Raw genomic sequence first — 53,701 nt, forward strand, 5'->3', positions numbered from 1 at the left:
GCCGCCGACCCACAGCAACTGGCCCAGATCCTGTGCATCGAGGAGGAGCGCGTCGTTGCCCGCGACAACACAGTCGCCTTCGCGCGCATGCGATTGCAACTCCCGCACAGCCCGATCCGACATCACTTCGTCAAAGCCGCGGTCAAGGTCAGGCAATACCCCGATGGGACGCTCGCGGTCTTCCACGGGCCCCGCCGCATCGCCCGATACACGCCCGACGGCGCCACAATCCAAGAAACCTGCCGCGCCGGGCAAGCCGCGTGAACCGCTTCGACGCAAAACTGAAGCGGACAAATGATGTGCTACCAAACCGGACAACTTGATTTGCTACCGACATAGGTGAGTGATGCAATATTTTTACATATGGCCGAACGTCGCTGGTGGACTTGGTGAAAACACCGTTCTTGACTCGAGTGTCCATCCGCCAATCGTGACCAAGCTTCACTACGTTATAGAGGGCTGGTTTGGCGATGTGATCGTTACGACGTTCCCGTGTTACCTCGTCACCGAAGACACCCAGCGCGCACTGCAAAAGATGGGTTTTTCAGGCGCGACGTTCGCCGACGCCGAAGTGACAACATCCGAAGAGTTTCATGAGGATCAACCTGGGCAGGAACTTCCACCCTTCGTCTGGCTTAAAGTGAATGGCAAGGCCGGCCGGGACGATTTCGGGATCGCAGCGGACTATCGCCTCGTCATCTCGAAACGCATTCTTGATTTGCTGGAATCATTGGGAATACCGTTTGCTGTCATCGAGCCTTACGATGGTAAGTAGCAATGAGGTTGGGCTTTCATTTTTTTGATCCTCATTAGGTGAATGGTGGACTATTTTTACATAAAGCCCAATGTCGCCGGCGGAATAGGCCGTGGCACCATCATGGACACAAGCGTTCACCCCCTGTTGTGAGCAAACTCACCTACCAGATGGAAGGATGGTTCGGCGATGTTATCATTGCTGGCGATCTGCGTGTGGTCATATAGAGCGTGTGCTGAATCTACTCGACCGCTTTGGTATTCCGTCAGCGACGATTGAGCCCTACGACGGTCGGTAGTGCTATTGTTGCCATAGTTCGCGCCGTAGTGGATGTGCATGAAATCAATCCAGTGAAGTTTGGCGGCAGTTCACCGACAACAGGGGTATGCCGTGGTGGAACCAGTTGCTGAGCGACCTGGGACGATAGCAATGGGACATATTTAACTGAGGGACATTCGACGCACCGGCTGAATCCGCAGTCGTCGACGGCCTGTCCGCACGGTTGGGAGTCGTGCTGCCAAGGATTACATGATTTCCTCAAAGAGCATAATGGAGGCGAAGGTTTCATCGGCAATAACTATACTATTTTTTTAAAGCCGAAGAACTGGCTGACTTCAACCGCGGATATGAGGTTGAAAAATATGCGCCAGGCATCTTCTTATTCGCATCTGACGGAGGAGGTGAAGGCTATGGCTTCGACACTGAAGATGCGGCCATGCCAATCGTACGCATCCCATTCATAGGTATGAATCGGCAATCCGCTGAGACGATAGCGCGTGACCTCGCCGATCTATTTGCTCGGTTGGTGGACTGAAAATGCCCGACCAAAATAGATATTTGCGCCCCAAGGGCATGGAGCTGTTTGAGATCGGCGATCCAGTCAGTTTGGAGAATAAGATCTGGTTGACCAGACAAGGGCATTTTGAAGCGGTGCGCTACTGGAATCGAGCTATCGGGATTCTGCTTAAGGCGGCGCCGGAGAAAGCGGCACCGGCGGATGGGTAGGGTACGGGGAGCACTGACCTTGCGGAGGCCATGACGCTTTCGGCCGATCATTGTGCAAGTTTACGAACCCGGTGTAATGCAACTCGTCCCTAGATCTCAACATGATCGAGGGAGTATCTTCCAGAAAACACTGCATCCGAATGGCCGAGGAGGATTTTCCCTATGGGGAAAAAAATGAAGTTGCTGGATATCGTTGGGCGGTTGTCGGAATTTGACGAGGAGGACCCGGTCTACGCAGCGGAGCCCACAATCTACGCGGCGGAGCCTTGGACAGAGGATTCAGACGCGATGGTTCTGCCTCAGCAGGATGGGGTGTTGGTACCACCCGAGGCAGCTAAAGAGGGCCTGGCATACTTTCTCGAAATCAACCTTGCGATCGAGATTACCGAGGCTTTGGTTGCATCGCAGAAAGAAAAGCCAAGCATTTCTGCCATCTGCGAACGGGTTATTTATTATGCCACCTATGATGCGTGAAAGGTTAAATGTTGACTAACCCACGTTATGACGGACAGCCGCTGCTTAGGCTGCTCGATGTTTATGTGCTCTGGGCGATCGGAGAACTTTCTCAAGAGTCGGAGGATGGCTTGAAAAGGATGGCCCCCAAACTGCGATCGATCTATGGCGGCGACGGACAATGGCATGACGCAATAGCCCACTCTATGCACATGCCCGAGGGAATGCCGGCAGCAATCCGGGATATGTGGGCAAGGAATCTCGAGATCGCCCGCGTCAATGGTGTAACCCTCCCACCCCAGAAATTTGCCGAGATGTTCGTGGACGAAAATTTCGCGGGTTGAACGTTCTTCTCTCTGAGGCTGCGCTATAGCTAGAATTTGCTCAAATCCACTGTGATCCGCAACGGGCTGGTTTTGACGCCTGGCGGCCAACACCTCTGGATTGATTTCGTAAGTTGCTGGGCCGCTTCCGCGGCTGCTTCCGAATGAGGTTCGTAGGATACGACTGTAACCGACTTGACCTTGCCGGCCTTGTCCAATGTCACCTCCAAAATGGCTTTGACACGATTGTCGACGGCGGCCACCGGCAAGACCAGGCATTCGTCAATCCGCCCAACACTGACAGCCTGTCTGGCGTGTGCGGAAACCGAACAAACAACCAGCAGTGAGGTAATCAAAAATCGCATCGTCGCCCCCTTTGGAGAGCAGACGATAGCGCCGAGGTTTAATCAGCGGAAGGACCAAATCATCGGGGGAAAGGATGCGCCGAGGCTGAAGCTGTTTCCCCGCTCCCCGTAGAACGGGGAGCGGGGGCTGATCGGCCGTCGCCAGCGCTACGCTCAATAATTGCCGTTATAATACCGGTCATCGCAGGGGGCGGTGTAGATGCGGCCGTAGCGATCCTGATAGCGGCAGAGCTGTTCGCCGCGCGGTTGCGGGGTGGTGGCGTTGCCGACGACCGCACCGAGCAGGGCGCCGCTGGCTGCGCCGATAACCGTGCTTTTGGTGTTGCCGCCTATGGCCTGGCCGGCAAGCGCACCGGCGCCGGCGCCAAGCATCGCACCGGTGCTGGTTCTCTGCTGTGCTTCGGTCTGCGCGCAGCCTGCCAGCGCGGCGGTTACGAACATGGCGGCAATGGCTCTGGACATGGTCATCGTCTGATACTCCCTTGAAGTCTATGAACTAATACGCGGGCTGATTTTGCCAAGTACGGTCGCATTTGCGGCGGAACATAGGCACCGTGCCTCACGAAATAAGACATGGTTGTTTTTGTCTGACGGCCGGAGACGACGGCTCGGCAAGACGATGCCCAAACGAGACTAATCTTCGACGGCCCCATGTGCCCGATCTGCTTTTTCTACGCAGCGGCCAACTCTTCCTCGAATCCTCAAAAATGGAGAAATCGAATGACACGAGGTCTTGCCCGGACGCTTTCGCGTGCCGCCGCCAGAGAAGCCGGCCTTGCCCCGTCCAAGGCGGGGCTTACCGCCAGGACGACCGGACAGGGCGGCGCCTACCGCACCGTCTTCTCCTTCAATGCCATGCCGGTGCCGGTCACCGATGCACTGGCCTATGCCAGCCAGAAGCTGTTCGATTTCATCGATGGCAAGATCCGTATCAAGGGCGGTACGGCCCGGCTGCAGTTTGCGGTGCTGACTACCCGCGCGTCGACCATCAACGACAATGCCGCGCTGACCTGGTCGCTCGGCTCGGCGGCAGCATCGAGCGCTGTGCTTGCCGGAACCATGGTCAATGTGCTGGCGGCGACCGGCCGTGCGCTGGATGGCGCGGGTGCCGCGCTGTCGAGCGCGTCGATTGCCGATGTTGCCGCAGCCTTGACGCTCGACGGCACCGTGACGCCGGTCGACCTCTATCTCAACCTGGCGTTTGCCACCGGCACCGACATCGATGCCGACGGCACGATTGCCGTGACCGGCACGATCACGCTGCTCTGGGAGAACTGGGGCGACAATGCGTAGGCGCCAATCTCCTTCCTTGAGGGGGAGATGTCGCCGAAGGCGACAGAGGGGGTCGGTTCGACCGGGCGCGACCCCCGGCGACAGATGAGGTCGGCGCTCCACGCGCGGCTACCCCCTCTGGCCTGCCGGCCATCTCCCCCTCGAGGGGGGAGATACCAAGTTCACCGCCAGTGCTCTCATCACCGGCCTTCAAACTCTCAGCAAAAGGAATCTTCTCATGACAGATCTGGCAGACGCCGGGTCCGTGGTGGCGGCGCCACCGGCGGGCAACCTTGCACGGCCACCGGCCAACGGGGACAACGGGTCCGCCCCGCCTGCGGCCAAAAGTTGGTTTGACGGTCTTTCCGAAGGCAACCGCAAGCTTGCTGAAACCAAGGGCTGGACCAAGCCTGAAAGCCTCGATCGAGTTTTCGCCTCCTATGCGGAGCTGGAGCGGCAGCAGGGTGAGAGCCTGCGCGTTCCGGCAGCCGATGCAGCCGCGGAAGACTGGGACAGGTTCCATGCCCGGCTGCCCGAGGCGATGCGTCCGCTGACCTCGCCCGAGAAGGTCGAGTACCGGCGCCCCGACGGGCTCCCCGAAAACTTCGCCTATTCGGACGAGCTCGCCACTGCGTCCAAGGCCTGGGCGGTCGAGGCCGGTGCTACCCCGAAGGTTGCACAGGCCTATCACGACCGCTTCGTCGGCTACATGGCCGAGCAGGCCAAGGCACAGCAAATCGCCGTTGCCCGCTCGGTCGAGACTACGCACGACGACCTCGTGCGGGATTGGGGACCGACCGGGAGCGATGGCTTTCGCCAGAAGCTCGAGGTCGCCAACCGGGCGATGAAGAAGCTCGGCCTGGTCAATGCCTACAAGGCGAAGGGCATCCTTCTGCCGGACGGCGCCTTGACCGACCCGCAGATCGCCAAGGCGTTCCACGCTATCGGCGAGCCGATGTTCCGCGAAGACACGATCGACGGCAATGCTGCCTTGAGCGGAGGCAACCCCTTCAAGCGCAATGCCGCCGGCGAGCGCAACCTGACTGGCATCTCGGCGCTCGTCAAAAGCGACCCCGCCCGCGCCCGGCGGCTGGCACGCGAGGCCGGCGAAAACCCCGACCTGTGGATGCCCAACAACCCTCTTTGACCCCAAACCTGAAGGAAGACAAAAATGGCAGACGCCTACACCCGTATCGCGGACGCGATCGTTCCGTCCGTCTACGCGCAATACTCGTTCGAGGAGCACGTCCAGTCGCTGGAGATTTACCAGGCCGGGATCCTGTTTTCCGACCCGTCGATCGCCTCGAAGCTCAGCCTGGGCGGGCGCTCCGTCGACATGCCCGGCTGGAAGGATCTCGGCAACGATCCTTCCGAGCCGGTCAATGACGACCCGGCCGACTCGATCGAGATGAAGAAGATCGGCGCGCGCCGCGAAGTCGCGGCCCGCAATGTGCGTGCGCAGGCCTGGGGCATCCCGGACCTGACCTCGATCCTTGCCGGTGACGATCCGCAGAAGCTCATCGTGCGTCGCCAGACCGACTACTGGCAGCGCGCCAACAAGCTGACGCTGCTCGGAATCCTGAAAGGCGTGCTGGCCGACAACATCGCCAATGACGGCGGCGACCTGGTGCGCGTCACCGGCGCCTCCATCGTCGACACCGACATCATCGAGGCCGCCTATCTGATGGGCGACCGCGCCGACAAGTTCAAGACGATCTGGATGCATTCGAAACAGATGAAGGCACTGAAACTCGCCGATCTCATCGACTATGTGCCGTTGTCCGAGCAGGGCGGGCCGCTGATCCCCTATTACATGGGGCTGAGGGCCGTCGTCGATGACGACATTCCGGTTGCCGGCGGCGTCTACACCGCGTTCATGTTCAAGGACAAGGCGATTCTGTGGAACGAGCTGCCGGTCAACACCGAAGGCGGGCCGCTCGAGTTCGACCGCAAGCCGCGGCAGGGCCATGGCGGCGGCGTCACTGAAATGGTCGGCCGCCGGCATTTCGTGCCGCATGTGCCGGGCACCCGCTTTCTCGACGCGTCCTCGGCCGGCGAATTCGCCACCGATGTCGAGTTGGCACTGGCGGCAAACTGGGACCGCACGGCCTCGAGCGTCAAGCACATGACGTTCATCGCGCTGAAGACGACCGAGTCCTGATCGGCGAAGGGGCGGGCGTCCGACGTCTCGCCCCTTCGGGACGCCAGGTCGGCCACGGTGGCGAATCCCAAGTTCACCCGCTGCGCTGCGTCAGAGTGATGTGAATTTTGGGGTTCGCTACAACATTCATGTTGCCCTTTGGCCAATCGACGGCACCAAACAGTTACAAGAAAGGGCGATGCTGACTGTCTCGGCAAGGGAGGTAACTATGAACATGAAGTACAAAACAGTTCAGGAAGTGCTCCGAAAAGCGGGGATTGTCATGAGCAAGAAGGGGGAAGTTCATCGCATAAACTTCTTCAGCGGTCTGGAAAACACCGCCTACTACACGCCGAGTCTTCAGGATGCCCTGGACAAGGGCTTGGCTATGGCAGGAGGTGCCGGAAGGGCGAAATCAGGCGCCTTTGTCAAGTCAGCCGAAACAGGGCAGTGGATCGCGACCAGCGCACGCGTCGGCTGACACAATCAAGGCAAGACATCGCCGCGTTGCGCGGCGGTGTCGTGAAACTGCAATAGCCCAAGCATTGCCGTCTTTCTTGCTCGAATGGGAAAAAGACGGCTGACGAAGCGTCTGCCACGCCATTTCCTGACGGGCGGTTGGTGGCGTGACGGCCTCATGCACGAGACGTGCAACATCTGCCCAAGCCAAAATCACAAGAAATCCCCAGCCGCCTCGAAGCGGCTTTTTGCCGTGGAGACACCATGCCCCGTTTTCCCCGACCAACCACACAGCCGGAGGCCTGAGCTATGGCCATCACCCCGCTCGACATCGCCAACATGGCGCTCGCCGTGCTCGACGAGACGCCGATCGACAGCCTCGACCAGGACGCCAAGGCGGCGCGCCTGCTCAATCTGCATTTTGACCTGACCCGCGAGGCCGAATTGACCAAGCACGCCTTTGTCTTCGCCATCCTGGCGGCCTCGGTCGCCGGCTTCGACACCGGCAGCGGTGCTGGCACGCTGAACTTTGCCTATGAGCTTCCTGCCGATTGCCTGCGGCCCTTGCCGCTGACGGGGAATGGCGAGCCGGACGGCGTTCCGCTCTCATGGCGGCAGGAGGCCGGGCTGATCTATTCCGATCAGGCCGGCCCGCGCATCATCCGCTATGTCGCCAACCTGACCGACCCCAACGACTGGGACGCGCTGTTCAGCGAAGTGATGGTGGCGGCGCTCGCCGTCAAGATCGCGCATCCCTTGACCCACAAGGCCGGCATGATCGACGTCGCCCGCAGCGCCTATGACAGGGCGCTGGACGCCGCCTACTCGGCCAATGCCATCCAGCGCGGCGGCAGATTATCCAGAACCTCCTGGGCTCTCCAGCGCGGCGACAACAGGTTCGTCGGCCGATGACCACGCTCTATCCGGTCCAGGACGCTTTCATCCGCGGCGAGATTTCTCCCCGCTTGCATGCTCGCGCCTCGCTCGAGCTTTACCGGGCGGCGCTGTCGAAATGCACCAACTTCGTCACGCTGCCGCATGGCGGCATCAGGAAGCGCGGCGGCACCTATTTTTGCGCTGAGGTGAAGGCTCCATCAAAGGCGACACGGCTGATCCCGTTCATCTTCTCGGCCGACCAGGCCTATGCGCTCGAATTCGGCGATCTCTACATCCGCGTCTATGCCTATGGTGCGCGTGTCGGCACGGTCGAAGTCGTTTCGCCTTATCTCGAGGCCGATCTGTTCGACCTGCAATTCGTCCAGTCGGCAGACCAGATGTGGATCACCCACAAGGATCATCCGGTCAAAGTGCTGACGCGCACCGCGCACACGACCTGGACGCTCGCCGATTTCGTCTTTCTCGACGGCCCATACGACAAGATCAACACCACCGCCACGACGTTGACACCGGCCGCAACCGGCAACGCCATGCCGGTCATGGCCTCGAATACGCTGCCAAGCGGCACGGTCAGCAACAGCAACGGCTCATCCGACGTGTGGCAGGTGTTCGATGGCGACAAGCAGAAGGGGGAGAACATAGCGGGCTTTCCGAGCGGGTATCTGCGCTACCAGTTCGGCGGCGGCGGGACCAAGACGGTCGACGCCTACTGGATTACCGCCACGAATGATCACTCAGACACTGCATCGCCGACCCAGTGGCAATTCCAGGCCTCGCACAACGGCACCGACTGGACGACGCTCGACAGCCGGGACGGAGAGACCGGCTGGTCCAAGTCGGAAACCCGCTTCTTCGACGGCTTCAACAACACGGTTGCCTACGAATATTATCAGCTGCTGTTTTCAGGTGGCGGCAGCGATGGAACCGCTATCGCCGAACTGGCCTTGCACGAATACGCGCCGTCGCAAACGCCGTTCGATCTTTCGGCCTCCTCGATCGTCGGCATCAATGACGGCATCGGCTTCCAGACCAGCGATATCGGTCGCGCCATTCGTCTGCTTGGCGCGGACGGCTTCTGGCGCTGGGCCAAGATCATTGGCCGGACCAGCACGACGGTAGTCACGGTCCAGTTATACGGGCACGCTCTGCCCGATCTCAGCCCGATCATCCGCTGGCGTCTCGGCACGTTCGTGCCCGGCAAGTACGTCCAGAGCGGTTCGCTTTACGAGGAGCGCCTGGCGTTCAGCCGAAAATTCTCGGTCTATGCCTCGCAAACTGGCGATTTCGATAACTTCGCCACCGGTGAGAAAGACACCGACGCGCTGGAATTCGTGCAGGCAGGTGGCGGCCAGGCCAATGACATTACGTGGGTGGCGGAATCGGACGGTGCGCTGATCATCGGAACGCTTGGCGGGGTGAGGGCGCTGTCGGGCTCGGGCATCGACGAGGCGCTGACGCCGTCCTCGTTCAAGAACCGCCGGTCGCGGACCTTTGGCTGTGCCCCGCTGCGTCCCGTCGATGCGGGGCAGTCGTTCCTATATGTCACCCGCTCCCGCAAATCGATCGCCGAGCTAACGCAAAACGCCACCGGTCGCTTCACTTCCGACGATGTCGGTCAAATATCGGAGCACATTGCGAAGAAAGGCGTCGTCGAACTCGCCTTCCAGACCGACCCCGACCCGCTGCTGTGGTTTCCGCTCGGGGATGGCGAGCTCGGCGGCTACACGCAGCAGCCGTCGCAAGACGTTCGCGGCATGCATATCCACCAGATCGCCGGAAGCTTCGCTGGATCGAACTGGGCTGTTGTCGAAAGCGCCGTGGTGACGCCCGGCCAGGACGGCAACGACGATCTCTGGCTGATCGTCAAGCGCACGATCGGCGGCGTGACCAGGCGCTATATCGAAATAAAAACCGCGCCGTTCGAGTATGGCAGGATCGGCGATGCATTCGAAGTCGACTGCGGCCTGACCTATGACGGCGTCGCTGTCGGCACGGTCTCAGGGCTTGGTCATCTCAACGGCGAAACAGTCGACGTCCTGGCCGATGGCAAGGTCTACAAGGGCCTTGCGGTGGCGGCTGGCGCGGCTTCGCTGCCCGGTGGGGCTACGGCAGCCAAATGGCAGGTCGGGCTCGGCTACCAGTCCGAAGCCAACACGCTGGAGCTCGATGTCGGCGGCCGCGACGGATCGATCGTCGGCCGGCGCAAGAAGGTGGCCAAGCTCATTCTTTCGCTGCTGGAGACCGACACAACCGGGCTTCAGGTCCAGTCGTTCATCCGCGGCCGCTGGGAGCAGGTTCGCATCCCGTCCGTGATTGCTCCCGATGGCATGGCGAAATTGTTCACCGGCAATGTCGAGGTGCCGATCGACGACAGCTGGGAAGGGCAGGGGCGGGTGAAGATCCGCCACCTCAATCCAACGCCCTGCACGATCAGGGCGATAACGCCGGTGTTCGACGCCGAGCCTTAGTTAATCTCCCCCCTCGAGGGGGAGAGATGTCGCCGAAGGCGACAGAGGGGGTCGGCACGTCCTGACGCGGCCTCCCATCGCGAATTGAAGGGGTTGGCGCTCCACGCGAGACGACCCCCTCTGGCCTACCGGCCATCTCCCCCTCGAGGGGGGAGATCACTTCTCTGTCCTCCATCGCTTCCCCAACCGAGGAACCCACCCGTGACCCCAACCCATGCCGAAGACCTCGGCAGGGCGCGGACGGCTGCCGATTTCGCTGCCATCCGCGCCTTGCTCGACACCGACCTTAACAATGCCATCGCCCGCAAGCAGGAGCTGCAACAGGCCGAGGATCGCGCGATTTTCGGCGAGGGCGACCTGGCAGCAGCCCGTGCCGCCCTTGACGACTGCAACGATGCAATTGCGCTGATCGAGCAGACCATCGAGGCAGCGGACAAGCGCCGCATCGCCGCCGCCCGAAGCGAAGCCCGCGTCGACATTGAAGCGCTTGGCGCCGAGATCCGAACAAAGGCGGCTTCCCTCGGTGAGCGCTGGAGGAGCGTTCACGAGCTGATCGAGCAGCTGCGCCAGGAGCTGTTCGCGGCCGATGCCTTGAGCCGCGCCGTCGCCACCGCCAACGGCATTCTTGATGCCGACGGCGCCGTCGACCTGAAGGTCAACCTGACCACCATCCGGCGCACCGCCATGGCCGGCCCGCGGGCCACAGCACCCACGCGTCTCAGCCGCCCGGCAATCCAGGCCGACCGGCTGCTTTTGTCCTTTCTCAGCCCCGGCGGCGTGCTCGACCGGCGCTCTGCGATCGGCGCACCGGTCGACGGCATCAAAAGCAAATTCATTCCCGCCGGCGAACGAGGCTGACCATGTGCACACTAGCTCTTATCGGTACGGCGCTTTCCGTCGGCGGCGCGCTGGCGGAAGGCCAGCAGTCCAAGCAGATGGCCGACTACCAGGCCAAAGCCTATGAACAGCAGGCGCGGGCCGACGCCCAAAGCTCGGCCTTCGAGCAGGGCCAGGAGCGCCACAAGCAGGATCTCCTCCAGGCGCAGGCGCGTGCCCAGGCCGGCACTTCGGGCGTCGCCATCGCAGGCTCGCCGACCGAAGTGCTGGCCGCCAATGCCAGGCAGGGCCAGCTCGACCTCAAGGCGATCCAGTACGGCTCGCAGCTGCGCCAGAACGGTCTCGCCACGCAAGCGGCGATCGCGCGCTTTTCCGGCAAGCAGGCGGTGGGCGCCTCGATCTTCAAGGCCGGCGGCAACCTCGTGTCGGGCATCTCCGGCCTCTACGACCCGGCCAAGGCGGTGACGTTCGGCAGAAGCGCCTTCCCGCCGGCGCCGGGTGGAGGCCTCTACTGATGGCCACCATCCCGCTCCAGCTTGCCCAACGCCGGCTCGATATCGGCACTGTGGCCTCCTATCCCGACGGCTCGCCGGTGGGCGCCGCCATGCAAGGCTTTGGCGACGAGCTCTCGGCGATTGCCAAGCGCTTCCGGCAGCAGAAGCGGCAGCAGGATGCGTTCGACGCCGACATTATCGGCCGCGAGCTGAACGCACGCATCGCCCACGCCGAGGCCGTGGCGGTGCAGACCGCGCCGGCCGACGGCAGCGGCCTGCACGACTTCATGTATGGCCAGCTCGATCCGCGCAGCGCCGGCGTCGTCAAGCCCGGCCTGTTCGACCAGATCTTCGACGACACCGTGGCGAAAGTGCCGGAGGGCGAACGCGCCAATTTCCTGGCGCAAAAGCAGGCGTTGCGGCTCGCCGGCTCGGCGCGCATGGCCGCGCAGCAGCACGCGCGGCGCCAGAGCTATGAACAGACCGAGTGGAGCGAGGTCGAGCAAATCTATACCGGCTCGATCGCGCAAAGCGACCCGAACGACATAGAAACATTCGAGGCGATCAGGCAGAGCGGGCTCGACCTGATCGGCAAGATGGGCAACCCGCTTGCCCGCCAAGCGGCCGAAACCGCCTGGCGCAGCAAGACGGCGAAAGCGCTCGTCAAGGCGATGATCGCCCAGGACCCGAAGCGCGCCCTGAGATGCTAGGTGGGGGGTCGGGAGCGACTGACGGCAGGACCAAGGACGATACCGTCGAGGCTGTGAGTGGGCCTCCGGCGGATGGAACTGCCGCACCGGCTTCGCTCCGTGACCGCGTAGGCAAGCTTACGCCGGACCAAACGTTGGCGCAGGCTTTTGGGGGCGACATTGCCCCCGAAGAGCGGCCAGGGTTGGTCCAGCAGGCCCGAGCCGCCGACGCGATGCGGCAAGTCGAAAAACGCACAAACATTATCCTGGCCGAGCAGAATGCGCCGGCCGACATCAGGGACAATGGAACCTATTCCGGCCCGATCCCAACGCCGGAACAGTTCGTCGCTCTGTATGGCGCTACCGAAGGCGCCAGGCGCTTCGAGGCGTTCAACAGGACCGTTGAGGTTAATCGTCAATTCCACGGCATGCGCGACCTGTCGAATAACGCCGTGCGGGCCATGGTCAAGGACGCCGACCCCACCGCAGATAGTTCAACGCCGGAAGTGGACAAAGCGCGCCATGACGCTATCGCCACCGCCGCGGACCTGACGTTCAAGGCCAGGCAGGCCGATCCGGGCGGCTATGTCCGCGAGGCATTCGCGAACCTTGATGCGGCCTGGAGCAACCTGTCGAAGCCGGGAGACTATCGGGCGGCGATCATTGGCTCCATCGCCGCCCAGCAACAGTTGGGTTTTGAGACCGCCCAGCCGCTACCCAACTCTGTCGCTGAGGACATTGTCGGCAGACTCAAGGCCCAGCCGCAACACCAGACCGCAGAGCTGCGCAATGTGTTCGCCGCGCTACCGAATCAAGCCGCGCGCGAAGCAGTGCTGAGCCACCTGCTTCAGACCAGCGCGTCCCAAACAGATAAAAGCATCGCGGACAGGTCGGTCCGGGCAGTTGTAGTCGACCCGATGATGCTGCTCGATTTAGCCAACACTGTCGAGCCAGGACGATCGGTATCAAACGCGGAACTCACCAGCTACTTACCGACGAATCAAGAGTGGCTCGGGAGATTGATAGCCGGCGACAGTGAGCGGGGGAGCCTGTGGCGTCTTCTCGCGCAAAAACTCGTGGGCTCCGATGGGCTTGGCGAAGACAGCATCTCGGTGGCCGACTTCACGCCATTGGCGGCGTCGTTTGCACTGGAGAAGGCTGGAAATGCAGCGCTGGAAGGTAACTACGGCGAAACACTGCTCAATGCCGCGGGCGCAATTCCTGGCGATAGGTTGGCGGCCGTGGCGCTGGAACGCGTCGCCGCGAAGATTGCCAAGCCATGGGTAGAGAAACTCCCAATATTTTCGAGGCTGCCGACTGACCTAGCCGAAGGCGGCGAGGCGCTTTTTCATGGTGTAGATGCCGAAACCCTTAGACACCAGCAAGCGCTTGCGCGCTCGGTCTCGCCACCAATGTCACGCCGGAAGACACCACCCGGCGAAATATCCGACAGTGCAGTTGAAACCGCGCTATCAGCTGCGATGCTTGCTAGGGATACGTCCAAAGTTAAACATGCCGGGGCGAAGGTTGGATGGGCTCCGTCCAACGACTATCGAAAAACCTTTTTCGATGCGAATCCTAGTCTCAACAAAAGCGACTATAGAGTGCATCATGGCGTCGAGTAGGGAGTTTTTAAGAGGTATCCCGGGCTTTTTACAGAGCAAGAGCTGCATTCAATCGAGAATCTTCGTGGAATCCGGAACGAGTTCGACATAAACTTGCACCTGAAGGTAATTCGCAGCGAATGGGAATATTTCTATAAGAAAAACCCTCATGCCACTCGTCGGAATGTTCTTGACTATGTTACAGAAATCGACAAGAAATATGGGCATTTGTTCGATCCACCAATAGGTGAATGATGAGATACTTTGAATTCTACCCGATGTGGCCGGCGGATTGGGTGACGGCACTGTCATGGATACCAGTGTCCACCCTCCTATCGTAAGCAAGCTCGTGTACCAGATGGAGGGATGGATCGGTGATGTTCTTATAACAAGCTTTCCATGTTTTCTCGTGACGGAAGAGGCCGCGCACGCATTGTCAGAAATCGGCTTCACCGGAGCGACATTCGCCCCTGTCGAAGTCGTAACGGCCGAAGATTTCCGCGAACTTCAGCCCGAGGTAGAGCTTCCATCTTTCGTGTGGCTGAAGGTTAGCGGGAAAGCGGGTCGCGATGACTTCGGCATCGCCAAGAATCTTAACCTCGTCTTATCTGAGCGAGTCTTCGATGTGTTTGATGAACGAGGTCTCCCTTCCGCTACCATCAAGCCGTTCGACGTTCGGCAAGAGTAGGCTGGTGCCGTCAGATTGATCGGCTGATTAATTGGAGATCGCAATGTTCGAGACATTTCGCCAAAACTTCCCGGTGGATAGCAGGGTGCCCGCGGACACCGGCAATTTCTCCCTGGATACGAAAGTGCCTGGGTTAGCCGAGTTGCTGACCAGCTTCGGCGGTGCTTCGTTCAAGCACGGTTTGTACAGGATAATCCGGGCGCAGGACGTGGCACGTTGGAACGCACGTGTCTGCCTGGGTTTTCCGGAATTCACCGGCCGGATCACCTGCTTTGGTTATGATTGGCTGGGGACGGCGCTTGCAGTCGACAGCCAAAGGCTGGAACAAGGGGAACCTGGTGTCGTGATGTTCGAGCCCGGCACGGGAGAGGCGCTCCAAGTGCCGGCCAACATCCGCACCTTCCACGAGGTCGATGCCATAGAGGATGAAGACGCGGCGTTGGCCGCCAATCTTTACGCTGATTGGGGCGAGGCTGGTGGCGCCGAGCCGGCTTACAACCAATGCATCGGCTATAAGATACCGCTGTTTCTCAACGGCAAGGACGAAATCAAAAACCAGGAGCTGTCGGACCTGGAAGTTTATTGGCACATAATGGGCCAACTTATTGCGAAGGTGAAAGACCTGCCACCGGGAACACCTGTCAATATCCGAGACCTTCTCTAAAACAGGGGTTTTCCGCTGAGCCGCCACTCGGGACTCCCGTTCGAAGCATGGCTAGAAGCGGTATTTGCCTCTGGTCCGAAGGGGTGCGACCCCCGCGGTCTGTGATGCGCTATCCGTTTTGTGGCCGGACGGTCCGGGTAGAGCGTGCCGCAACTAGCCAGCGGTCTGATTGTGGTCACGATGCTGGCTTATGGCCTGATAACCGCAGAGCGGTCCAGTCGGTGGTGCCTTCTGGATCGTCTCCCATTTCAGACGAAGGATTGACCTGTTGCGCACTGACTCTTTTTCGACCATGGCAAGGATCGTTTTTCTGCTCACCTTGGCCGGCGTTCTCCTGCTCGCGCTTTCGCCGGTGCGCTTCCTGCAGGAGTTGGACCTGGGCTTCACCTTCCACCACGACAAGCTCAACCACGCCGCGGCATTCGCGGTGCTGGCGGCGCTTGGAAGCCTCGGCTGGCCGGAACACAAGACGAGACTGGTCCTGCTCCTCGCCATCACCGGCGCGGCGATCGAGCTTCTTCAGGGCGCCCAACTGATCGCGCGCGATATGGATATCCGCGACTGGGTCGCCGACTGCGCCGGCATGGCCTGCGGACTGGCGGCGATGGGCGGCACAAGAAGGCTCATTGGCGGATTGCTGTAGCCCGTTGCCGCTCTCTCTCCGGAAAATCGCCGGCTGCGCCGGATAGCGCGGTGTCCGGCCGCGTAGCTTAAGTTTCCCACCGACAGCACTGAACCCCTTCCAGCCTCGCTTATGCGGGGCTTTTTTATGGAGCAAAGCCCTCATGTCCCGACCTGCAACTGCCGCCGTTCGCCTCCTGACCGGCGAACGCGAACCCGTGCGCCTCGCGACCACGGCCGACATCCTACTGCACGGCCTGCAGGCGATCGACGGCGTGCCGGCCGAGGTCGGAGACCGCGTGCTGGTCAAGGACCAGGCCGACCCGACGCAGAACGGCATCTACACGCCGAGCGCAGGCGAATGGTTCCGCGCCGCCGATGCCCGCACTACGCGCACCCTGCAGAAGGGCACGACGGTCCACACCCAGATCGGATCGGTCAATGCGGACCGCGTGTTCGAGTTCACGGCCGACGAACCGGCCGTCGGCGCCGATGCCATCACCATCGCCGCATCCGTTCCGCCCGACATCGCGGAGATGGTCGACGAGGTCGAAGCATTGCGCGATGAAACCCAGGCGCTGAAGGATGCTGCCGAAGCCAGCGCCGGCCAGGCATCCGCCAGCGCAGCCGCTTCCGCCGCGAATGCCGGGCAAACTACAGCCGACCGGGCTGCGACCAATTCCGATGCCGTCGCCGCCGCGGCGGCCGTCATCAACGCTCAGGCCGCACGCGACGCATCGCTTTACGGCAAGGGCATTTTCCCGACGACTGCCGCCGCAATCGGCTTCGGCGTTGCCGGCAACGGTGCGATCACGCCAGGCTCGGGCGGCGCCAACGGCACATTCGACCTGGCGTTTACCGGCGGCACCGGGTCGGGCGCTGCCGGCCGCTTCGTGGTGGCGGGCGGCGCGCTGACGCAGATACTGATCACGGCGCCGGGCTCCTACACAGTGGCGCCGACGTTCAGCTTTGCGGCGTCGGCAGGACTGGCCGGCGCCGCCGCTGCGGCGGTGCTGGGCAGGAATGTCGATGTCGGCGAGTATTTCTGGACCGAAGTTTCGACTGGTTCTTTGGGGTTGTTCAATGTCGGGGCCGGACCGGTGGCAGTTGATACGGGCGTCCGGGCGGCAACGGCGGAAATTGGCCTGATCAGCTCAAGGATCGTCGGACCCGTTCCAATCACGGGTTCCGTCGGCGGCACGGTGATTACGAACGACAGCGTCTATTTCTGGCCTGGATCGCTGTCGACGGTCGATGAATATCTGTCGACCTTGGAGCTTGGATTTGGCATCGTGCCGGGAACAGCCCACATCCTTATTGCCCACGTCGAGGGCGACGGGACGCTTAGCCTGGTTTCCGAGCAGACAATGTCCGTTCCAGCCGGCCCGTCGTCTGTTGTTTCAGGGCTTTCGATCCTGAAGCCTGCCGGCAGCGTCATGGGCGTCCAGCGCACTGGCGCTGGTAGCTGGTACTACACTGCCGGGGCAATTCCGAACGGCGAAGTCGAGTGGTTCACGGCGGCGGTTCCGGCCTCGCACACTGCCAAGACTATAGGCGCTGTAAATGGTCCGCAGTGGAAGGCGACCTTCACCGGCGAAGTCGCCGTCAAGGCGCGTGCTGCCTATACCACGGCAAACGGTCTCGTTTCCGCTGTCGGCGTTAGCCAGGAAATCGGCTGGCCGACGCTGGTCAACACGGGGTCGGACGTTCCGGGCAGCTACAGCGTCATCATGCAGACGCCAGCGCCGGCCGACGGCCATATTACAGCGGTGGACGTTGGCGCTGGCGCTGGCGCCGGCGCTGCGCTCATTCATGTAGTGGACTATCTCGGCGGGTTGGTGGTCAACATCCTAAGCACATATGCGGTGACGCTGGTCAACGGGGTCGTTCATATCCCGCTGGGTATCCCAATCCCAGCCGGCAAATATCCGGCGATCAGCGGTGGCGCCTACAAATTTCAAAACAACGTCAACCCGCAAGGCATCCCGGCATGGATCAAATCAGGCGCGCTGTCGAATGGCGCGACCGTAGCATCGTCCGCCCAGCATCGGTACGAGGTCCGCTTTACGATCAAGACCGGTCTGCTCGCCGATGCCGACCGGGCCTTGACCGGCGGCGCTAGCAATACCGGCATGAACCTGCTGGCTAGCGCCGATCCTAACGGCGTCGTCGATGCGACCGCGCTGTTTGCGTCCGCGGCGAGCGCTCATCCCAATCCCTATGTGCCGCCTGGAAATTTCGCCTTGACGGCCATTCCCGCATCTGGCGACGGTTTTTGGGGACCTGGCAAGCCGGCCGTCAACAGTAAGCGCTTCTTCATTCCGCGCCGGCCGTCGCTGCAAAATCTCTATGACGGCTTTCGCGCGACGATGGCCGAACACATCGCCAACAACGATGTGCTCTGCCTGATCGCCGATAGCATCGGCCATTGGGCGCTTGCCAGCGACGGGCCGAAACACTGGTTCAACCTGGTTACGCGTTTTGCCAATATCGGCATTGCCGACGATGAACCGGGCATGACTGCTTTGCGGCCAAGCTCTACCTACCTTCCGACTTTCTATGGCGTTACCGCCGCCGGGAGCGTGTCGACAGGGTCGCGCGGGCCGATCGGCGAGAGCATCATCCTCGCCGCCGGCGCTTCCTTGGCGTTTACCGGCACCTATGAACAGGTCGACGTCCACTACACTCAGGACGCCGCTCAGGGATCGCTTGCCTTTGTCTTCAACGGCGGCGCGGCGTACAAAACCGTCAACTGCGCCGGCGCCCTGGCGCTTGATAGGTATTCGGGGCCGTCGCTCACCGGGCAGGCGGCAAGCGGCAATTACACTCTTACGGCTGTCGGCGGTCCTGTCGAGATTACCGGGCTCATCAGGCTTGGCGTCAAGGCGGCCGGCTCGCGTCCGCGCCTGCGCACCTTGCGCGCGGCACACGGCAGCTATGCCTTCTCGTCATTCAACACCGCGCGTCTTACATCGGCCGCCGCTCAATGCGGCTACGCCGGCGGCAAGATCGTGCCCATCCTGGCGCTCGGCATCAATGACAGCTTTGGCACGCCGCCGGCCACGATATCGGCAAACATCGCAACAATCATCAACACGCTGGAAGCGGCCGCTGCACCGCGTATCCTTGTGATGCCGCCGACGCGGCCGTCAGCCGCATGGGATGCAAGCTACACGGGCGGTCGGAGCTATGATGCCGCCCTTGGCGCAATCCGTCAAACCTATCGATCGCGCAATGTGCTGACCATCCCGATCGACGGCTTCGACTACATCAATTCGGGAAACTATCAAGAGGGCTTGCATTTCAACGATGCCGGCCATGACGGCAATGCGCTGCGCTTCATCGAACAAGTCGCGGAAAGGGGATAAGCAATGGCATTCGCTATTCAGCATAAGGGCGAAATCATCACCGAGCTCGAGGAGGGCGAGGAATGGCTGGTGGTGGGCGCAATGATCATGGTCGCAAAGCCGAAGGATCCGGCACACAGCCGCGAAATCCCGGTTCCTGACGGCGACATTGAGGGTCTCGTTGAGGTCTGGGTAGGCGGCGTAGTCGACGCTGGACGCCATTCGCAGGCAATGGCAGGATGAGGTCGGCGGGGGCTATCCTTGGAGGATTGTCTCATGGCGCATGCCGGCAGCATCATCGACATCTATGACGACTATTACGCCGATGGAAAAGTAGCCGCAAAACGGGACATAGCTTCAAACCAGTCGGTCGGGCACATCGAAGCGGTCATTCAAGGCCAATTCTTCGACAGGATTCTTGACATCGGGGCGGGCGAAGGTGCGGTGCTGGATAAGCTGAACAGGAAGGGGCTCGGTAAGAAGCTTGGCGCCGTCGAGATTTCGAAGAGCGGCGTCGAGGCCATCAAGGCAAGAAAAATCGCCAAACTGGACAGCATCGACGTATTCGACGGCTATCACATCCCTCATCCCGACAAGTCGTTCGATCTCGGGCTTGCCATTCACGTCGTCGAACACGTCGAGCACGAACGGATGTTTCTGAGGGAGGCAGCTCGGGTCTGCAAGAAGCTCTATATTGAAGTGCCTTTGGAGCATACGCGAGATCTCAGCAAGGCCATTCGAATGTCAGGGCCGTATGGGCATATCAACTTTTACACGACCCAAACGTTTGAAAACCTTCTCAAAACGTCCGGGCTAAAGGTAGAACGGCTAAAGGTTTTTGCGCACGACCTCGCCTATGAACAGCATTTGGCTGGCGAAAAAAAAGGATGGGTAAAACACAGACTGCGGACCGAATTTCTAAGGTTTGCACCCAAGACGGCGATGCGCAGCATGGCCTACATGGCCGGAGCTCTGTGCTCAAGTCAATGATCTAGCAGCAGCGCCGCCGATTTGCTTTGCAGGATTACCGCCGACCATACTAAAGGGCGGCACGTCTTTCGTGACGACAGACCCCGCACCAACGACCGATCCCTTGCCGATCGTTACGCCCTTGAGAATAATGACGTTGAAGCCGATAAAGACGCTGTCTTCAATCTTCACTGGCGCAATGGTGATCTTTGACCAGTCCTTTTTTCCCTGATGCCAGTCGGCGACATCTTCCTTGCGGTCTTGCCAACCCGTCGCGTGTGAGTTGTGATCGACGACTGTGGTACCCCAACTAATGATCACGTCATCTCCGATTTCGATCTTCTCAGCCGCCACGAGGTGGCTCTTGCCGATATAGGATCTTTTTCCAACGGTGATCTTTGCATCGGCGCGATCGAAGGAAAAGACGCCGTTGATGATGCATTCTTCGCCGATCGCATGCTTGCCTCGCCGCAAACTGCGGACGCTCCGCAGACTTAGCTTCGTTGCGGGGCCGGAGTTGATGCCGGCTAGGCGGTAGAGGAATGGTGGAACGAATGGCATATCAGTTGCGGCCGAAGCGCGACTTTCGCACCCTCTCTGCGAAAAGCTGCGATCGCTCGAAGAAATGCTTCCAATGTTGGTGTTCAGATACCCCTTCGAAGAATGTCCGCGCCGCGTCTTCGAGGTCCGAATCAATATCTTCGAGGTCCGAATCAATAATTGCACGTCGGATTGGTGGCTCGTCGGCTAACTGAGCCGACAACCGAAATTGGCTGTTCGCAATAGACAGGTCAGCCTCCATCATCCATGCGTCTCTTTACGACCTAGCTATTGCGACAAGCGGCGGCGGTTTGCAAGTTGCAAACACCCGCGCCCGCCAGTCTGGACGCCGTTTGAAAATCGCCGAAAAGACGTCGGAAGAATTGCTCTGCGAGGGCCGCTCTGGATGCTGTGCGCACCAACAATGGCACAGCCGGCCGACCAAAAATTCCTACAGCTGGAGTTGTATTTCGGAATTGTCAGGGTTCATCGCTGACGCGGACCCGTCGCCGGCGGAGCCGCTACCGTCTGCTGTCCTGCGGCTTCTGGTGAGGTTCCTGGCGTTTCGACCACCAGACAAAATAAAGCGAACCCATCTTCATCACAGGCACGCGGCGGTCGCGTTCCCGGGCTCGCAACTCACGATAGGTCTTCATCTTCAGAGTGCCGCCAGGCAACCTGATACGCACTGCCATCGGTCCAACTCCCGTTGTGCAACGCAGCAATTTTCGTGCAATGCGGTAAGTAGAGACCTTCCGTCACGGAAGAGTCAACAGCAGCCTCATCAACTTATCTTGCGAGCTCGCCTGCGGAGGCTGAGCGGGCTTCCCAGGCGCATGCCAGGTCGGAAGAATTGGGACGTTCACCGTGGCGACTGGTCGTCAATGAGTCGCTGGCGGTTCGACCACCAGGTGAAATAAACCCGGCCGATCTTGACGACAGGTATGCGGCGGGCGCGCTCGCGATCGCGCAATTCGCGGTACACTTTCACCTTCAGCGTGCCGCCTGGCATTCTGATACGTACTGCCATCGGCCCCCGCCTGATTGTGCAATGCAGCATCAAAACCTTCCGTGGCGGAAGAGTCAACGCCTGTCCGCTGACTTTTTCTGGGATTTGTCGAGCGGTCTCGGAAGTTTGGCGCGCACGGCGGTTCCTGATCCGGCACCGAGGCATCAGTGCCGGGTCGGGATCGTCGGGTGCCCGGGCTATTTCCTGGGCGAGGACTTGTTGGGCGACGATGGGCGATCGGACATGCCGCTCGGCCACCAGATGACGAAATAATTGCCGACCTGCCAAACCGGCACCTCGCGCTTCTGCTCGCGCCGCCGCAGCTCGTCCCTTTTCTTGATCTTCAAAGTCCCGCCTGGAAGCCTGATTCTTATCGTCACGTGTCCTCCCGTACCCGCTACAGGTACGAACGATAGACGGGAACGGTTTCATCCCGGCTAAGCAATTTCATCCAGGTCGAGCAATTTCGGGCGCGGTGGACGCAGGAACCGGGACCGGAGCGAGATCGCCGGAACCGGCTTCATTTGAAGAAATCCGCAATGCCGTTGATGGCCAGCACCGCGTAGACGATCGGTCCGGCGATAAACGCACAATAGAGGCAGAGGATCGCCGCCAGCACCAGCAGCAGCGGCTTGTCGCGACCGACGGCGCGGAGTTCGGACTTCACCGTCCAGCGCGCCGCAGCGGTTTGTTCATCATCAGACATGTGCACCATCCCGCGGCCATTTCACATGGCGGGTCGAAAACATCAACCTTGCTTGCCACATCGGCGCGCGCTGCCGCCCAATTCTGCTCTGCCGCCACGCACGTGCCGTTTCAAGCTCAAAACTCTGCCCGCGAGGGCGGAAAGGAAACCTATGGACCCTTTGTTCAAGGGCGCCGCCAGGCGCCTCGATGATATGGACTTGCCGAAACTCGGCGCCCGGATCGGCGTCGGCGAGGACGAGATGCACGCGTTCCTCGATGTTGAAACGAGCGGGCACGGCTTCGACGCCCTTGGCCGGCCGGTCATCCTGTTCGAGCCGCACGTCTTCTATCGCAACCTGTCGGGTGCCAAGCGGGCAAGAGCGGTAGCCGCTGGCCTCGCCTATTCGAAGTGGGGCGAGAAGCCCTATCCCAGGGATGGCTACCCACGGCTCAAGGCAGCTTGTGCGATCGACGAAACCGCGGCGCTCAAATCCGCGTCATGGGGTCTTGGCCAGGTTCTCGGCGAAAACCACGCCGCCGCCGGGTTTGCGACAGTGCAGGCCATGGTGGAAGCCATGATGGCCGACGAGGAAGCCCAGCTTGAGGCCGCGATCAACTTCATCAAGACGAACAAGCTCAACGACAATCTGCGCAATCATGACTGGGCGGGCTTCGCCAAGGGCTACAACGGCGCCGGCTACCGTAAGAACGCCTACGATACCAGGCTTGCCGAGGCCTATCGCAAATGGTCGCGCATCAAGGACACGCCTTGGCCGTCTGCCGGCCCGGTGTCGTCGGCGGTCGTCCCTGCAGCTCCGCCAGAGCCAGCGAAGCCAATTCCGGTTCCACAAGCGACCGCCACGCCCGCGTCCTCCGCGCCTCCATCGCCTGCCGCCAGGCCCGGCCTCTGGGCAGCGCTGATCGCCACCATCCTCAAATTCTCAGCAATCCTCAAACTATTCGGAAGGAAATGACATGTGGACCCGGATCAAGAGCTTCTTCCGCGGCAGCGAAACAATTGTCTGGGCGCGGCTTCAGACGGCTATCGGCATCATCGCGAGCATCGTCACCTATGTCGACCCGCAGGTTCTTTCGCCGGTCATCCCAGGGGAATGGTTCCCCTGGTTTCTTGTGATCAACGGCGTCTTGACCGAGTTCCTGCGCCGCCGCCGCGCGGAGGATTTGTGATGACCGCGCTCCTCGCCATTCTCAGCGCCATCATCGGCAACAAGGTCGTCATGACGGTATTCGCTGCTGTGGCCGGCGGCATCGGCCTTTATATTGCGGGCGGCATCAACCGGGCGAAGAAGGAGGCGGTCAAACAGGCAGAGGCAAAAATCGCGGCCGCCGAGGACCGCCTCGAAATGAACCGCGAGGCTTCCGCCGAAGGGCGGAAGGCCGCCGGCATGACCGATGCGGCAGCAAGAGCGGAGGCTGAGAAATGGGCAAGGCGCTGATCCTCTGCCTGGTGCTGGCCGGCTGCACGACAACCGCGCCGACCGGCAATCCGCGGCAAGTCTGGTGCGACCAAAGTCAGCCACGCCGGCCATCCGCCCCGGTCGTCGCCGCCATGACCCGGCCCGAGCTCAACGAGATGAACGCCTTCAACGGGCAGGGCGCCAGATGGTGCGGGTGGACGCCATGATGCATGAGCTGCTCGACGTTCTGGGCATCAAGGCGCCGGTATTGGTCGCCGGCCTGTCCGGCGGCATTTTGCGGGCCTTGTCACGTCACCGCTACAAGGTCCGCGAAATGGTGGCCTCGCCGATCTGCGGCGCGCTGGCGGCGGCCTATCTGACGCTGCCGGTCGTGCATTATTTCCGCGCCGCCGGCCTGCCCTTTCCTTCGCCGGACGACGACACCACGACGCTAGCCGCGGCCTTTCTGATTGGCGTATCGGCGATGTGGATCTCGGATATCGTCTTCGAAATGATCGTGCGCCGGTTCGGGCCGGTGAAGGAGGAGTAAGCCGCCCAAGCCTGACTAAGAGTGACGTTCAGTTGAAGCCCGCCGCGCCGAAAGGTGCGGCGGGCTTTTGCATTTTCCCTGGCAATCTGTACGATCTTTTCTTTGCGAGGGCGGCTCGATCCGGCGCTTGCGAAACCAAGATGCGCGTTAGGCTTCACGGGAGATGGCGTCATGCTTGCCAGAGTCTTGACACAAGCGGCAGTCCTTACAGCCGGGGCGCTTCTGTTTGCCGCGACGGCCGACGCCCGGCCGGACAGCCGCGCGATGACATGCGAACAGACGCAGCTTCTGATCCAGAGGCATCGCTCGGTGGTGCTGACCACCGGCCAGAACACCTACGACCGTTACGTCCGCCAATTCGGCAATGAATGCGACTGGCCGCAAGTGCCGCGCTCCGCGTATATCAAGACGCCTGACGGTCAATGTCTGGTCTATCGCTGCCAGGAGCCGGTCTTCGACTTCCCGAATTGAAAGCAGGGGCTCATCCGACCGTCTACCCGGACAGCGAGCGCAGTGCGAAAGGCAGTCGCTCATTCCTCGTCGAAAGGACCACCTTCGCGTGCGAGATCGCGTGAAATAACGCGTTCCTCAGTATCGTCCGGCAAGGCCTCGTCGCTGTCCTGGTAGGCGTTGTCGTCGTCCTCCTCCGGCAGTTCGCCGTCTTTCTCGACGTCGTAACGGATGTCGCCGTTTTGCGGCACGCCGTCTGGGAGAATTCTCCCGCTCCGGATGGCATCCCAGTCCTGCTGCTGGATCGTCGGGCTCTCTGTCTCGTTGTCGGTTCGTTCTTTCCTGCGCGGTTCCATCGCTGGTTCTCCATAATGTCGGCGGCCCTGAACTGGCTCAGTGGTTGAACTCATAAGTCTGGCGGCCGGTTCCGGGCCGCTGCGGTCTGGGCGCATTGCCGCACGACGGAACCAATCGCGCCTGCCAGCCTTCACATTCAGAAGATACTGGCGCGAAAGGAGCTCGACATGAGACCGCTCATTTTCTTGCCATATATGCTAGGCGCGCTGCTGGCGGCGCCGGCGGCCGCGCAGCCGGGCGAACAGGCGCAATCCGACCGCTGCAAGGTCGAGCCGCAGGATCAGAAGAACCAGCAGCAGAAGCCGGCCGGCAACAATTTGTCCGACACGCTCGAGCCATGCGGTGGGGTCCTGAAGCCGCCGCCAACGGGCGATCAGGGCATGGCGGCGCCACCGCCGGACGAGGGCAAGACCCCGGTGCTCAAGCCCGGCGAAGTGCCGCCACAGCCGCCAAAGCAGTAGCCGCTTCATTTGCTGCCACAGGGGCTTGCCCATGGGCGGTAACGCCGCGCTGTACCGGCAGGTTTGTTGCCCTCTCTTAGGAACATTAGCTTGTCCTAAACGTTGTTTCAGACGCAGCCGATATCACCCCCCTCCGGTGTCGCTGCTGATCGGGAAACCGATCGGCCCGCGTCTTGCGACGCGGGCCACCGTAGCTCATTTGCATGTCATTCGCCGCACCGCGCGGGCACTTCACCGCCATTCGATTAGCCGCCACTTACGGAACAACAAGGTGGCGTGGGCGTTTGCCTAGAGGGTTCGCCGCTTCGACCGGAATGCCGCGTCGCAACTGTAAGGGCGAGGCCCGTAACAACAGGAGTAGACGATGAAAATCCACCTTGTTCCTGCTGCGGGGGGATTGGTGTTGCTCGCCGGCGTCGGCGTGGCCACCGCGGACCAGGTGATTGTCACGCCCGAACAGCAGACGGTCATCCGCGAATACGTCCATAAGCACCCGTTGGCGTCGATCAATCTTCTGGGCGTGGAGCTCAATATCGGTTCCACGGTGCCAGATACGGTCGAGCTGCAACCGATCGATGTTCCCGACGTGAAGTACAGATACGTCGTCGTCGGCAATCGCACCGTGCTCGTCGACCCAGGCACCCGCAAGATCGTGCACGTCATCGAGTGATCGGCGTTCCAAACCGCGAACCGGATTTGGAAAGGTCACGGTCTAAATTATCGAATAAGAGCTCCATCCCGAGCGATCGGGATGGAGCCGCTGTCGTCGCGAAACAAGGAAAGGAGCCATTCCCATGCTGCCGCATGTCGAGCGGGCCAACGTGGCCGCCGCCGTCGACAAACTGCTTGCTGAACGAGGCGATGGGCTGCTGTCGATGAAGGCGGCGATTGCACTGTTGCGCGAACGCACCGGAACCGAGCGCTCGGACGCCGACCTTGAAGGGCTGATCATCAAGAAGGCGGCGCTCCTCGGCGTCGCCGTCCTGTGTGACAGAGAGGTTCAATGACGGTGTTGCCTGGGGGCTCAAGACGCCGGTCGAAATTTCAGCTAGAACAAAGTTGCTTACGCATAAACCGACGGAGGCAACGGTGAGGGACAGACAGGAACGGATTCGCCAGCGTGCACACGCGATCTGGGAACAGGCAGGCAGGCCCGACGGGGCGCATCAGCAGCATTGGGATCAGGCTACCGCCGAAATCGACGCAGAAATCGCCACGAAAGAGACCGCCAGCCGGCCGAAGTCGAAAGCACGTCAGCTTAAGCCGGCGCCGGCCGCCAAGGACGGAACCAAACCCAAGGCGCGACCACGCAAAGCGTGAACTCGCGCGGATTTGATTCCAACGCTGGATCTCGCGGTTCGGCGCTCTGTACTTTCGTCCGCGGTCGGCAGCAGAGACAGTCCAGACCGGTCAAAAATGACGCAGCACGGTGAAGCAAACCCGCGCAGCGCGGATATTCTCGGCCCATTGTTCTATTGCCGAGGGGTCGGTTTGATGTTGTGGTTTGCAGATTAGGAATTCGCCTTTTCGGCCGCCGACCCGTTGCGACGTTCGTCTGTTGCGGCGCCCACCAGCTGACTCTCGCATCGCTTCAAACTTTCGGAAAATTTCAATACAAATTTCACGCGGCTGTTCTTTGAAAATACACCATGGGACCAGCAAGTTGATCGGCAAAGAAACCGATCTTCTTCCTTGCACTTAGGGCGTAATGCAACCGGCGAGTTCGCGGGTTGCTCAGCGAAACTACAGCAGGGAGAATGTTATGACCATCAACATCAAAACAATCACCGGTGCAGTGGCAGGCAGCGTAGCGCTTTTCATGCTCTCGATGCCCGTGAATGCCGCGAACGGAATTGCCGTTGGTGTTGGAACATCCATCGGCGGCAACGGCGGCATCAATGCCGGCCTCGGCGCGACGGTTGGCGGTCGCGGCGGCATCAACGCCGGTGCCGGCGCAACGGTTGGCGGCAGCGGCGGCATCAAGGCAGGCTTCGGTGCCTTGGTGGGCGGCAGCGGCATTAACACCGGTGCCGGTGCTACGGTTGGCGGTTCCAGGGACATCGCCGCAGGCGCCGGCGCGTCGGTCGGGGGCAGAAGCGGCATCAACGCCGGTGCCGGCGCAACGGTTGGCGGTTCGAGCGGCATTGCCGCCGGCGCGGGGGCAGGTATCGGCAGCGGCGTTGGGGCTGGCGCGGGGGTCAGGGTCGGCAGCGGCATCAATCTCGGCGCCGGTGTCGGGATCGGTGGTACCAATCCGAGCAATCTGTCCAACCCGGGCAGCCCGTCCAATCCCAGCAATCCCAGCAATCTCAGCTTACCCCAGGTCGTCGCCGACATGTCGAGCGACAAGTTGGCCAGGATGAAGAAGCGCTGCGTAGACGTGCTGAGTAGCGAAGGCACTTACGATAGCGATCTGCGCCAATTGTGCCTGCTTATCGCGCGCCGCTAAGGCGAATACATCGGAATGAAATGTCGGACCGGGCCGAGAGGCCTTCGTCCACCAGACCTCCAGCCGTCCAAAGCCCGCCATTGCGGCGGGCTTTTTTGCCGAGCACGTGGCGGCAGCATGGCTGGGCTCACAAGAGCACGCGCCTCAATGTGTTTGACGGCCAAGATACGGCGAAGCGGCCACCCCGCCTTCCAGGGCGTCCCAGCCCAATGCGGGGCTGCTTTGCATCAGCTGAGTGCACGCAAACTCCGCCAGATCGGCTTCCGCGAAGCCGTCGAACTCGATAGCTGCGCCTTGGAGCTGGGCTGCCTGCATGACGAGCCATTCGATGTCTTCGCGCGCAATATTCTCGGCGAGGTTTTGCAGTCGCACGGCTTCGGCGACAGCAGTCAGATTGATGGCAATCCCGGACCGCAATGTAGCTCGAACTCGGGAACCGACGTCTTCGTGCAGGCGAACCGAGAATCCGTAGCGCATGGAAAACCTTCCTTTCAGGAGCGGTTTGTCCCTCGTGTTCTACCATGCGCCCAGGGCTCGTGATTGGCAAGCGAAGACCATTGAAAAATCGCTTCGTGTCAAATAGTTAGCGTATTTTGTTGATTGTCCATTTGATGCTTGATCCGCTTCATCGGACTTCTGCATGAGTCACACATCTGAAGGTCTTGACGTACTCTGCTCACGTACCTAATTCTACACAAAATCAGGGACATACTAACTAGGCTGGTATGACCGGAGGCCGAGATGTCCGAACTGGAACGCCCGGAACGATTGCAGATCATGCTGACTGTCGATGAACTGGCGGCGTTGGAGAACTGGCGCTTCGAAAAGCACATGCCGAGCCGGTCGGCCGCGGTACGTGAGCTTTTGAGGCGAGGTCTCACAGCCGATGGTTTCCTGACAGCGGCGCATGGGACCAAGTCGCGCGACTTCGGCATCCTGCCGCATTCTGCAGATGGTGACCGCAGCACGGCCGACGGACCGTCGCAGAAGGAATAGCGCCGTTTCCGCCGTGGATCGCCCGCTCTCCGACTGTGCTTCGCGTCTCTTGCTTTGCGATGAGCTGTGAACGTCTGGTCTGCTGATCGCCGCGAAGTAGAAGAGATCCGAAGCTCTGTCTTGCCAGACGCTCCGCAATCAGGGAGTGCTTGATCGGCATAGTGCTGGCTCGGGAATTTGCCGATGACGCTGGAATTGACGGCCGGCGACCAGTCGATGCTGCATGGCGAGCAAGGGTCGGCAGCGGCTGCCGCCATGAAGATCCTGGTCGCCTTCGCGAAGGCGGTCGGCGCCCGCAAGTTGTTGGATATTGCCGGTGCCCATATCGACGGCTGCCTCTATCACGGCCAGGCCAGCCTCGATTTCGTCGAAAGGCTGATCGAGGGCGGCGGCCGCGTTCGGGTGCCGACGACGCTGAATGTCGGTTCGTTCGACCTCATCCATCCCGGATTGGTGAAGATGCCGATGTCGCAAGAAGCGCCGGCGCGACGCCTGATGATGGCGCATCTGGACCTCGGCTGCCAGGCGACCTTCACCTGCGCACCCTATCAGACTCGGTTCCGGCCAAGGTTCGGCGAGCAGATAGCCTGGGGTGAGTCCAACGCCATCGTCTTTGCCAATTCGGTGATCGGGGCGCGAACCAACCGCTATGGCGATTTCATCGATTTATGCTGCGCAATGACCGGACGCGCGCCGGCCTGGGGGCTGCATCTGAGTGAAAATCGACGAGGCCAGATCCTGTTCGAGCTGACTGGCGGTCTCGAGCCCAGCGACGCCCTGTTCGTGGGTGTCGGACTACTTGTCGGGCAAAAGAGCGGCGACCGCATTCCTGTCATATCAGGCCTGCCGCAGCCGCGTGACGAGGACCAACTGAAGGCGCTGGGGGCGGCGGCGGCAACGACGGGCGCTGTGGCGCTGTTTCATGCGGTCGGCATTACGCCGGAGGCGACGACGCTGGATGAGGCGTTGCACGGCCTGGTGCCGGAGGAAAAAATCCGGATCTCTCGCGCTGATATCCGCCATGCGCTGGCCAGGCTGTCGAGCGTCCCCGACGGCGTGCAGCTTGCAGCCGTGTCGTTAGGCACGCCGCATTTCTCCCATGAAGAGTGGATGCGCCTGTTGCCGCTGCTGCGCGAAGTTGCGCCGGGCAGGGGCGTCCCGATCTATGTCAACACAGGGCGTGCCACGCTGACGCGACTGCAGGACGAAGGCGCACTGGCCGGCATGGAAGCCTTCGGCCTTGTCCCGGTTACCGACACCTGCACCTATGTCACGTCGATCCTCGAGCGTCTCGATGGCGTGGTGATGACCAATTCGGGCAAATGGGCGCATTACGCACCTGGCAACATCGGTGTCTCGGTGGCCTTCGGTGACATGGAAGACTGCGTCCGCTCGGCCGCGGCCGGCCGCGTCGTGCGAGGCGCGCCATGAAGGCGCCGGCCACGACCGGTACATTCCACCTTGCCGGCTCCGCACAGGGCCCGGCGCTGGTGCTTTCGCAGGCGCTCAGCTTCTGGGGCGGGATCGATGTCGAAACGGGCGACATCATCGACCATTCGCATCCGGACCTGGGCGGCAATATCGCCGGCAAGATCCTGGTGATGCCGAGCGGGCGGGGGTCGTCGTCCTCGTCTTCGGTTCTGGCCGAAGCGATTCGCAGAGGGACGGCGCCGGCCGGTATTATCCTGGAGCGGCCGGACCCGATCCTTGCCGTCGGCGCCATCGTTGCCGAATTCCTCTACGAAATCAGCATGCCGCTGGTCGTCTGCGACATATCAGGCATTGCCTCCGGCGACCGGATCGCCATCGGTCTGGGCGAAGATGCGCAAGCGATGGTGAGCAAGCTCTAGCCGGCCATCAGTCCCGCCGCGCCCCGCGGCCAGGTCGACGCTGAAATCGAGATTGGCGTGGCCGTTGATGCGCCAGTTGGCAAAGACGTTGACCAGATCGAAGCCGTCATCGACGAGCGCCGGTTCGTCCGGTTTGCTGCGGTTGGTGCGCGTGATCTTGCCAACGCTGAGATATTGCGCGCCAACGGTGAGCTGGTCTTCCAGCATCCTGAAGCCGACGGTCGCCGCGAGACGGTCGAGCGGCGTGTTGTTCAGCGGCTGGCCGGAATAGACGACGCTGACGATCCTGGCGTCGCGCGCCGGCAAGATTCACGAAACCCCAGCCATTCACCTGGGTTCAGATCTCCGGGATGCTCTCCCTGAAGATCACTTGCAGCCTCGGCTGGTGCAGTTCGTAAGGCAATCCCCTGACCGCGTGGGTCAAGGTGTTGAGCGCCTCGCGGGCCTCGACGCGCGGGTTCTGGTCGATGACCGCGTCGAGCGTGCCGTCGAGCAAGAGCTCCTTGGTGCCTTCCGTCACCTCATGGCCGAGAAAGACCGTCGACAGCGCGCGCCCGCGTTCCTTCAGCGCGCGGGCGATGCCGGTGTTGCCAGCGCCGACATTGTAGATGGCGGCCAGGTCCGGGTGTCGGTCGAGCAAAGCGGACGCTTCCGAATAGGCTTTTTCCCGATCGTCGAGCATTTCGCGCATCTCGACGATCTGCAGATTGGGCGATTCTTCCGTCAGTATGTGGCGGAAGCCCATCTCGCGCTCTTCGTGGCCGCGGTAGGAGAGCGAACCGGCGAACAGCGCGACCTTGCCCGGACGCCCTGCGCCCATAAAGCGGTTGAGCAGGTAGCCGGCGAGCCGGCCGGCGGCGCGGTTATCGATGCCGATATAGGCAACCCTCGGCACATGCAGGATGTCGGAAGCGAGGGTGACGACCTTGACGCCGCTGGCCGAAAGCGAGCGGATCGCCTCGCGCACCGTCGGATGGTCGAGCGCGATCACACCAACGCCTTGCGTCTGCCCGTGCAGTTCCTGCAGCAGACGGGCGAGCCGATCCGGATTGAAGCCTTCGATAGTGGCGACGCGGACGTCGAGGTCAGGCCGCGACTGCGCCTGCGCCTCGATCTGGCGGTGCAGCATCTTGATGAAGGAATTGGTGCCGGCGGGCAGGGCGAAATCGAGCCGTATGATCTCACCGCGCAGCGCGTTGAGCGAGCTCGGATTATTTGAATTTTCAGCGATATAGCCAAGCCGCTGTGCCGTTTCGAGCACGACCTCGCGAGTGCGCGCCCTGACCCCGGCGCGGTTGTTGAGCACACGGTCGACCGTGGCGGCGGATACGCCGGCTTCCCGGGCTATGTCTGTCAGGGTGGACCGCACTGTCGATCACCTCATTCCAAAATGTGCCAAAAGCGCATCGAGATTACGCATTTCATAGGTCCGATGTCGGAGAGCGGCCTCATCGCCGCTCGCGATTCTGATGGGAAATGATGTAACCGGCCTTGGCCGATCCGCAAGTCGCTGCGCTAGACCAAATTCCGAGGCGGACCAACGCGGCGAGGTGGGCAGCCTGGTTCCCTCAAATTCAAGCACCGGCTTCAGTGTGAGAGCCTTGATAAACGCCATTTTCCCCTCCCTTGAGATATTATGATGTATCTTGATTATTTATGATGTTGACAGCCTTGGTGCAGTGCCGTCAATATCCATCATAAGGGCCATGGAGGAACAAGGCCCTGAGGGAGGATTTCCAATGTCGAATTTGATCCGCGTGTCGCGGCGCCGTTTGCTGGCGTCTGGTGGAAAGGCGGCAGTGCTTGTTGCCGCCGCAGGTATCGCGCCGAAATTCATTCGCCCAAGCCGTGCCTATGCGGCCGATGCCCTGGCGCCCGGGATGATCGGTGGCCCGACCGGCTTCGACGGCTCGGAGCGCTATCAGTATGGCGCCGACACACCCGAGGGTCGCGCCATCGAGGCAGCCAAGGCGATGAAGGGCGCCGGCAAGGCGCCGACGAAGATCGTGCTCGGCCTGTCCGACGGTTCGATCGGCCAGCTGACGCAGCCGTTTCCGGCGGGCGCGCCGTCGATCAAGGATCTATGGGAGAAGGAAACCGGTATTCCGCTCGAGATCGTCGGTGTGCCCAACGGCCAGGAATTCACCAAGACGATGCAGGACATCTCCACCAAGGGTGGAGCCTACGACATCTACGCGGTCGAATGGAACCGTCTTGGCGACCTCGCCGAAACCGGCGGCATCCTCAAGCTCGACGACTTCGTTGCACAATATAAGCCGGAATGGGACGATCCCGAGCGTGGCTACGTCAACGGCGCCAAGGGCGTCTCGCTGCTCAACCAGTATCGCGGCTCGACCTACGGCGTGTCGCTGGATGGCGATTTCCAGACCTGGGTCTACCGCACCGATCTGTTCGGCGACGCAGCCGAGAAGAAGGCCTTCTCCGACAAATACGGGTATGAACTGGCGGCGCCGAAGACGTGGAAGCAGCATGACGAGATCGCAGCCTTCTTCCAGCGCCCGGACAAGGGCCTGTTCGGCTCGACCGATCTGCGCAACCAGGGCTGGGGCTATACCAACTGGTATCAGCGTTATGTCTCAATGGCTTCGCCCAATCAGTTCTTGTTCGACGATGCCGGCAAGCCGCTGATCAATTCGGAGCAAGGTATCGCGGCGACCAGCGAGTACATTGCGTCGCTTTCGCACCATTCGCCGGATGCGATCTCCTGGGGTTGGCCGGAGCAATACGGCAATTTCGCCAAGGGCGGTGCGGCCATGACCTGTGCCTTCTCCAATCTGCCGAAATTCCTCGACAATGCCGGCAACAAGGATTCAGCTGTCACTGGAAAGATCGGCTCCATGCTGCCGCCCGGCCGCGAGATCGACGGAAAACTGGTCAGCCGCTCGGTGCTGTGGCTTAACCTGTCGGCGTCGGTGTCCTCGCAAGCCAAGAACCCGGAAGCCTGCTACCTGTTCCTGCAGTGGCTGGGTTCAAGCCGCATCTACGCCTGGATGACCGCCAATCCGGGCGGCTATTTCGATCCGTTCCGGCTGTCGGATTTCTCCGATCCGCTGGTTCGCCAGACCTATCACGCCTACCACATGGACGTGGTGCGCGAGACGGTCGCCCGCACCGTGCCCACCATCAACTATCCCGGCGCCACCGCCTTCCACAACGCGCTGGACGAGAATCTCGTCGCCGCGTTGACCAAGGCCAAGACAGCCGAGCAGGCGATGGCCGACACCGAGGCCGAGTGGAAGAAGATTGCCCGTCGGACCGGCGAGGAGAAGCTTCTCGAAGCCATCAAGACAAACAAGGAGGCCTGGCCGACCGTCCTCGATCCGATCGCCTGATCCTCGCAGGATCTTACCAAGGAGGGGAGGAGCGGCCGCTCTTCCCCTCGCCAACGAAGGACCCAGCAAAGCCGCAAGATGAAGCGTTCAGTTCCTTTCGAGATATTCCGCTATGCCGCGATCCTTGCGGCGATGGCGGTGACGCTGGTGCCGATCCTGTGGATGGTGTCGATGGCGTTCAAGCCGATCGCCGAATGGTCGGCGACCGGCGCCGACCTGACATGGTGGCCGAAGAACCCGACGCTCAGCAATTTCCGCTTCGTCTTCGGGGAATCGACCAACAATCTGATCGTCGCGCTCGACCGCACCGCCTTGAAGCCGATCCTGTCGTCGCTGCTGTCGGCCACGTTCGGCACGGCGATCGCCATGTCGGCGGGCACCGCGGCGGCCTACGGGCTGTCGCGCTTCGGCTCGGGCCAGAACCTGCCGCTGGCGCTGATCCAGCTTCGCCTGTTTCCGCCGATGGCGGTCATGACCCCGGTGATGATCATGTGGGCCTTCCTCAACTTCACCGACAGCTGGTGGGGGCTGTCGCTGATCTATGGCATCGTCACGCTGCCTTTCGCCTTCTGGCTGATGAAGACCTTCTTCGACGACATGCCGCGCGAGATCGAGGAGGCGGCACTGGTCGAAGGCTGTTCGCGGTGGCGCGTCTTCACCCGCATCACACTGCCGATGATGCGCGCCCCGCTGGCCAGTGCGGCGCTGTTCGTCTTCATCCTCAACTGGTCGGACTATCTGATCGCGCTGCTTCTGACGACGCGCGAATGGGTGACGGTCCCCGTCTACATGGCCTCGCTGTCCTCCTCGATGACCGGACAGCTCTACGGCGCCAAGGCTGCTCTCGGCCTGATCGCCGCGGTGCCGCCGGTGATCATGGGCATCGCCATCCAGCGCCATCTGGTGCGCGGGCTGACCTTCGGGGCGCTCAAGCAATGAGCGCGGTGGCAGCGACGATTTCGGAGGGCGACATGCTAGCCTCCAAAGCGGCGTCGGTGTTGCCGGACGAGGGCGCACGGCTCGGCTTCCGGCTGACCCTGCCGGCGCAGATCCTGGTGCTGTTCATCGCCGTCTTCCCGCTCCTGATGCAGCTCTATATCAGCCTCACCGACTGGTCGCCGCTGTCGGGCACCGGCTGGTGGAATGCCTGGTCGATGTGGAACAGTTTCGCCAACTACACCGACCTTGCCGTCGACGCACGCTTCTGGAGCGCGCTGAAGCGCACGGCCATCGTCATGATCGTCTGCGTGCCGACGGAGTTCCTGCTCGGGCTGGCGCTCGCGACGCTGTTTGCCGACGAGTTTCCGGGCAAACGGATCTTCTACTCGATCCTCTTGATGCCGATGATGGTGGTGCCGGCGGTGGCCGGCTACATGTTCTTCATGCTGTTTCAATCAGGCGGCCCGGTCAACGACATCCTGTCGGCGATCTCAGGCTTTCCTGTCACCATCGCCTGGCTGTCGGACCCGACGCTGGCACTCATCGCCGTCATGGTCGCCGACATCTGGCAATGGACGCCCCTGATGTTCCTGATCCTGCTTGCCGGTCTGGTCGGCGTGCCTGAGGACCAGATCAAGGCGGCGACGCTGCTCGGCGCCAACCCCTGGCAGCGATTCGTCACCATCGTGCTGCCGAAGATGAAGACGATCATCGTCATCGCACTGGCGATCAGGGTGATCGAGAACTTCAAGATCTTCGACACGCTCTACATCATGACCGGCGGCGGTCCCGGCGTCGCTACCGAAACCATCTCCGTCTACATCTACAAGCTCACCACCCAGGACCTGATCTGGGGCTATGTGGCGGCAATCGCGCTGGCCATATTAATCGTGCTGTCCATCGCCGCGGTGTTTGCCATGAAACGCATGGCCCGGGTACGCGAGGTGGCGGCATGAGCACGATCCATCTGCAGAACCTGGTCAAGAAATTTGGCGACTTCACCGCGCTGAAGACGATGGATCTGGCCATTGCCGACGGCGAATTCATGGCGCTGCTGGGGCCGTCGGGCTGCGGCAAATCGACGACGATGAACATGATCGCCGGCATGGAAGAGCCGACCAGCGGCAAGATCCTGTTCGGCGAGCGCGACATGGCCGGCGTGCCGATGGGGCGGCGCGGCGTCGGCTTCGTCTTCCAGAACTATGCGATTTTCACTCATATGAGCGTGCGGCAGAACCTCGCCTACGGGCCGAAAATGCGCGGCGCACTCAAGGCCGAGGTCGACCGCCGCGTTGGCGCCATTGCCGAGATGCTGCAACTGACGCCAATGCTCGACCGCAAGGCCGACCGGCTTTCGGTCAACATATTGCAGCGGGTGGCGATCGGCCGTTCGGCGATCATGGAGCCGGCGATTTTCCTGCTCGACGAGCCGCTTTCCAATGTCGACGCGGCCTTCCGGGCGGTGATGCGGACCGAATTGAAGCAGCTGCAGCGGCAGTTCCGGCAGACCATGGTCTACGTCACCCACGACCAGCTCGAAGCGATGACCATGGCCGACCGCATCGCGGTGATGGACCACGGCGTGCTGCAGCAAGTCGGCACGCCGCTCGAGGTCTACAACGATCCGGCCAATGTCTTCGTCGCCCGCTTCATCGGCGCGCCGGGCATGAACCTGCTCAAGGGCTGGCTGGCCGAAAGCGACCGTGGCCTGGTCGTCGATCTCGGCCCGCTGGGCGCGACGCCGCCGCTGCCGGTCGAGATCGCCGATGCCGCACGCCGGATGCGCGGCGAGGTGTTTTATGGCTTTCGACCGGAGCAGGTGAAGCTGGCTGAACACGGCCCTGGCCTATCGATGCCGGTGAGTTTCGTCGAGCGGATCGGCGCGCGCACCATCATCCACCTTGGCGACGGGGAAACCGCGGTTAAGGCGGTGTTCGACAATGATGTCGGGCTGGCGATCGGGCAGACAGCCGTCGTCGCACCTGCGGCGGAGGCGGTGCGCGTCTTCGATGCCGCCACCGGCCTTGCCTTGAGAGCGGGCTGAGACCATGGCCGATATCGTCTTCCGCAATGTGACCAAACGCTACGGCAACACGCTCGCCGTCGATGACGCCTCGTTCACTGTCAACGACAATGAGTTCTTCTGCTTCTTCGGCCCGCCTCTATCTGGCAAGTCGACGGTGCTGCGCCTGGTGCTTGGGCTCGAGACGCCGGACGCCGGCGAGATCCTGATCGACGGAAAGCCGGTCAACGCAGTGTCGCCGGCCGAACGCAACGTCGCGATGGTCTTCCAGAACCTGGCGCTGTTTCCGCATATGAGCGCGCGCGACAACATCCGCTTTCCGCTGGTCGAACGCCGGGTCGCCGAAGCCGAGATCGAAAAGCGCCTCGCCGACGTCGCGGCCAAGCTGCATATCGGCCATGTCCTGCACAAGCCGCCAGCACAGCTTTCCGGAGGTGAGCGGCAGCGTGTCGCGATCGCCCGCGCGCTGGTGCGTGATCCCGCCGCCTATCTGATGGATGATCCGATCTCGGCGCTCGACGCCCGGCTGCGCGAGGAGACGCGGGTCGAGCTGAAGCGCATCCAGCGCGAGCTCGGCAAGACGCTGATCTATGTCACGCACGACCAGGAAGAAGCGATGTCGGTCGCCGACCGAATGGCCATTCTGGACAACGGCAAGATCAGGCAGATCGGCGCGCCGGCCGAGATTTATGACCGGCCGGCCAGCACCTATGTGGCGCGGCTGCTTGGCTCGCCGATGATGAATATATTGAAGTCCGTGCACGGCGCTGAAGGCGTCGAGGCGGCGGAAGGCACGATCCGCATCGCGGACAAGACGGCGCCGGCCGATGCCGTCGAAATCGGACTCAGGCCGGAAGACATCAAGGTCAAGGCCTGGTCGGAGGGGGGCGCGGGCCGCCCGGCGCGAGTGTTCGAGGTCGAGCCGCTCGGCGGCTACACCCTAGTGACGCTCGCCGCCGGGCAGGCGCGTCTGCGGGCGCTGTTGCGCGGCCAGCCGGACATCAGGCCGGACGCGATGGTGGCGATATCCTGCGAGCCGGGCAGGGTGCATTATTTCGGGCAAAGCGGGGGAGCGCTGGCAAGGTGACGGCGGCTGCAAGAAACGAGCTTCGGGAGGAACATATGGCAAGCCAAGAAACGGTCGGCAACGGCTTCGAGCCGGACGTTAAAGTCCGCACCAGGGAATACAGGATCGGCTGCGTCGGCGCCGGCATGATCATGGCCGAATGTCACCTTGCCGCCTACAAGGAAGCCGGTTTCCCCGTGGTGGCGATTGCCTCGCGGACTAAGGCCAGCGCCGAGAAGGTCGCCAAACGCTGGAATATCCCGGCCGTCCACGACACGCCGGAACAGCTCATCGAGGACAAAAACGTCGAGATCATCGACCTTGCCTTTCCGCCCGACCAGCAGCCGGCGCTGATCCGCCATGCGCTGAAGCAGGCACATATCAAGGCGATACTGGCGCAGAAGCCATTGGCGCTGTCCCTTGAAGAGGCCGTCAAACTGCGCGACGAGGCGGCCAAGGCAGGCAAGATCCTCTCGGTCAACCAGAACATGCGCTACGACCAGTCGATGCGCGTCTTGAAGCAGGTCATCGACAGCGGCGCGCTCGGCGACATCGTCTTCGCCCAGATCGACATGCATGCGATCCCGCACTGGCAGAGCTTCCTCGAGGACTATGACCGATTGACGCTCGCCAACATGAGCGTCCACCATCTCGACGTACTACGCTTCCTGTTCGGCGATCCCCTAGAGATCACCACCCTGACCCGCAAGGACCCGCGCACCCGCTTCGACCATTCGGACGGCATCACAGTGTCGACGATCAAGTTCCCGTCCGGTGTGCTTGCCGTATCGCTGGAGGATGTCTGGTCCGGGCCGCGCCAGGAGGGCTACAAGGACGACCAGCACATCAACTGGCGCGTCGACGGCACCAAGGGCGTCGCCAAGGGCACCATCGGCTGGCCGACTGGCGCTGCCTCGACGCTGACCTATGCCTCGACCGAGACCACCGGTGGTGAATGGGTGACACCCAGCTGGGACACGATGTGGTTCCCGCATGCTTTTATCGGCGTCATGGAGCAGCTCCAGCACGCGGTCAAGACTGGCGAGCCGCCGGCGCTATCCGTCGCCGACAACGTCAAGACCATGGCGCTGGTCGAAGCTGGCTACCGCTCCATCGACAAGGGCCGGACGGTCAAACTTTCCGAAATATCAACTGACTGAATCACTTACAGGGAGGACTTCACACCATGATGCAGGCAGGTATTTTCACGGGTTATTTTCCGTATGGCCTCAAGGAAACAGCGCAGAAGATCCGTGCGCTCGATTTCAACACCGTGCAGCTCGACCTGCATTTTAGGGACATCGACCTGTCGGCCGGACAGATCACCAGGGACAAGGCCAAGACCGTCCGCGATATGTTTCGCGACCACAATCTGCCGATCTGCTGCGTATCGGGTTACACCAACATCATCCATCCGGACCTGGGCGAGCGCGAGCGGCGCGTCGGCTATCTGAAGGAGATCATCCGCAACGCACGCCATTTCGGCACCCCTTACGTGATCTCGGAAACCGGTACCTACAACACCGAGTCCGACTGGGTGCATCACCCGAAGAACAAGACCGAGGAAGGTTTTGAAGAATGTCGCAAGATCATCGCCGACCTTGCCCAGACCGCCTACGACCACGGCGCGGTGTTCCTGCTCGAAACCTATGTCAACAATGTCGTCGGTTCGGTCGAGGAGACGGTGAGAATGTTCGCGCAGGTCGACCACCCAGGCCTCGGCCTGTTGATGGACCCGACCAACTATTTCGAAACGCACAATATCGACAGGATGGACCAGATCCTGAACCAGGTGTTCGACACGCTGACCGACAAGATCAAAATCGCCCACGCCAAGGACGTCAAGCGTTCTGGCGGCGACAAGTCGGAGAAGCACGCCGACATCGGCGACGAGGACGCGCTGGAGAGCCACACTTTCCGCGGCGTCGGCGAGATCGAGCTGCCGGCGCCTGGCCTCGGTTCGCTGAATTACGACCTCTATCTCAAGCGGCTGGCCGAAAAGCATCCGAACATTCCGGTCATCATCGAGCATCTTTCGGAAGACGACGTGCCGCGCGCCAAGAAATTCCTCGACGGGAAATTCCGCGCCAACGGACTGTGACGGAGCGGTTCGGCTACGAAACAAGGGAGGAAGAGAAATGTTGAAACTCGCGTTGAAAATCGCGGCTGCGGCGATCGTGCTCGCCGGCGTGGCGCTGGGTACGCCGGCGCTGGCACAGGATGCCCAGAAGACGTTCTACCTGTTGTCGCATGGCGGCCCGTCGGACGCCTTCTGGATCGACTGGAATGCCGGTGCCACCAAGGCGTGCGACCAGCTCAAGGTGACCTGCAAGATCTCGTTCAGCGGCGGCGACATGGCGGCGCAGAAGGAAGCCTTCAACTCGGCACTGGCCGCCAAGCCGGACGGCATCGCCACCACCTCGGCGCAGCCCGGCCTGTGGACCGAGGAGGTCAAGGCGGCGAAGGCTGCCGGTATCCCGATCGTGTTCTTCAACACCGACGATCCGGCGACCGGCCGGCAGGCCTACGTCGGCGCCGACCTGAAGGAAGCCGGTGTCATCTGGGCGAAGTATCTGGTCGACCACAAGATGGTGAAGCAAGGCGACAAGGTGTTCCTGCCGGTCGAAGTGCCGGGCGCCAGCTACCAGCAGCTCGAGACCGAAGGCATTGCCAGCGTCTTCGATCCGCTCGGCATCAAATATGACGTGGTCGATTGCGGCACCGATCCGGCCGGCATCATCGCCAAGATGACTGACTACATGGTGGCCAACAACCCGCCGGCGATCATCGCGCTCGGCGATTCCGTGGCGGCCAGCGTCAAGCGGGTGTTCGACGGCGCCGGCGTGCCGGCCGGCAAGATCCCGGTCGTCGGCTGGGGCAATTCGAAGGAAACGGCCGAGTCAGTCAAGTCTGGGTTCATCAACGCGGCGGCCTGGCAGTTTCCCTCGGCGCAAGGCTTCATGCCGGTGGCGCTGCTCGGGCTGGCCGCCGCTGGCGAACCGATCGGCTACGACATCCACACCTTCAGCCTCTACGACGCCTCGAGCGTCGAACCGATCCTGAAACTCTACAATAAGTGATTGGAACTGACGCTCGCCGCGCAGGCGGCGGGCGTCACCTAGCGTATGGTTCGAGCTGTCATGACAATTACTGCAGAAGAGGAAATGCCGCGTGCCAGACGCAGGTCGAGCCTGATGCGCTCGCCGCAGTTCTCTTCGCTCGTCATCCTGATTGTCCTGCTGGCGGTGTTCGCGATCGCCGACGCCAATTTCCTGTCGCCGCTCAACATCTCCAACATGATGGCGTTCCTGCCCGAGCTCGGCATCATCGCGCTCGGCATGACGCTGCTTTTGACGGCCGGCGAGTTCGACCTTTCGGTCGGTGCCGTATTCGGGCTGGCGCCGGTCGTGGTCATGCTGCTGGTGCAGAACGGCGGGGTCGATATTGGCGTGGCGCTGCTGGCCGGACTGGTGCTCTGCATAGCGATCGGTGCGATCAACGGACTGATCGTCACCAAGATCGGCATTTCGTCCTTCCTTGTGACGCTGTCGATGCTGCTCGTGGTGCGAGGCGCGGCCCTCTACATCACCCAGGGCTTTCCGCTGAAGTCCTGGGACCAGCCAGGCTTCTTCGTGACGCTGCTGGCCGGCAGCTTTAGTATCGGAACGTTCCGTTTCTATACCTCGCTGTGGTGGTTCATCGGCCTGTCGCTGCTGGCGGTCTATGTGCTGCGCTACGCCAAGCTCGGCAACTGGATCAGCGCTATCGGCTCGAACCGTAACGCTGCCGTGGCGCGTGGTGTGCCGGCCGATGCGGTCAAGATCTGGCTGTTCATCCTGACCTCGGTGCTGGCCGGTCTCGCCGGCATGATCAGCGCCTTCCGCATCTCGGCGGCATCGCCGGTGGCCGGCACCGGCTATGAGCTGGAAGTGATCGCCATGGTGGTCGTCGGCGGCACGGCGCTGACCGGTGGGCGCGGCACCATTTTCGGCACCATCGTCGGCGCGCTGATGCTGCGCAGCATCCGCAACGGCATCGTGCTGATTGGCGTTCCAGGGCTCGCCTACAACATCTTCGTCGGCGTCATCATCCTTGCCATGCTCATCCTGCACGCTTTGCTGCAGAAGAACGCCGCCAGGAGCTGATCATGGAAGTACTTCGGCTGCAGAACCTGCAAAAATCCTTCGGCAGCGTCCGCGCCCTGAAGAGCGCCTCCTTCACGCTCAACGAGGGCGAAGTGGTGGCCTTGCTCGGCGACAACGGCGCCGGCAAATCGACATTAATCAAGGCGATCTCCGGGGTCTTTCCCGTCGATCGCGGCGACATCTATGTGCGCGGCCAGAAGGTCTCCATCCGCTCGACGCGCGACGCGATGGACCTCGGCATCGAGACCATCCACCAGGACACCTCGCTGGCTCCCGATCTCAGCATCGCGCGCAATCTTTTCCTCGGCCGCGAGCCGGTCAATCTCAAATGGCTTGGCGTGTTCGCGCCGCTCGATCTCGCTCAATTGCGCGATGCCGCCTCGGCACTTTTGAAGCGCGTCGGCATCTCGAAGAAACTCGACGCCGATGCGCTGGTCTCAACGCTGTCGGGCGGCGAGCGTCAGTCGATCGCCATCTCGCGCGCCATGCAGTTCGCCGCCAAGGTCATCATCCTCGACGAGCCGACCAACAATCTCGGCGTCGAGGAAACACACGGCGTGCTGCGCTTCGTCAAGGAGGTGCGCGATGCCGGTCACTCGGTGCTTTTGATCACCCACAACATCCATCACGTCTTCCAGGTCGCTGACCGCATCATCGTTATGCGCCGTGGCGAGATCGTCGCCGAGCAGACGGTCGCGGACACCGACCTGCTGACCGTGGAAAGCATCATCACCGGCGCCGACATGTCGGCCCTCCTCAAGGAGACGAGAGCGAAGTGAAGGACGGGAGCAAGTGAAGGAACTGGCCGTTACATGGTAGAGCTTTACGGCAAGACGCTGTCGCGCCGGCAGGTCTCGGAACGCTCAGGCATGCTGTCGCAATTCGCCGGCGTGCGGCTGATGACGCTTGGCGATGGGGTCGAGCGCGGCATCCGTATGCTCGAATTCCGCACCGGCTCCGGCCTGCGTTTCACTGCGCTGGTCGACCGGGCGCTCGATATCGCCGATTGCGACTTCAGGGGCCAGGCGATCGGCTGGCATTCGCCGAGCGGCTTTCGCCATCCCGGCCTGCACGAATACGAAGGCGAGGAGGGGCTGGCCTGGGCGCGGTCGTTTTCCGGCCTTCTGCTGACCTGCGGCCTCGACCATATATTGTTCATGAACGAGGTACCGGCCGACACCTACAACTACCCGCCCAAGAAGACGGTGCGCCACTCGCTGCATGGCCGCGTCAGCACCATCCCAGCGCGGCTGACCGGCTACGGCGAGACCTGGGACGGCGACCACTGCGTGTTGTGGGCCGAAGCTATCGTCCAGCAATCGACTGTATTTGGCGAGGATCTGCACCTGCTGCGGCGCATCGAGGCCGATGTCGGCGGCAACGAGATCCGGCTTTCGGACCGTGTCGTCAATCACGGCTTCAACCGGACCCCTCATATGTATTTCTATCACATCAATGTCAGTTATCCGGTGCTCGACGAGGGATCGCGCTACCTGGCGCCGATCCGCGACGTCGTCTGGGCAGGCCATGCCGGCGAGCGCTATGAAGCGCAGCAGGTCGGCTACCGCACGGTGCCGGCGCCGCAACCGGGATTCAAGGAACAGGTCTGGCAGCACGAACTCGGCGCCGACAGCACCGGCCAAGTCCCGGTGGCGGTGGTCAACGACAGGCTCGGCCTCGGTTTCGAGGTGGTCACGCGCAAGGACCAGTTGCCCTGCGCCTATCAATGGCAGAATTTCCAGGCCGGACAGTACGCGCTTGGCATCGAGCCGTCGACACATCATGTGCTTGGGAATCTGGCGGCGCGCGAACGCGGCGAGATGATCTGGCTGGAGCACGGCGAGAGCCGCACCTACGATGCGGTGTTCCGGGTTCTCGACGGTGCCGGTGAGATCGCCGCCGCCGAAAGCCGGATCGCGGCGATTGCCAGACAGCCGCAGCAGGATTATCCGCAGCCGTCGGGCCGTTTTCCTGTTCTTGGAGGCAGGTCGTGATAATGGCGAACAGGATACGGGACACCAGGTGGGAGGCTGGCTCCGGCCGGAGCGGGGAGGGCTTGCGGCCGATCGGGAATTGGAGGTCACAATGGCTGGCACGGTAAAGCGCGATTACAGCCTGGTCGGCGAAAGCACGCGCAGGGCGATCGAGACAGGACTGGCCTCGGCGGAGTGGTACCACACGGATGTCCCCCGCAAGGCGATCAAGGAGTTGATGCAGCGCTCGGACGGCCCGGCGATCCGCGACACGATCATCTGGATCGTTGCCATCCTCGGCTCGGCCGCCGGCGCCATCTATTTCTGGGGTACCTGGTGGTGCGTGCCGTTCTTCTTCGTCTACGGCGTGCTCTACGGCTCGTCCAGCGACTCGCGCTGGCACGAATGCGGCCACGGCACTGCCTTCCGCACGCGCTGGATGAACGATGTCGTCTACCAGATCGCCAGCTTCATGCTGATGCGCAACCCGGTGACCTGGCGCTGGAGCCATGCCCGCCACCACACCGACACCATCATCGTCGGGCGCGACGCCGAGATCGCCGTGATGCGCCCGCCGGACCTTTTGCGTGCGGCGCTGGCTTTCACCGGCATTCTCGATTTTCGCTATTCGCTTCCGGCGCTGGTACGCCAGGCGTTCGGCAAGCTGACGCCCGACGAGAAAAGCTACGTTCCCGAGATGGAACAGCACAAGGCCGTCATCGCGGCGCGCTGGCATATTGCCATCTACATCGCCACGATCGCGCTCGCCGTTTTCATGCGGTCGTGGATACCGGTGGTGCTCATCGGCGTGCCGCGCCTCTACGGCACCTGGCACATGGTGATGACCGGCCTGCTGCAGCACATCGGTCTGGCCGACAACGTCGTCGATCACCGGCTCAACACCAGGACCGTATACATGAATCCGATCAGCCGGTTCATCTACTGGAACATGAACTACCACGTCGAGCATCACATGTTTCCGATGGTGCCTTACCACGCGCTGCCCAGGCTGCACGAACTGATCAAGCACGATCTGCCGGAGCCGAACCCGTCGATATGGCATGCCTATCGCGAGGTCTGGCCGGTCCTGCTCAGGCAGCTCAAATACGAGGATTATTTCCTCAAGCGCGAACTGCCGCCAACGGCCAGGCCCTATCGTGGCGAGTTCCACGAAGTGAACATGTCGGCGGCGGCTGAATAGGCACCGCAGCAGCGCAACGCAGAAATTTCGGGAGAAGCAGAGATGGCCGATTGGGTCGAAGCGTGCGCCGTGGACGATGTCGACGAGGAAGACGTCATCCGCTTCGACCATGGCGGCCGCACCTTCGCTATCTACCGTTCGCCGGACGATGAATTCTTCGCCACCGACGGGTTTTGTACGCATGAGAAGGCGCATCTGGCCGACGGGCTTGTCATGGACGACATCATCGAATGCCCAAAGCACAATGGCCGCTTCAATTACAAAACCGGCCAGGCCAAAGGGGCTCCCGTCTGTGTCAATCTGCAGACCTATCCCGTCAAGGTGGAAGCTGGCAAGGTGATGATCCAGATCGCCTGACCGGCCTTCTGTCACGTAGCAAAGGGGACCAAAATCCATGAGCCGGAAAAGACCGACCGTCGCCGACCTGCGTGCCATGAAGGGCAAGCGGCAGCTGACGATGCTGCGCGTGCTGACGATGGACGAGGCCGAGGCCGCCGAACGCGCCGGCGTCGATATCGTCTCGGTACCGCCGGAGCTGGTGCTCAATCCGCAATACCGCGATGCGGCACCCAGCCTGTTCACCATGCCGGGCGAGAATTTCTTCGAGATCGGCACCGCAGATGATTTCGTCCGGTGGGCGTTCCGGCTCTACAAGGCCAGCGCCGATGCGGTCTACTGCAGCGCCGGCTACGCCACCATCAAGCGGATGGCCGACGATGCCATTCCGGTAATCGGCCATGTCGGTCTCATCCCGTCACGCGCCACCTGGACCGGCGGCTTCAAGGCCGTCGGCAAGACCGCCGATACCGCCATGCAGGTGTTCGAGGCGGTGAAGCAACTGGAGGCCGCCGGCGCGATCGGCGCCGAGATCGAGGTGGTGCCGGTCGAGGTGGCCAAGGCGATTTCGGAGCGGACGTCGCTGATCATGTTGTCGATGGGGGCGGGCACCGGCTGCGATGCGCAATACCTGTTCGCCGACGACATCCTCGGCCAGAACCGTGGCCACATGCCGCGCCATTCCAAGGTCTATCGCAATTTCGCCGCCGAATACGATCGCCTGCAGGCCGAACGCATCGCTGCCTTCTCCGAGTATGTCGCCGATGTGAACAGCCTGGCGTATCCCGAAGACAGACACGTCGTGCACATGGACCCGGACCAGCTCAGCCTGTTCCTGGAGAAGATCGAAGCCGCATAAAGACGCCCCAGCAGGCACAAAGCGTCATCGCGGATCGAAAAAAGCCGGTTCGGCGCCAGGGCTAGGTCATCGCAATGGCCGGCTGCGATGCCACACGAAAGTTTGTTGGACCTGGTCTGGACGGCACCGGCCAGACGCTGTTGAAACCGGTGCGTCATCGGTTTGCCGGACAATTACGCGGTTGCTGATGGAGCGGGTGAAAATTCCCCTTCGGACAGTCTGTGTATGACCGCCATTCCCGAAAACAAAGCCTTGCCCGAAACCGCGCCGGCGGCGCGGCAAGCCCGGCGGGTGGCGCTGATCGTCGCCGTCGCCTTCTTCATGCAGCTTCTGGATTCGACCATCATCTCGACCTCGCTGCCGCAGATGGGAGAATCCTTCGGCGTGCCCGCGGTGGCGATGAGCATCGGCATCACCGTCTATATGCTGACCATGGCGGTGTTCGTGCCATTGTCTGGCTGGCTCGCCGACCGCTTTGGCGCGCGCAACATCTTCCTCGTGGCGATCGCCCTGTTCACGCTGGCCTCACTCGCCTGCGGCATCTCGCAGAACCTGGCCGAGTTCGTTGCCGCCCGCGCGGTGCAGGGCCTGGGCAGCGCGCTGATGACGCCGGTCGGCCGCATCCTGGTGCTGCGCAATGCACCGAAATCCGAGCTTCTCAACGCCACGGCGCTGATCACCTGGCCGGCGCTGTTTGCGCCGGTGGTCGGGCCGGTGCTTGGCGGCTTCATCACCACTTATCTCTCCTGGCACTGGAATTTCTTCATCAACATCCCGCTTGGGGTTGCAGGTTTGGCGCTGGTCGCCCGCTTTATTCCCGGCGACCGCCAAGCCGGAGCCAAGCCGCTCGACTGGCCGGGCTTCCTGCTGACTTCGGTGGGGCTCGCCTCGATGCTCTACGGCGGCGCTACACCGGCCGATATATCTTCTCCGCCGTGTTCCAAAAGACATCCGCCTCGGCGGTCGCGCCGTGTTTTGCCACGGCCTGCCGGTGCGCCCTGATCAGTTCGGCGTGGCTGGTCCACAGTTTCTCGATCGGGAAGTTCGAGCCGAACATCAGATGATCGCTGCCGAGGATGCCGATCGCGTTGTCGACGACATAGCTGATCAGCCCCGGATCGTTACGGTGGACGAAGGTGCCGAGGCCGGACAGCTTTGCATAGAGGTTGGGCGCCGCTGACAGCGTGCGCAGCCCTGCCTTCCAGGCCTCGGTGGTTTCGGGCTCCATGCCGGTCAGCATGCCGGCGTGGGTGAGAATGAAATTGGTCTCGGGGTTCTCGCCGACGAGCGTCAGCCCATCCTTCATCTGGGCGGGGAAAAGCTGCAGGTCGAAGGACAGGCCGTAATCCTTGAGGCGCGCGACATTGGCCCGCACCTTCGGGTCGATGACCTGATCGGCCGAGGCGGCGAAGCGGAAGGCCGGCGTTTCGTGCCAGTGCAGCTGCATGCGCACGCCGCGCAGCAGAGGGTATCTGATCAGCCGCTCGATCTGGGAACGCACGTCGTCCACGGTCATGTCGGCATAGCCGACGATGGCGTGCGGCCAGCCGGTTTCTTCCGCGGTCTTCTGCAGGAAGGCGACCTCGTTCTCGAAATCCTCCTTGGCCCAGTTGGTCTGGACATAGACCGCCTTCTCGACGCCCGAGCCTTGTTGGTCGGCGAGAAATTCCTCGATCGGATAGTCGCGGCGGATCGGCTCGTAGGGCCCAAAGATGCGCGGGACCATCGGCCCGACCAGCCACGGCTGGTCCTTTTGGCGCCAGATGTGGAAATGCGCGTCGATCGCCTTCTGCATCACGAAACCCTCTTCCAGATTGCCGCGGCCACGGGGGCGGGGCGGGCGAGCGACAGGATGAAATCGGTGAGGCCCGCGATGGACGAGCCGTCGACCAGGTCGTCGAGCATCGGCAGGATGGCGCGAAGTGCTGCCGTTGCCGGCTGGAAACGCGGATCGCCGGCCAACGGCGTCGCCAGGGAGAGTCGGAAGGCGCGGGCACTCAGCCGGCGCATCGCCATTTCCAGCTCGGCATGATCGCCGCGCTCGAGCGCATCCGACAGGATGACGATTGCCGCCCCGCGTGCAAAGGCGGAGAAGCGCGGCACCGAGAGGAAGGCTAGCAGCGTTGGACCCATGCGGGTGCCGCCGTCCCAGTCGTCGACCTGGGCAGCGGCGCGGGCCAGCGCCTGGTCGCAGTCGCGAATGCGCAGCGCCGAGGTGATGCGGGTCAGCCGTGTGCCGAAAGTGAAGACTTCCGCCCGGTCGGCGCCTTGCACCGCCGCGTGTGCCAGCTTGAGATAGTCCGATGTGTAGTGCTTCATCGAGCCCGAAACGTCGATCAGGATGAGAAGCTTGCGCGGCACTGTCTGCCGCCGGCGCAGCAGCGGCGAGGGGATATCGCCGTCGGCACTGACGATTTCGCGCAGCGAGCGGCGCAGGTCGAGCTTGCCGCGCGCATGCGTGCGTACGGTGCGGAAGGACCGGCGGGCGGGCAAAGCGGTGGCGAGCTTGCGGCGGAAGGCGGCAAGCCCGTCGCGATCGCGCTGGAACTCGCGCACGCTCAACTGTTCGCTGGCCGAAGACAGTTCGCCGCCTTCCTCCTGGCGGACCACTTCGATTTCTTGTTTGCTGGTTTTGCCGTCGTCCTTGATGCGGGCTTCCTCGTCGGCGTCGCCTTCGACCAGCGCCGCGGCATCCCCATAGAAATGGCTCCGGAAATGCGCCTCGAATTCGTCGCGGCGGTCGGGCGGCGGCGCCAGCGTGGCGAGGGCCGCTTCGCGGATGTCGGCCATCGAGCGTGGGCCGAGCAACGTAACCGCCTGCATGAAGCTGGTGATTTGTTCGGGTGCGACGGCGAAGGCGTGGCTGCGAAGCAACCGGGCGAAGCCGAGGAACGGCGTGGTTGCACGGGGCAAGCTTTCCGCACGCATCATTCCTTCGCGCCCCCCTCTGTCCTGCCGGACATCTCCCCCTCAAGGGAGGAGATCAGACATCTCGCCGGCTTTCGCCAATCTTCAACGTTGCAGAATTGAGCGGAGCGCCCAAGCTGCCAATCTCCCCCCTTGAGGGGGAGATGTCCGGCAGGACAGAGGGGGGCGCTGTCCCGCCAGCGTCGCGCACTAGCCCTGGGGTATCGCGCTAGCGCGCTTCGGTTGCTCGTCACGCTAGCGCCTCCTCGACAATCTTGCCGAGCTCGGGCGCGATGCAGGAAAGGTCCTCCTCATCTTTGATCAGCACGCCGATGGCGCGGCGGAAGGCTTCCGGCCAGGGGCTGCCGCCCTTTTCGAGGATGGTGGCGGCATTGGCCCATTCGACCGCCTCGGCGATGCCTGGCGGCTTGGCCAGCGGACGCGCGCGGATGTCGCGCACGGCGGAAGCCACGGCGCGCGCCGTGGCCTCGGCGACGTCGCCGGCGCGCAGCATGATGATCTCGGCCTCGCGAATGGCGTCGGGATAGGTGATCCAGTGATAGACGCAGCGCCGCCGCAGCGCTTCGGCCAGTTCACGGGTGCGGTTCGAGGTCAGGATGACGATCGGCTGCGCCGTCGTGCGAATGGTGCCGCGCTCGGGAATGCTGATCTGGAAATCGGACAGGAACTCCAGCAGCAGCGCTTCGAATTCATGGTCGGAACGGTCGATTTCGTCGACCAGCAGCACGCGCTTTTCCGGCGCCTTCAGCACCTGCAGCAGCGGCCGCGCGATCAGGAAACGGTCGTCGTAGATGTCGACCTCGTGCTCGCCGGCATGGCGGATGGCGAGCAGCTGGCGCTGGTAATTCCATTCGTAGAGCGCATGTGCTGCGTCGATACCCTCGTAGCATTGCAGCCGCACCAAGTCGCGCCCGAGCACCTCGGCAATCGCTTTGGCCGCCTCCGTCTTGCCGACGCCGGGCGCGCCTTCGAGCAGCAGCGGCTTGCCCAGCCTGATCGCCAGGAAGATGGCGGTGGCCAGGCTTTCATCGGCGAGATAGCGCGAGGCGGCGAGGCGGGACGCCACCGCCTCCGGCGAGGTCGCGACTGTCTCTGCGCTTGAAGTCCGGGCGCTTCTCTTGGGCATTTCCAGCACTCAGTTCGATGCTTGCGCCTTCAGCGCCCGCAGGATGCGCTCCGGCGTGATCGGCAGCGTGTCGATGCGCACACCGACGGCGTCGAAGACGGCGTTGGCCACCGCCGGGATTTGCGGGTTGGCGCACATTTCGCCCGGCCCCTTGGCGCCGTACGGCCCGTCGGCCGAGGGCCTCTCCAGCACGATGGTCTCGGTTTGCGCGAGATCGCCAGGACCCGGCATCAGATATTGGTTGAAGTCGGTGCCGCCATGGTCGCGGTTGGGATAATAGGGCTCGGTCGTTTCGTAGAGAGCATGGCTGATGCCCATCCACGAACCGCCGACGAGCTGCTGCTCGACCATTTTCGGGTTCAGCGCGCGGCCGATCTCAAAGACGTTCTTCACCGTCAGCACGGTGACTTCGCCGGTCTCGTCATCGACCTCGACCTCGGCAACCGTGCAGGCGTGGGCGTAGCAGGTCGACGGCTTCATCGCGCCGGTTTCCTTTTCGGGATAGGAGCGGGGGATCAAAAACATGCCGCGGCCGGAAATCGAGCGGCCGCGCTTGAAATGCGCCGACAGCGCGACATCGAAGATCGAGATCGATTTCTGCGGCGCGCCCTTGACCAGGATGTTGCCCTGGCCATCGGTTTCGAGGTCGGACGCATTCACCTCCAGCTCCTCGGCCGCTACTTCGAGCATCACCTGGCGGGCTTCCCTGGCCGCCTGGATAACCGCATTGCCGGCGCGGTGCGTGCCACGCGAGGCGAAGGTGCCCATGCAGTGCGGACCGGTGTCGGTGTCGGCGGTGTCTACGACGACACGGTCGGTCGGCACGCCGATCGTCTCGGCGCAGATCTGCGCCATGATCTGCTTCATGCCCTGGCCAAGATCGACACTCGACAGCGTCACCATGAAATTGCCGGTCGGCGTCGAATGCACCAGCGCCTGGGTCGGGTCGCCGCCGAGATTCATGCCGGTCGGATAGTTGATCGCGGCAACGCCGCGTCCGCGCCTGATCGCCATCTCAAGCTCCCTTCGCGTAAGACGACATTGCCATGAACTTCTCTGCCACCGGCCAGTTGGCGGCGCGTGAGGCTTCCTGCATGCATTCGATCAGCGCCGCTCCCTCGGTCGGCTGGCGATGCGCCTTCATGTCGCCGTCGCGGTAGGCGTTGATGAAGCGGAATTCGAGCGGGTCCATACCGATCAGCCGTGCGAGCTTGTCCATTTGCACCTCCAGCGCGAAATCGCCGATGGTGACGCCGAAACCGCGCATCGCCGAGGACGGGGTGCGGTTGGTGTAGACGCAATAAGTGTCGATCCAGACGTTCGGGATCGTATATGGGCCGGGATAGTGGCCTGCGCCCTTCTGCGCGCCGTAGGGCGAATGGCGCGAATAGGCGCCGGCATCGGTGTAGCCGGTCACTTTGCGCGCGACGATGCGGCCGTCGTTCATGACGCCGTCCTTGATGACGACCTTCTCGGCGGCGCGCGGCGAGGAAATCTGCATCTCTTCCTCGCGGCTGTAGATAAAACAGACCGGTCGTCCTGTTATTTTGGCGCCAAGGATGGCGATCGGCTCGACGATGACGTCGACCTTGCCGCCGAAGCCGCCGCCGACGGTGCCGCCGACGAAATGCAGCTTGTTGCCGGGCATCTGCAGGATGATCGAGGTGTTGTCGAGGGTGAAGAACATCGCCTGCGTGTTGGTGTAGCAGGTGAAACGGTCGTTACCCTCGGGTGCGACGATGCAGCCTGTCGTCTCGGTCGGCGCATGCTCGATCGGCGAAGACTGGTAGGTCTGTTCGAGCACGTGGTCGGCTCCGGCAAAGCCTGCCTCGACATCGCCGAAGCGCACCTTGCGGCATTCGCCGCTGTCGTAGAGGTAATAATTCCGGCCGTGATATTCGTTGACGATCGGCGCGCCGGGCTTCAGCGCTTCGTCCATGTCGAAGACGGCCGGCAGCACCTCGTAATCGACCTTGACCTTGGCGGCGGCTTCCTGGGCGGCACGCTCGGTCTCGGCCAGCACCGCCACCACCGCCTCGCCCTTCCAGCGCACCTTGCCGTCGGCCAGCACCGTCTCGTCCTCCGGCCCGATCTGGATCAGGATCAGGATGGTGTAGACATTGTGTGGCACATCCTTGGCGGTCAGCACCTTGACGACGCCTGGGTGCTTTTCCGCTTCGGATATGTCGATGCTGCGGATGCGGGCGTGGTGGTGCGGGCTGCGCACCATCTTCAAATGCAGCATGCCGGGAAAATTGCGGTCGGCGAAATAGGTGGTCTTGCCGGTGACATGGCCGGGTGAATCCGAACGCGGCCGCGGCTGGCCGATCTCGTGCAGATCGTCCTTGCGCTGGTCGGCGAAATAGCTCTTGCGGAGTTCCATTGTCTTAACTCCCCTCAAGCCGCGTTCTGCGAATTGGACCGCGCTGCGGTCAGTACCGCCTGGATGATCGGCTCGTAGCCGGTACAGCGGCAGATATTGCCCGACAGCGCCTCGACCACATCCTCGCGACTGGGGTTCGGCGTGTGATCGAGCAGCACCTTGGCTGCCATGATCATGCCCGGTGTGCAGAAACCGCATTGCGTGGCGAAAGCGTCGAGCAAAGCGCGTTGCAGCGGATGCAGCACGCCGCCTTCCGAAAGCCCTGACGTTGTGGTGATAGTCGCACCATTGCAGGCCTCGGCCAGCGTCAGGCAGGAGAGCCGGAGTTCGCCATCGATGATGACCGAGCACGCACCGCAGGTGCCCTGATGGCAGCCGCCCTTCGGCGAGGTGTCGCCGATCTTGTCGCGCAGCGCATGAAGCAGCGTCGTGCCGCTGTCGATGAACTCGGCCTTTTCGGCGCCATTGAGCGTGAACTGAACCGGGACCTTTGCCATCTTTTTTACTCCTTGCGCCGCAGCCAGGCGGACATACGCGCCCCTGTCTTTCAGGC

The 53,701-nt window shown here is 62.1% G+C and carries 68 protein-coding genes and 1 pseudogene (1 of these 69 cut by a window edge); 50 read left to right on the top strand and 19 right to left on the bottom strand.

Going from position 1 to position 53,701, the window contains the following annotated elements:
* From NKH98_RS27815 to NKH98_RS27835, 5 genes are all read left to right on the top strand, one after another.
* On the top strand, nt 1–264 hold a 264-nt coding region (locus tag NKH98_RS27815), incomplete at its 5' end, for a hypothetical protein (RefSeq protein ID WP_352903359.1).
* Between the two features lie 82 nt (nt 265–346).
* Nucleotides 347–775, top strand: coding sequence for a hypothetical protein (locus NKH98_RS27820; protein ID WP_352475513.1), 429 nt, complete (start codon nt 347–349; stop codon nt 773–775).
* A gap of 795 nt (nt 776–1,570) precedes the next feature.
* Entirely contained in the window at nt 1,571–1,759 is a 189-nt protein-coding gene (locus NKH98_RS27825; RefSeq protein WP_352475512.1) for a hypothetical protein, read from the top strand.
* Between the two features lie 174 nt (nt 1,760–1,933).
* Nucleotides 1,934–2,233, top strand: a complete 300-nt coding sequence (locus NKH98_RS27830) for a DUF7716 domain-containing protein (RefSeq protein WP_164759187.1) — start codon at nt 1,934–1,936, stop codon at nt 2,231–2,233.
* An 8-nt stretch (nt 2,234–2,241) separates the two neighbouring features.
* The gene (locus tag NKH98_RS27835) at nt 2,242–2,556 is read left to right on the top strand and encodes a hypothetical protein (RefSeq protein WP_352509919.1); all 315 of its coding nucleotides are present in this window, start codon (nt 2,242–2,244) and stop codon (nt 2,554–2,556) included.
* 29 nt (nt 2,557–2,585) lie between these two features.
* Here NKH98_RS27835 and NKH98_RS27840 read toward each other — a convergent pair whose 3' ends face one another.
* Nucleotides 2,586–2,900, bottom strand: coding sequence for a hypothetical protein (locus NKH98_RS27840; protein WP_352880174.1), 315 nt, complete (start codon nt 2,898–2,900; stop codon nt 2,586–2,588).
* Nucleotides 2,901–3,053: 153 nt separating this feature from the next.
* Nucleotides 3,054–3,368, bottom strand: a complete 315-nt coding sequence (locus tag NKH98_RS27845; RefSeq protein WP_352903361.1) for a YMGG-like glycine zipper-containing protein — start codon at nt 3,366–3,368, stop codon at nt 3,054–3,056.
* A 252-nt stretch (nt 3,369–3,620) separates the two neighbouring features.
* Here NKH98_RS27845 and NKH98_RS27850 point away from each other — a divergent pair, with 252 nt between their 5' ends.
* The 16 genes from NKH98_RS27850 (at nt 3,621) to NKH98_RS27925 (ending at nt 20,070) form a co-directional block, all read left to right on the top strand.
* On the top strand, nt 3,621–4,193 hold the full coding sequence (locus NKH98_RS27850) for a hypothetical protein (protein WP_352903362.1): 573 nt from the start codon (nt 3,621–3,623) through the stop codon (nt 4,191–4,193).
* Between the two features lie 217 nt (nt 4,194–4,410).
* On the top strand, nt 4,411–5,319 hold the full coding sequence (locus NKH98_RS27855) for a hypothetical protein (protein WP_352903364.1): 909 nt from the start codon (nt 4,411–4,413) through the stop codon (nt 5,317–5,319).
* Between the two features lie 24 nt (nt 5,320–5,343).
* Nucleotides 5,344–6,333, top strand: coding sequence for a Coat protein (locus tag NKH98_RS27860; protein ID WP_352903366.1), 990 nt, complete (start codon nt 5,344–5,346; stop codon nt 6,331–6,333).
* Between the two features lie 208 nt (nt 6,334–6,541).
* Nucleotides 6,542–6,793: a hypothetical protein gene (locus tag NKH98_RS27865; RefSeq protein WP_352903368.1), complete on the top strand. Its 252-nt coding sequence runs from the start codon at nt 6,542–6,544 to the stop codon at nt 6,791–6,793.
* 287 nt (nt 6,794–7,080) lie between these two features.
* A complete protein-coding gene (locus NKH98_RS27870) occupies nt 7,081–7,683 on the top strand; it encodes a phage connector family protein (protein ID WP_352903369.1) in 603 nt (200 codons plus the stop codon).
* Nucleotides 7,680–10,136: a phage tail protein gene (locus NKH98_RS27875; protein ID WP_352903370.1), complete on the top strand. Its 2,457-nt coding sequence runs from the start codon at nt 7,680–7,682 to the stop codon at nt 10,134–10,136. The genes NKH98_RS27870 and NKH98_RS27875 overlap by 4 nt, the downstream gene beginning before the upstream one ends.
* Before the next feature lie 201 nt (nt 10,137–10,337).
* Nucleotides 10,338–10,994: a hypothetical protein gene (locus NKH98_RS27880; protein ID WP_352903371.1), complete on the top strand. Its 657-nt coding sequence runs from the start codon at nt 10,338–10,340 to the stop codon at nt 10,992–10,994.
* A 2-nt stretch (nt 10,995–10,996) separates the two neighbouring features.
* The gene (locus tag NKH98_RS27885; protein WP_352903372.1) at nt 10,997–11,488 is read left to right on the top strand and encodes a hypothetical protein; all 492 of its coding nucleotides are present in this window, start codon (nt 10,997–10,999) and stop codon (nt 11,486–11,488) included.
* A complete protein-coding gene (locus tag NKH98_RS27890) occupies nt 11,488–12,177 on the top strand; it encodes a hypothetical protein (RefSeq protein ID WP_352903374.1) in 690 nt (229 codons plus the stop codon). Before NKH98_RS27885 ends, NKH98_RS27890 begins: the two co-directional genes overlap by 1 nt.
* Nucleotides 12,178–12,311: 134 nt before the next feature.
* A complete protein-coding gene (locus NKH98_RS27895; RefSeq protein WP_352903375.1) occupies nt 12,312–13,781 on the top strand; it encodes a hypothetical protein in 1,470 nt (489 codons plus the stop codon).
* Between the two features lie 289 nt (nt 13,782–14,070).
* On the top strand, nt 14,071–14,448 hold the full coding sequence (locus NKH98_RS27900; protein ID WP_352903376.1) for a hypothetical protein: 378 nt from the start codon (nt 14,071–14,073) through the stop codon (nt 14,446–14,448).
* A 43-nt stretch (nt 14,449–14,491) separates the two neighbouring features.
* Nucleotides 14,492–15,112: a DUF1851 domain-containing protein gene (locus NKH98_RS27905; RefSeq protein ID WP_352807229.1), complete on the top strand. Its 621-nt coding sequence runs from the start codon at nt 14,492–14,494 to the stop codon at nt 15,110–15,112.
* A 268-nt stretch (nt 15,113–15,380) separates the two neighbouring features.
* Nucleotides 15,381–15,755, top strand: coding sequence for a hypothetical protein (locus NKH98_RS27910; RefSeq protein WP_352903377.1), 375 nt, complete (start codon nt 15,381–15,383; stop codon nt 15,753–15,755).
* Nucleotides 15,756–15,897: 142 nt separating this feature from the next.
* Nucleotides 15,898–19,101 (top strand): SGNH/GDSL hydrolase family protein, encoded by a 3,204-nt coding sequence (locus tag NKH98_RS27915; protein WP_352903379.1) that lies wholly within the window; start codon nt 15,898–15,900, stop codon nt 19,099–19,101.
* A 3-nt stretch (nt 19,102–19,104) separates the two neighbouring features.
* Nucleotides 19,105–19,323, top strand: a complete 219-nt coding sequence (locus NKH98_RS27920; protein ID WP_254820489.1) for a hypothetical protein — start codon at nt 19,105–19,107, stop codon at nt 19,321–19,323.
* A 33-nt stretch (nt 19,324–19,356) separates the two neighbouring features.
* Nucleotides 19,357–20,070, top strand: a complete 714-nt coding sequence (locus NKH98_RS27925; protein WP_352705215.1) for a class I SAM-dependent methyltransferase — start codon at nt 19,357–19,359, stop codon at nt 20,068–20,070.
* Here NKH98_RS27925 and NKH98_RS27930 read toward each other — a convergent pair.
* The 6 genes from NKH98_RS27930 to NKH98_RS27955 all read right to left on the bottom strand — a co-directional run bounded on the left by NKH98_RS27930 (nt 20,059) and on the right by NKH98_RS27955 (nt 22,304).
* Nucleotides 20,059–20,610: an acyltransferase gene (locus tag NKH98_RS27930; RefSeq protein WP_352903381.1), complete on the bottom strand. Its 552-nt coding sequence runs from the start codon at nt 20,608–20,610 to the stop codon at nt 20,059–20,061. The genes NKH98_RS27925 and NKH98_RS27930 overlap by 12 nt on opposite strands.
* Before the next feature lies 1 nt (nt 20,611).
* The gene (locus NKH98_RS27935) at nt 20,612–20,854 is read right to left on the bottom strand and encodes a hypothetical protein (protein ID WP_352705211.1); all 243 of its coding nucleotides are present in this window, start codon (nt 20,852–20,854) and stop codon (nt 20,612–20,614) included.
* 256 nt (nt 20,855–21,110) lie between these two features.
* The gene (locus tag NKH98_RS27940) at nt 21,111–21,284 is read right to left on the bottom strand and encodes a hypothetical protein (protein WP_352740647.1); all 174 of its coding nucleotides are present in this window, start codon (nt 21,282–21,284) and stop codon (nt 21,111–21,113) included.
* Nucleotides 21,285–21,451: 167 nt separating this feature from the next.
* Nucleotides 21,452–21,619, bottom strand: coding sequence for a hypothetical protein (locus NKH98_RS27945; protein WP_254820491.1), 168 nt, complete (start codon nt 21,617–21,619; stop codon nt 21,452–21,454).
* Between the two features lie 176 nt (nt 21,620–21,795).
* Nucleotides 21,796–21,945, bottom strand: coding sequence for a hypothetical protein (locus NKH98_RS27950; protein ID WP_023721750.1), 150 nt, complete (start codon nt 21,943–21,945; stop codon nt 21,796–21,798).
* A gap of 173 nt (nt 21,946–22,118) precedes the next feature.
* Nucleotides 22,119–22,304 carry a hypothetical protein gene (locus tag NKH98_RS27955; protein ID WP_254820493.1) on the bottom strand — a complete coding sequence of 62 codons (186 nt, stop codon included), beginning with the start codon at nt 22,302–22,304 and terminating at the stop codon, nt 22,119–22,121.
* A 151-nt stretch (nt 22,305–22,455) separates the two neighbouring features.
* Between NKH98_RS27955 and NKH98_RS27960 the strand changes: the two genes are divergently transcribed.
* From NKH98_RS27960 to NKH98_RS27985, 6 genes are all read left to right on the top strand, one after another.
* Nucleotides 22,456–23,259, top strand: coding sequence for an N-acetylmuramidase family protein (locus NKH98_RS27960; protein WP_352903383.1), 804 nt, complete (start codon nt 22,456–22,458; stop codon nt 23,257–23,259).
* A gap of 1 nt (nt 23,260) precedes the next feature.
* Entirely contained in the window at nt 23,261–23,473 is a 213-nt protein-coding gene (locus NKH98_RS27965) for a hypothetical protein (protein WP_352903385.1), read from the top strand.
* Nucleotides 23,473–23,742 carry a hypothetical protein gene (locus tag NKH98_RS27970; RefSeq protein ID WP_352644921.1) on the top strand — a complete coding sequence of 90 codons (270 nt, stop codon included), beginning with the start codon at nt 23,473–23,475 and terminating at the stop codon, nt 23,740–23,742. Before NKH98_RS27965 ends, NKH98_RS27970 begins: the two co-directional genes overlap by 1 nt.
* Nucleotides 23,727–23,930 (top strand): hypothetical protein, encoded by a 204-nt coding sequence (locus NKH98_RS27975; RefSeq protein WP_352644920.1) that lies wholly within the window; start codon nt 23,727–23,729, stop codon nt 23,928–23,930. The genes NKH98_RS27970 and NKH98_RS27975 overlap by 16 nt, the downstream gene beginning before the upstream one ends.
* A complete protein-coding gene (locus NKH98_RS27980; protein WP_352505661.1) occupies nt 23,930–24,253 on the top strand; it encodes a hypothetical protein in 324 nt (107 codons plus the stop codon). Before NKH98_RS27975 ends, NKH98_RS27980 begins: the two co-directional genes overlap by 1 nt.
* Before the next feature lie 171 nt (nt 24,254–24,424).
* Nucleotides 24,425–24,724 (top strand): hypothetical protein, encoded by a 300-nt coding sequence (locus NKH98_RS27985; RefSeq protein ID WP_352903387.1) that lies wholly within the window; start codon nt 24,425–24,427, stop codon nt 24,722–24,724.
* Nucleotides 24,725–24,783: 59 nt separating this feature from the next.
* On the opposite strand, the gene NKH98_RS27990 is transcribed toward NKH98_RS27985, so the two are convergent.
* The gene (locus NKH98_RS27990) at nt 24,784–25,059 is read right to left on the bottom strand and encodes a hypothetical protein (RefSeq protein WP_352903388.1); all 276 of its coding nucleotides are present in this window, start codon (nt 25,057–25,059) and stop codon (nt 24,784–24,786) included.
* A gap of 168 nt (nt 25,060–25,227) precedes the next feature.
* On the opposite strand from NKH98_RS27990, the gene NKH98_RS27995 reads away from it, so the two are divergent.
* The 5 genes from NKH98_RS27995 (at nt 25,228) to NKH98_RS28015 (ending at nt 27,970) form a co-directional block, all read left to right on the top strand.
* Nucleotides 25,228–25,521 carry a hypothetical protein gene (locus NKH98_RS27995; RefSeq protein ID WP_352644917.1) on the top strand — a complete coding sequence of 98 codons (294 nt, stop codon included), beginning with the start codon at nt 25,228–25,230 and terminating at the stop codon, nt 25,519–25,521.
* 364 nt (nt 25,522–25,885) lie between these two features.
* Nucleotides 25,886–26,191, top strand: coding sequence for a DUF1236 domain-containing protein (locus NKH98_RS28000; RefSeq protein WP_352903390.1), 306 nt, complete (start codon nt 25,886–25,888; stop codon nt 26,189–26,191).
* A gap of 124 nt (nt 26,192–26,315) precedes the next feature.
* Entirely contained in the window at nt 26,316–26,528 is a 213-nt protein-coding gene (locus tag NKH98_RS28005) for a hypothetical protein (RefSeq protein ID WP_254820502.1), read from the top strand.
* An 82-nt stretch (nt 26,529–26,610) separates the two neighbouring features.
* The gene (locus tag NKH98_RS28010; protein WP_254820503.1) at nt 26,611–26,841 is read left to right on the top strand and encodes a DUF2934 domain-containing protein; all 231 of its coding nucleotides are present in this window, start codon (nt 26,611–26,613) and stop codon (nt 26,839–26,841) included.
* A 442-nt stretch (nt 26,842–27,283) separates the two neighbouring features.
* Complete coding sequence (locus NKH98_RS28015) at nt 27,284–27,970, top strand: hypothetical protein (protein WP_352903392.1); 687 nt, start codon at nt 27,284–27,286, stop codon at nt 27,968–27,970.
* 144 nt (nt 27,971–28,114) lie between these two features.
* On the opposite strand, the gene NKH98_RS28020 is transcribed toward NKH98_RS28015, so the two are convergent.
* Entirely contained in the window at nt 28,115–28,447 is a 333-nt protein-coding gene (locus NKH98_RS28020; RefSeq protein WP_352903394.1) for a hypothetical protein, read from the bottom strand.
* A 264-nt stretch (nt 28,448–28,711) separates the two neighbouring features.
* Between NKH98_RS28020 and NKH98_RS28025 the strand changes: the two genes are divergently transcribed.
* The 3 genes from NKH98_RS28025 to NKH98_RS28035 all read left to right on the top strand — a co-directional run bounded on the left by NKH98_RS28025 (nt 28,712) and on the right by NKH98_RS28035 (nt 30,816).
* The gene (locus tag NKH98_RS28025; protein ID WP_254820505.1) at nt 28,712–28,966 is read left to right on the top strand and encodes a hypothetical protein; all 255 of its coding nucleotides are present in this window, start codon (nt 28,712–28,714) and stop codon (nt 28,964–28,966) included.
* A 183-nt stretch (nt 28,967–29,149) separates the two neighbouring features.
* On the top strand, nt 29,150–30,397 hold the full coding sequence (locus tag NKH98_RS28030) for an aconitase X (protein WP_352903396.1): 1,248 nt from the start codon (nt 29,150–29,152) through the stop codon (nt 30,395–30,397).
* Nucleotides 30,394–30,816, top strand: coding sequence for an aconitase X swivel domain-containing protein (locus NKH98_RS28035; RefSeq protein WP_352900494.1), 423 nt, complete (start codon nt 30,394–30,396; stop codon nt 30,814–30,816). Before NKH98_RS28030 ends, NKH98_RS28035 begins: the two co-directional genes overlap by 4 nt.
* Here NKH98_RS28035 and NKH98_RS28040 read toward each other — a convergent pair.
* Nucleotides 30,742–31,122: a TonB-dependent receptor gene (locus NKH98_RS28040; RefSeq protein WP_352903399.1), complete on the bottom strand. Its 381-nt coding sequence runs from the start codon at nt 31,120–31,122 to the stop codon at nt 30,742–30,744. The genes NKH98_RS28035 and NKH98_RS28040 overlap by 75 nt on opposite strands.
* Nucleotides 31,123–31,153: 31 nt before the next feature.
* A complete protein-coding gene (locus NKH98_RS28045) occupies nt 31,154–32,185 on the bottom strand; it encodes a LacI family DNA-binding transcriptional regulator (protein ID WP_352903401.1) in 1,032 nt (343 codons plus the stop codon).
* Between the two features lie 370 nt (nt 32,186–32,555).
* Here NKH98_RS28045 and NKH98_RS28050 point away from each other — a divergent pair, with 370 nt between their 5' ends.
* From NKH98_RS28050 to NKH98_RS28120, 15 genes and pseudogenes are all read left to right on the top strand, one after another.
* Nucleotides 32,556–34,169 (top strand): extracellular solute-binding protein, encoded by a 1,614-nt coding sequence (locus tag NKH98_RS28050; protein WP_352475477.1) that lies wholly within the window; start codon nt 32,556–32,558, stop codon nt 34,167–34,169.
* A 78-nt stretch (nt 34,170–34,247) separates the two neighbouring features.
* The gene (locus NKH98_RS28055; RefSeq protein WP_254820511.1) at nt 34,248–35,108 is read left to right on the top strand and encodes a carbohydrate ABC transporter permease; all 861 of its coding nucleotides are present in this window, start codon (nt 34,248–34,250) and stop codon (nt 35,106–35,108) included.
* The gene (locus NKH98_RS28060; protein WP_352903403.1) at nt 35,105–36,064 is read left to right on the top strand and encodes a carbohydrate ABC transporter permease; all 960 of its coding nucleotides are present in this window, start codon (nt 35,105–35,107) and stop codon (nt 36,062–36,064) included. Before NKH98_RS28055 ends, NKH98_RS28060 begins: the two co-directional genes overlap by 4 nt.
* The gene (locus tag NKH98_RS28065) at nt 36,061–37,152 is read left to right on the top strand and encodes an ABC transporter ATP-binding protein (RefSeq protein ID WP_352903405.1); all 1,092 of its coding nucleotides are present in this window, start codon (nt 36,061–36,063) and stop codon (nt 37,150–37,152) included. Before NKH98_RS28060 ends, NKH98_RS28065 begins: the two co-directional genes overlap by 4 nt.
* 4 nt (nt 37,153–37,156) lie before the next feature.
* Complete coding sequence (locus tag NKH98_RS28070; RefSeq protein ID WP_352903407.1) at nt 37,157–38,218, top strand: ABC transporter ATP-binding protein; 1,062 nt, start codon at nt 37,157–37,159, stop codon at nt 38,216–38,218.
* Nucleotides 38,219–38,253: 35 nt separating this feature from the next.
* The gene (locus NKH98_RS28075; protein WP_352903408.1) at nt 38,254–39,357 is read left to right on the top strand and encodes a Gfo/Idh/MocA family protein; all 1,104 of its coding nucleotides are present in this window, start codon (nt 38,254–38,256) and stop codon (nt 39,355–39,357) included.
* 26 nt (nt 39,358–39,383) lie between these two features.
* Nucleotides 39,384–40,298, top strand: coding sequence for a sugar phosphate isomerase/epimerase family protein (locus tag NKH98_RS28080; RefSeq protein WP_352799394.1), 915 nt, complete (start codon nt 39,384–39,386; stop codon nt 40,296–40,298).
* Between the two features lie 37 nt (nt 40,299–40,335).
* Nucleotides 40,336–41,277: a sugar ABC transporter substrate-binding protein gene (locus NKH98_RS28085; protein ID WP_352903411.1), complete on the top strand. Its 942-nt coding sequence runs from the start codon at nt 40,336–40,338 to the stop codon at nt 41,275–41,277.
* A 60-nt stretch (nt 41,278–41,337) separates the two neighbouring features.
* Nucleotides 41,338–42,342 carry an ABC transporter permease gene (locus NKH98_RS28090; protein ID WP_352644892.1) on the top strand — a complete coding sequence of 335 codons (1,005 nt, stop codon included), beginning with the start codon at nt 41,338–41,340 and terminating at the stop codon, nt 42,340–42,342.
* The gene (locus NKH98_RS28095) at nt 42,339–43,121 is read left to right on the top strand and encodes an ATP-binding cassette domain-containing protein (protein ID WP_254820537.1); all 783 of its coding nucleotides are present in this window, start codon (nt 42,339–42,341) and stop codon (nt 43,119–43,121) included. The genes NKH98_RS28090 and NKH98_RS28095 overlap by 4 nt, the downstream gene beginning before the upstream one ends.
* 33 nt (nt 43,122–43,154) lie before the next feature.
* Nucleotides 43,155–44,336, top strand: coding sequence for an aldose 1-epimerase family protein (locus NKH98_RS28100; RefSeq protein ID WP_352880211.1), 1,182 nt, complete (start codon nt 43,155–43,157; stop codon nt 44,334–44,336).
* Between the two features lie 91 nt (nt 44,337–44,427).
* On the top strand, nt 44,428–45,516 hold the full coding sequence (locus tag NKH98_RS28105; RefSeq protein WP_352903413.1) for a fatty acid desaturase family protein: 1,089 nt from the start codon (nt 44,428–44,430) through the stop codon (nt 45,514–45,516).
* Nucleotides 45,517–45,558: 42 nt separating this feature from the next.
* Complete coding sequence (locus NKH98_RS28110) at nt 45,559–45,873, top strand: MocE family 2Fe-2S type ferredoxin (RefSeq protein ID WP_287249971.1); 315 nt, start codon at nt 45,559–45,561, stop codon at nt 45,871–45,873.
* Nucleotides 45,874–45,910: 37 nt separating this feature from the next.
* Complete coding sequence (locus tag NKH98_RS28115; RefSeq protein ID WP_023675787.1) at nt 45,911–46,711, top strand: 3-methyl-2-oxobutanoate hydroxymethyltransferase; 801 nt, start codon at nt 45,911–45,913, stop codon at nt 46,709–46,711.
* Between the two features lie 225 nt (nt 46,712–46,936).
* Nucleotides 46,937–47,614: pseudogene (locus NKH98_RS28120) on the top strand (MFS transporter); the annotation flags it as partial.
* A 4-nt stretch (nt 47,615–47,618) separates the two neighbouring features.
* On the opposite strand, the gene NKH98_RS28125 reads toward NKH98_RS28120, so the two are convergent.
* The 7 genes from NKH98_RS28125 to NKH98_RS28155 all read right to left on the bottom strand — a co-directional run.
* Nucleotides 47,619–48,506 carry an amidohydrolase family protein gene (locus NKH98_RS28125; protein ID WP_352903425.1) on the bottom strand — a complete coding sequence of 296 codons (888 nt, stop codon included), beginning with the start codon at nt 48,504–48,506 and terminating at the stop codon, nt 47,619–47,621.
* Nucleotides 48,506–49,642, bottom strand: a complete 1,137-nt coding sequence (locus NKH98_RS28130; protein ID WP_352903415.1) for a vWA domain-containing protein — start codon at nt 49,640–49,642, stop codon at nt 48,506–48,508. The genes NKH98_RS28125 and NKH98_RS28130 overlap by 1 nt, the downstream gene beginning before the upstream one ends.
* Nucleotides 49,643–49,868: 226 nt before the next feature.
* Complete coding sequence (locus NKH98_RS28135; RefSeq protein ID WP_352903417.1) at nt 49,869–50,765, bottom strand: AAA family ATPase; 897 nt, start codon at nt 50,763–50,765, stop codon at nt 49,869–49,871.
* Between the two features lie 9 nt (nt 50,766–50,774).
* Nucleotides 50,775–51,779, bottom strand: coding sequence for a xanthine dehydrogenase family protein molybdopterin-binding subunit (locus NKH98_RS28140; RefSeq protein WP_352903419.1), 1,005 nt, complete (start codon nt 51,777–51,779; stop codon nt 50,775–50,777).
* A gap of 1 nt (nt 51,780) precedes the next feature.
* Entirely contained in the window at nt 51,781–53,148 is a 1,368-nt protein-coding gene (locus NKH98_RS28145) for a xanthine dehydrogenase family protein molybdopterin-binding subunit (protein ID WP_352754517.1), read from the bottom strand.
* Between the two features lie 14 nt (nt 53,149–53,162).
* Nucleotides 53,163–53,645: a (2Fe-2S)-binding protein gene (locus tag NKH98_RS28150; protein ID WP_352903421.1), complete on the bottom strand. Its 483-nt coding sequence runs from the start codon at nt 53,643–53,645 to the stop codon at nt 53,163–53,165.
* A gap of 50 nt (nt 53,646–53,695) precedes the next feature.
* Nucleotides 53,696–53,701, bottom strand: the 3' portion of a protein-coding gene (locus tag NKH98_RS28155; RefSeq protein ID WP_352903423.1) for an FAD binding domain-containing protein. 789 nt of this gene lie beyond the right edge of the window; only the last 6 of its 795 coding nucleotides appear in the window; its start codon lies off the right edge, out of view; the stop codon is at nt 53,696–53,698.

Source organism: Mesorhizobium sp. M0833 (assembly GCF_040319905.1).
Classification (GTDB): domain Bacteria; phylum Pseudomonadota; class Alphaproteobacteria; order Rhizobiales; family Rhizobiaceae; genus Mesorhizobium.

Excerpts from the sequence above, each read along its gene's own strand:
- NKH98_RS27820 (WP_352475513.1), top strand. The coding sequence starts at position 347 with ATGCAATATTTTTACATATGGCCGAACGTCGCTGGTGGACTTGGTGAA.
- NKH98_RS27825 (WP_352475512.1), top strand. The coding sequence starts at position 1,571 with ATGCCCGACCAAAATAGATATTTGCGCCCCAAGGGCATGGAGCTGTTT.
- NKH98_RS27830 (WP_164759187.1), top strand. The coding sequence starts at position 1,934 with ATGAAGTTGCTGGATATCGTTGGGCGGTTGTCGGAATTTGACGAGGAG.
- NKH98_RS27835 (WP_352509919.1), top strand. The coding sequence starts at position 2,242 with ATGTTGACTAACCCACGTTATGACGGACAGCCGCTGCTTAGGCTGCTC.
- NKH98_RS27840 (WP_352880174.1), bottom strand. The coding sequence starts at position 2,900 with ATGCGATTTTTGATTACCTCACTGCTGGTTGTTTGTTCGGTTTCCGCA.
- NKH98_RS27845 (WP_352903361.1), bottom strand. The coding sequence starts at position 3,368 with ATGACCATGTCCAGAGCCATTGCCGCCATGTTCGTAACCGCCGCGCTG.
- NKH98_RS27850 (WP_352903362.1), top strand. The coding sequence starts at position 3,621 with ATGACACGAGGTCTTGCCCGGACGCTTTCGCGTGCCGCCGCCAGAGAA.
- NKH98_RS27855 (WP_352903364.1), top strand. The coding sequence starts at position 4,411 with ATGACAGATCTGGCAGACGCCGGGTCCGTGGTGGCGGCGCCACCGGCG.
- NKH98_RS27860 (WP_352903366.1), top strand. The coding sequence starts at position 5,344 with ATGGCAGACGCCTACACCCGTATCGCGGACGCGATCGTTCCGTCCGTC.
- NKH98_RS27865 (WP_352903368.1), top strand. The coding sequence starts at position 6,542 with ATGAACATGAAGTACAAAACAGTTCAGGAAGTGCTCCGAAAAGCGGGG.
- NKH98_RS27870 (WP_352903369.1), top strand. The coding sequence starts at position 7,081 with ATGGCCATCACCCCGCTCGACATCGCCAACATGGCGCTCGCCGTGCTC.
- NKH98_RS27875 (WP_352903370.1), top strand. The coding sequence starts at position 7,680 with ATGACCACGCTCTATCCGGTCCAGGACGCTTTCATCCGCGGCGAGATT.
- NKH98_RS27885 (WP_352903372.1), top strand. The coding sequence starts at position 10,997 with ATGTGCACACTAGCTCTTATCGGTACGGCGCTTTCCGTCGGCGGCGCG.
- NKH98_RS27890 (WP_352903374.1), top strand. The coding sequence starts at position 11,488 with ATGGCCACCATCCCGCTCCAGCTTGCCCAACGCCGGCTCGATATCGGC.
- NKH98_RS27900 (WP_352903376.1), top strand. The coding sequence starts at position 14,071 with ATGGATACCAGTGTCCACCCTCCTATCGTAAGCAAGCTCGTGTACCAG.
- NKH98_RS27905 (WP_352807229.1), top strand. The coding sequence starts at position 14,492 with ATGTTCGAGACATTTCGCCAAAACTTCCCGGTGGATAGCAGGGTGCCC.
- NKH98_RS27915 (WP_352903379.1), top strand. The coding sequence starts at position 15,898 with ATGTCCCGACCTGCAACTGCCGCCGTTCGCCTCCTGACCGGCGAACGC.
- NKH98_RS27920 (WP_254820489.1), top strand. The coding sequence starts at position 19,105 with ATGGCATTCGCTATTCAGCATAAGGGCGAAATCATCACCGAGCTCGAG.
- NKH98_RS27925 (WP_352705215.1), top strand. The coding sequence starts at position 19,357 with ATGGCGCATGCCGGCAGCATCATCGACATCTATGACGACTATTACGCC.
- NKH98_RS27930 (WP_352903381.1), bottom strand. The coding sequence starts at position 20,610 with ATGCCATTCGTTCCACCATTCCTCTACCGCCTAGCCGGCATCAACTCC.
- NKH98_RS27935 (WP_352705211.1), bottom strand. The coding sequence starts at position 20,854 with ATGATGGAGGCTGACCTGTCTATTGCGAACAGCCAATTTCGGTTGTCG.
- NKH98_RS27940 (WP_352740647.1), bottom strand. The coding sequence starts at position 21,284 with ATGGCAGTGCGTATCAGGTTGCCTGGCGGCACTCTGAAGATGAAGACC.
- NKH98_RS27945 (WP_254820491.1), bottom strand. The coding sequence starts at position 21,619 with ATGGCAGTACGTATCAGAATGCCAGGCGGCACGCTGAAGGTGAAAGTG.
- NKH98_RS27955 (WP_254820493.1), bottom strand. The coding sequence starts at position 22,304 with ATGTCTGATGATGAACAAACCGCTGCGGCGCGCTGGACGGTGAAGTCC.
- NKH98_RS27960 (WP_352903383.1), top strand. The coding sequence starts at position 22,456 with ATGGACCCTTTGTTCAAGGGCGCCGCCAGGCGCCTCGATGATATGGAC.
- NKH98_RS27965 (WP_352903385.1), top strand. The coding sequence starts at position 23,261 with ATGTGGACCCGGATCAAGAGCTTCTTCCGCGGCAGCGAAACAATTGTC.
- NKH98_RS27970 (WP_352644921.1), top strand. The coding sequence starts at position 23,473 with ATGACCGCGCTCCTCGCCATTCTCAGCGCCATCATCGGCAACAAGGTC.
- NKH98_RS27975 (WP_352644920.1), top strand. The coding sequence starts at position 23,727 with ATGGGCAAGGCGCTGATCCTCTGCCTGGTGCTGGCCGGCTGCACGACA.
- NKH98_RS27980 (WP_352505661.1), top strand. The coding sequence starts at position 23,930 with ATGCATGAGCTGCTCGACGTTCTGGGCATCAAGGCGCCGGTATTGGTC.
- NKH98_RS27985 (WP_352903387.1), top strand. The coding sequence starts at position 24,425 with ATGCTTGCCAGAGTCTTGACACAAGCGGCAGTCCTTACAGCCGGGGCG.
- NKH98_RS27990 (WP_352903388.1), bottom strand. The coding sequence starts at position 25,059 with ATGGAACCGCGCAGGAAAGAACGAACCGACAACGAGACAGAGAGCCCG.
- NKH98_RS27995 (WP_352644917.1), top strand. The coding sequence starts at position 25,228 with ATGAGACCGCTCATTTTCTTGCCATATATGCTAGGCGCGCTGCTGGCG.
- NKH98_RS28000 (WP_352903390.1), top strand. The coding sequence starts at position 25,886 with ATGAAAATCCACCTTGTTCCTGCTGCGGGGGGATTGGTGTTGCTCGCC.
- NKH98_RS28005 (WP_254820502.1), top strand. The coding sequence starts at position 26,316 with ATGCTGCCGCATGTCGAGCGGGCCAACGTGGCCGCCGCCGTCGACAAA.
- NKH98_RS28015 (WP_352903392.1), top strand. The coding sequence starts at position 27,284 with ATGACCATCAACATCAAAACAATCACCGGTGCAGTGGCAGGCAGCGTA.
- NKH98_RS28020 (WP_352903394.1), bottom strand. The coding sequence starts at position 28,447 with ATGCGCTACGGATTCTCGGTTCGCCTGCACGAAGACGTCGGTTCCCGA.
- NKH98_RS28025 (WP_254820505.1), top strand. The coding sequence starts at position 28,712 with ATGTCCGAACTGGAACGCCCGGAACGATTGCAGATCATGCTGACTGTC.
- NKH98_RS28030 (WP_352903396.1), top strand. The coding sequence starts at position 29,150 with ATGACGCTGGAATTGACGGCCGGCGACCAGTCGATGCTGCATGGCGAG.
- NKH98_RS28035 (WP_352900494.1), top strand. The coding sequence starts at position 30,394 with ATGAAGGCGCCGGCCACGACCGGTACATTCCACCTTGCCGGCTCCGCA.
- NKH98_RS28050 (WP_352475477.1), top strand. The coding sequence starts at position 32,556 with ATGTCGAATTTGATCCGCGTGTCGCGGCGCCGTTTGCTGGCGTCTGGT.
- NKH98_RS28055 (WP_254820511.1), top strand. The coding sequence starts at position 34,248 with ATGAAGCGTTCAGTTCCTTTCGAGATATTCCGCTATGCCGCGATCCTT.
- NKH98_RS28060 (WP_352903403.1), top strand. The coding sequence starts at position 35,105 with ATGAGCGCGGTGGCAGCGACGATTTCGGAGGGCGACATGCTAGCCTCC.
- NKH98_RS28065 (WP_352903405.1), top strand. The coding sequence starts at position 36,061 with ATGAGCACGATCCATCTGCAGAACCTGGTCAAGAAATTTGGCGACTTC.
- NKH98_RS28070 (WP_352903407.1), top strand. The coding sequence starts at position 37,157 with ATGGCCGATATCGTCTTCCGCAATGTGACCAAACGCTACGGCAACACG.
- NKH98_RS28075 (WP_352903408.1), top strand. The coding sequence starts at position 38,254 with ATGGCAAGCCAAGAAACGGTCGGCAACGGCTTCGAGCCGGACGTTAAA.
- NKH98_RS28080 (WP_352799394.1), top strand. The coding sequence starts at position 39,384 with ATGATGCAGGCAGGTATTTTCACGGGTTATTTTCCGTATGGCCTCAAG.
- NKH98_RS28085 (WP_352903411.1), top strand. The coding sequence starts at position 40,336 with ATGTTGAAACTCGCGTTGAAAATCGCGGCTGCGGCGATCGTGCTCGCC.
- NKH98_RS28090 (WP_352644892.1), top strand. The coding sequence starts at position 41,338 with ATGACAATTACTGCAGAAGAGGAAATGCCGCGTGCCAGACGCAGGTCG.
- NKH98_RS28100 (WP_352880211.1), top strand. The coding sequence starts at position 43,155 with ATGGTAGAGCTTTACGGCAAGACGCTGTCGCGCCGGCAGGTCTCGGAA.
- NKH98_RS28105 (WP_352903413.1), top strand. The coding sequence starts at position 44,428 with ATGGCTGGCACGGTAAAGCGCGATTACAGCCTGGTCGGCGAAAGCACG.
- NKH98_RS28110 (WP_287249971.1), top strand. The coding sequence starts at position 45,559 with ATGGCCGATTGGGTCGAAGCGTGCGCCGTGGACGATGTCGACGAGGAA.
- NKH98_RS28115 (WP_023675787.1), top strand. The coding sequence starts at position 45,911 with ATGAGCCGGAAAAGACCGACCGTCGCCGACCTGCGTGCCATGAAGGGC.
- NKH98_RS28125 (WP_352903425.1), bottom strand. The coding sequence starts at position 48,506 with ATGCAGAAGGCGATCGACGCGCATTTCCACATCTGGCGCCAAAAGGAC.
- NKH98_RS28130 (WP_352903415.1), bottom strand. The coding sequence starts at position 49,642 with ATGATGCGTGCGGAAAGCTTGCCCCGTGCAACCACGCCGTTCCTCGGC.
- NKH98_RS28135 (WP_352903417.1), bottom strand. The coding sequence starts at position 50,765 with ATGCCCAAGAGAAGCGCCCGGACTTCAAGCGCAGAGACAGTCGCGACC.
- NKH98_RS28140 (WP_352903419.1), bottom strand. The coding sequence starts at position 51,779 with ATGGCGATCAGGCGCGGACGCGGCGTTGCCGCGATCAACTATCCGACC.
- NKH98_RS28145 (WP_352754517.1), bottom strand. The coding sequence starts at position 53,148 with ATGGAACTCCGCAAGAGCTATTTCGCCGACCAGCGCAAGGACGATCTG.
- NKH98_RS28150 (WP_352903421.1), bottom strand. The coding sequence starts at position 53,645 with ATGGCAAAGGTCCCGGTTCAGTTCACGCTCAATGGCGCCGAAAAGGCC.